The sequence below is a fragment of the Nocardioides bruguierae genome (assembly GCF_023554635.1).
GTDB classification, from domain to species: Bacteria; Actinomycetota; Actinomycetes; order Propionibacteriales; family Nocardioidaceae; genus Nocardioides; species Nocardioides bruguierae.
This window is the reverse complement of sequence record NZ_JAMJPH010000001.1, coordinates 399,506-455,681: the sequence shown is the minus strand read 5'-3', so window position 1 is coordinate 455,681 and position 56,176 is coordinate 399,506. Positions and strand designations below refer to the sequence as shown.

Here is a 56,176-nt window from a genome sequence, read left to right as displayed (position 1 = left end):
GCGCTGGTCGTGCAGGCGCGCGCCACGTTCCCCGACCTCGACCTGCTGCACGCCGACGGTCTCGACCTCTCCCCCGCGCTGCTGGGCCCCGAGCGTCCGCACGAGTTCGACCTCGTCGTCCTCGTGGGCAACGTGATGGTCTTCCTCGCCGAGGGCACCGAGCGCGCCCTGCTCGCGCGCGTCCGCGCGCACCTGGGCGCGCGCGGTCGGGTGCTGGTGGGCTTCCACCTCGTCGGCGCCCCGCCCGCCGCACGGCGCTACCCGCCGGAGGAGTTCGTCGCGGACGCCGAGGCCGCGGGCCTGCGCGTGGACGCGCGGTTCGGCTCCTACGAGCTGCACCCGGCGGGCACCGACTACGCGGTCTGGCTGCTCAGCCCCGTCGACGCAGGCACGCCCGGGACCACGGACGTCGGGCACGTGCACTGAGCCCGTGACGACGCCCAGTCGGCAGTAGCCTTCACGCCCCGCGGCGCGGGAGCTGAGAGGTACTGCCGGCTCGGCGGTGGGTCAGTGGTGCGTCAGAAGGACTCGACGTCGCCGGGGGCGAAGTCGTCGACGATCGGCTCCGGCATCGGCAGCGGCTCGTGCTTCTTGGCCAGCCGCACCTCGGAGTGCGCGCCGCAGCCGTGGCCGAGCGCGACGACGCGGCCGTCGTCGTTGGCGTCACCGTTGGCGCAGACGCCGAACCGGTCCGAGAGGGGCCCGTTGAGGCGGACCAGGAAGCCGCAGGAGTCGCAGGAGTCGGACGCGGCCTGGGCCAGCGGGCTGTCGGGGCCGCCGTCGCCGTCCCACCAGCGCTGCGCCGCCTGCTCGCGACCCTCGGGGCCGAGCGTGCGCGGACGGCCGAGGAAGAGCTCGCGGGCGACGTCGCGCACCTGCTCCTTCTCGTCGGTGTCCAGGGGGTCGTCACCGAAGGAGTAGGTGGGCACGAGGCGCGGGTCGTCGTCGGCGACCGGCAGCAGGTCGCCGGGCGTCAGGTCGCCGGGGCGGACGCGGTCGCGGTAGGGCACCCAGTCGGGGGCGGTGATCGCGTCCTCGCCGGGCAGCAGCACGACCTCGTCCACCGTGACCGTGCGCTGGCGCGAGGCCCGGGTGAGGGTGACGGCCCAGCGCCAGCCGACGTAGCCGGGGCGCGTGCAGGCGAAGGAGTGGGTGACGAGGCGCTCGCCCTCCACCACGTGGCCGAGGTGCTCCCCGACGTCGCTGGGGCTGTCGACGTCCTCGAGGAGCGCGGCCCGCGCGACCTCGACGGCACCGACGGTGACGGAGTCGGGCTTGGAACGAGCGGTGGTCCTCACGACCGACCATCATGCCCGCACCCCGGCCACCGTGTCGTATCGGGGGCCCGGACGCGCCGGGGCGGGGTCGTGGGTGCGCGGCACCGGTCGCCGGGCAGGATGGGCGCGTGAGCGACCCGCAGCAGCCCTCCGGCCCTGCGCGGCCGGGCGGGCGTGAGCGGGCCGCGGACGCCGGCCGTGCCACCGCCCGTGGCCTGCGCACCGGCGCCCGCAGCACCGCACGGGCCGCCGCCGCGGTGGGGCACCAGGCCCGGCGCGCGGCCGGGGCGCAGGGCGCCGAGGCGTCCGGGCTGAACCGCCTCATCTACCTGCACGCCGCCAACGCCGCGGGGGACGCCGCCGTGGCGATCGCCCTCGCCGGCTCCCTGTTCTTCCAGGTGCCCTCCGGCGAGGCGCGTGGTCAGGTCACCCTCTTCCTCGGGCTGACGATGCTGCCGTTCGCGATCGTGGCCCCGCTGATCGGCCCGACGCTGGACCGGTTCAGCCACGGCCGGCGGTGGGCCATCGGTGCCACCATGGCGGTGCGGGCGTTCCTGGCCTGGGTGCTGGCGGGCGCCGTGGGCGAGGAGTCCCCGGAGCTCTTCGGGGCTGCCCTCGGGGTGCTGGTGGCGAGCAAGGCCTACGGGGTCACCCGGGCCGCCGCCGTCCCGCGGCTGCGACCGCCCGCCCTGACGCTGGTGCGCGCCAACGGACGGGTCTCGCTGGCCGGGATGGTCGGCGCCGGCGTGTCCGCTCCCCTGGCCTTCCTCGCCTCGCTGGCGGGCTCGGACTGGGCGCTGCGCTACGCGTTCGTCCTCTTCGTGGTGGCAGTGGTGCTGGCGATCCGGCTGCCCGAGCGGGTCGACTCCTCGGCCGGCGAGCAGCCGATGGTGCTGCTGGCCTCCCCCGAGGACCGGTCGGTGGAGGGTCAGGCGGACGGGAAGGCGCCGGCCGGTGGGCGCCGCGGACGCCGGGGCCTGAGCTTCGGGGTGCCCCGCTCGGTGGCCTTCGCGCTGCTGGCCAACGCCGGGCCGCGGTTCACCACCGGGTTCCTCATCATGTTCATGGCGTTCCTGCTGCGGGAGAACCCGCCGACCTCGGCGCTCTCCGACGAGCTGCTCGTGGCGCTGGTGGTGGGCGCGGCCGGGCTCGGCAACGGGCTCGGTGTCGCCGCCGCGTCCCTGCTGCGCCGGCTGGACCCGCGGGTGACCGTCATCGGGGCGGTGGTCGCCGACCTGGCCGCGCTGCTGCTCGCGACGCTCTTCTACGGCGTGCTGCCGTTGGTGCTGCTGGGGCTGGTGGCCGGGCTCGCGCAGTCGCTGGCGAAGTTCTGCCTGGACGCCACGATCCAGGCGGACGTCCCGCCGACCGTGGCCGCGAGCGCGTTCGCGCGCAGCGACACCACGCTCCAGCTGGCGTGGGTGGTCGGCGGCTTCGTCGGCGTGGCCCTGCCGCTGGACCCCGCCCGCCTGGGCCTGGGGGTCGCCGCCGCGGTGATGGTCTCCTTCACCGCGTTCGTGCTCAGCCGCGCACGGGCCGCGCGGGGCTGAGCCCGGCGGCGCGGGCGATCAGAGCTCCAGCTGGTCCGCGAGCGCGCGCAGCACCTTGGCGGTCTGCCGGGCGGCCTGGCGCTCGGGGTGGCGGCCGTGGCGGTAGGACTCGCCCATCGCGTCGAGCAGCCGGATGGCGTCCTCGGTGATGGTGGCCAGCTCGTCGGGCTTCTTGCGCCGGGCCGCGGCCTGGTTGCGCGAGACCGAGGCGGGGGCGTCGAGGACGCGCACGTTGAGCGCCTGGTCGCCGCGACGGCCCTGGGCGATGCCGAACTCGACGCGGGTGCCGGCCTTGAGGGCGGCACCGTCGGGCAGGGCGTCGGCGCGGACGTAGACGTCGGCACCGCTCTCCTGGGAGAGGAAGCCGAAACCCTTCTCGGCGTCGTACCACTTCACCTTGCCAGTGGGCACTCTCGTCTCCCCCTCACGCCTCACGTCGCACCGGGCCCGGAAGTCCCGTGGCCGTGCCCGGGCGGCCTGGGTGCCGCCCGACCCGGAAGTCTAGGTCGACCTGCCCCACGGGCCCGCTTCGGCGGACCGCTCAGCGCTCGAGCAGCTGCGGGGCGAGGGTGAGCGCGCCGACCACGACGCCGGCGAGGTTGGCCAGGAGCATCAGCCACACCCAGCCGAGGGCCGGCAGCCAGGTGAGCCGGCCCAGCTGGTCGGGGTCCGAGCCGCGGCGTCCGGCCGGTCCGCGGCCCAGCAGCTCCACCAGGGGGCGCGGGGCGGCCAGGAGCAGCAGCCAGGTGACCAGGTAGGCGGCCAGCGAGGGCCACGGCGGCGACCCCAGCCAGGTCAGGGCCGCGACGGCGCCGCCCAGCAGCACGAGCACCAGCACGCCGTAGGCGTTGCGCACCCACACCAGGAGCAGCAGGGCCATCAGCACCAGGCCCCACAGCAGGGCCAGCGGACGACCGGCCGCCAGCAGCAGCGCGGCCCCCACCCCGAGCAGCGCCGGCGCCAGGTAGCCCGCGGCCAGCATCGCGACCATCCCGGGCCCCGAGGGGCGCCCCCGGGAGAGCGTGACGCCGGAGGTGTCGGAGTGCAGCCGGATGCCGGAGAGCCGGCGTCCCACCAGCACGGCGACCAGCGCGTGCCCGGCCTCGTGCACCACGGTCACCCCGGTGCGCACGCCGTGCCAGGTCTGCGGAGCGGCGACCAGCAGCAGCGCCACCGCGCCGGTGGCGAGCACGACCCACGCCTCGGGCAGGGGCTGGCGTCCGAGGACGTCGCTCCACACGCGGGCGAGCACGTCGCCCACGCCCGAGGCCAGGCCGTCGCCGGTCATCGCCAGCGCTCGGGGTCGGGCAGCAGCTCGTTCATGGCACCGGAGCGGAACCCGCGGGGGTCGACCTCCGCGTCGGCGAAGCCCACGGCCAGGACGGCGGCGCGCACCCGCTCGGCCAGGGGGTCTCCGGCGGCCAGGCGACGGGCCAGGTCGGCGTCCAGCTCGACGCGGGCGGCGTCCGCGCCGAGGTCGCGCACGCGCAGGTCCCGCACCGGCGTGCCCGCCTCGGCCAGGAGGGCACGCAGCCCGCGCTCGGCCGCCTCGACGCGGGCCAGGCCCGCCGCGGTGACCTCGACGCCGTAGGCGATCCGGGAGGAGAGGCAGGCGGCGGCGGGCTTGTCCCAGGTCGGCAGCCCCCACAGCAGGGACGCGGCGCGCACCTGCGCCTTGGTCAGGCCCGCGTCGGCCAGCGGTCGCACGGCGCCCGCGTCGGCGGCGGCCCGGATGCCCGGGCGGAAGCCGGCCGCCAGGTCGTCGGCGTTGGTGCCGGTCGCCACGGCGGCCAGGCCGTGCTCGGCGGCCAGCGGCACGAGGACGTCCATCAGCTCGGTCTTGCAGAAGAAGCAGCGGTCGCCGGCGTTGGCGCGGTAGCCCTCGCGCTCCAGCTCGTGGGTGGCCGGGGTCAGCACCCGCACGCCGAGGCCCTCGGCGAACTCCCGGGCCGGGTCGCGCTCGGCCGCCGGGAGCGCGTGGCTGTAGCCGGTCGCGGCCACGACGCGCTCGGGCCCGAGGGCGCGGACGGCGGCGGCCAGCAGCAGGGCGGAGTCGGCACCGCCGGAGAACGCGACCAGCACCGAGCCCAGCCCGACCAGACGCTCCTCGAGGTCGGCGAGGCGGGAGGTGAGCACGTGGGAGTCCAGCCAGGCGGGGAAGCCGGTCAGGTCGTCGAGGACGACGTCGGTGCCGGCGTCCAGCACCTGCTCGCGGCTGCTCGGGCCGGTCAGCACGCTGACCGACAGCGCGTCGGCGGCGCGGGCACCGGCCACGTCGTGCACGTGGTCGCCCACGTAGACCCCGGCCCCGGCGGCGCCGAGCGCGGCGCCCTTGCCCGGGCCCCAGACGTCCCCGGCCAGGGTGTCGACCTCGAGGCCCAGGTGGTCCAGGTGGCGCCGGGCGTTCGGCTCGTGCTTGCCGGTGACCACCAGCACGCTGCCGCCGTGGGCGCGGACGGCGGCGACGGCCTCGCTCGCGCCGGCCAGCGTGGGCGTCGCGGCGACGGCGAGGTCCGGGTAGAGGGCCCGGAACCGGTCGACGGCCGCGTCGATCTCCTCGGCGGGCAGGTAGGGGGCGAGCAGCTGGTCCAGCGGCGGGCCGAGATGCGAGGTCACCTCGTGCACCGGGATCTCGACCCCCAGCTCGGCGGCCAGCGCCTCCAGGACGGCGGCGATGCCGGGGCGGGAGTCGACCAGGGTCATGTCGAGGTCGAACCCGACGACGAGGGGAGCAGGCACGCGGCCAGCGTAGGAAACGAGCCTGTGCGTCCGGGCCGGTGGGCCCGCACCTCGTGCGCCAGGTCACGTGCCGCACGGCCGGTGCACGGACGTCTTTGCCAAGGAGGGGCTGCGCCACCTGTGCACCATCCGTCACAATGGGCGCTCACATAGCACGGAGCAGAGCCGAAGGTAGGGACGTGGAGAGAGTCGCGTCGCGTGTCGCGGTGAGGGGCCTCGGCCCCGGGGCGAGGGCGCCCGCACGCGGCCTGCGCCGCCTCGTCACGGCTGCCGTGCTCTCGACCTCGCTGGCCTCGCTCGGCGTGCTCGGCACCGCCGCCCCGGCCGCCGCGGTGCCCGACGACGGCTTCGGCGGCGCGGCCCGCACCACCGGTGCCAGCCCGTCCAGCAGCGCGAGCGCCACCCCGTCGTCCACCCCGTCGTCCAGCCCGTCGTCCAGCCCGACGTCCTCGGCCTCCGCGGACGGCGACGCGGGCGCGGCGACCGACGGGACGCAGGCCCCGGCGGAGCGCCGGCTGTACCTGGTGACGCTCACCGGCGCCGGCACCGCGGGGCAGCCCGAGGACCCGCTGGCGACCGTGCGCCTGCGCGCGGAGCAGGACGCGGTGCTCGGCCGCGTCGGCTCCCCCGCCCCCGTCTACCGCTGGACGACCGCGCTGAACGGCGTCGCCGTCAGGCTCACGGCCGCCGAGGCCGACGACCTCGCCGCCCTGCCGGAGGTCGCGCTCGTCGAGCCGAACTCCGTGCGGACCCTCGCGGGCCGGGGCGTCGCGACCGTGGGCGCCGCCACCGCCGAGAGCGCCGGCACCGGCTCGGTGGGCGGCGCCGGCACCGTGGTGGGCGTCGTCGACACCGGCCTGGACCCCGCGAGCGCCGCGTTCGCCGACGTGCCCGGCCTGGGCTCCGCGCCGGGCGGGTTCACCGGCACCTGCGACGGCGAGGGCGCCTGGGGCCAGGCATCCTGCACCGGCAAGGTCGTGGCCGGGCACTCCTTCGTCGAGGGCTTCGGCGCCGACCGCGTCAGCGCCTCGGCCAGCCTCTCCCCGCTGGACACCGACGGCCACGGCACGCAGGTCGCCTCCATCGCGGCCGGCAACTCCGGCGTCACCGTCCGTGCGGGCGGCGACTCGCTGGGCAGCTTCTCCGGCGTCGCTCCGCAGGCGCGCGTCGCGGTCTACAAGGCCTGCTGGACGGCCCCCGACCCCGCCGACGACGGCTGCGCCACCGCCGACCTCGTGGCCGCGATCGACCAGGCCGCCCGCGACGGCGTGGACGTGCTCGAGCTGGCCGTCGACGGCCCCGCCCGCCTGGACACCGTGGAGCTGGCGCTGCTCGGCGCCGGCGAGAGCGGTGCCGTGGTGGTGGCCGCAGCAGGCAACGCCGGCCGCACCCGCACCGCCGCGCACCTCTCGCCCTGGGTGACGACCGTGGGTGCCGTCCGCGGTGCCCAGCGCACCGGCTCGGTCTCCGTGGCGAGCAGCGACGGCCGCACCTCCGGCCCCGTGCTCTCCGGCGCCATGGCGGCCACCACCCGTGTCAGCGGCCGACTCGTGCGCGGCGTGGACGCCGTCGCCCGCGGCGCGACCCGCGCCGCGGCCCGGCTGTGCGAGCCCGGCAGCCTCGACGCCGCCACCGTGCGCGACGCCGTCGTGCTGTGCGAGCGCGGCGGCGTGGGCCGCATCGACAAGTCCGCCGCGGTCGCCGCGGCCGACGGGGCCGGCATGGTGCTGGTCAACACGGCGCCCGACGGCGTGGACGCCGACCTGCACGCCGTGCCGACCGTCCACCTCGACCAGGCCGACGGCCGCACCCTCGAGCGCTGGGTGGCCGCGCACCCGCTGGGCCGGGCCACGCTCGCCCCGCAGGGCGTCACGAGCGAGCGGGCACGCGTGCCCGCGTTCTCGGCCGGCGGCACCCCCGACTCCCCCGTCCTCAAGCCCGACGTCGTGGCCACCGGCACCGACGTGCTCGGCGTGCTGCCGGCTTCCGTCAGCAGCGACCGCTGGGGCGTGCTGACCGGCACCTCCGCCGCCAGCGCCGTGGTCGCGGGCGCCGCCGCCCGCCTGGCCGCGGCGACGGGCCTGGAGGCCCAGGGCGTGCGGGCCCGCCTCGTGGCCGGCGCGACGCCGCTGCGGGGGGTCTCGGTGCTGCGCCAGGGCGCCGGTCAGGTCTCCCCGGAGGCCGAGGACTCCGAGGTCGGTCTCCTCGTGCCCGACCGGGGCGACTACCGCGACTGGCTCGCCGGCGCCGGGCGGCTGCCCAGCCCCGGCGTCGTGCTGCGCACCGACGGCGGCACGGCCCGTCGCACGGTGGTCAACGCGGGCACCAGCACCCGCACCTGGCGGGTGCGGGTCACGGGCCTCGACAGCGCGGACGCGGTGGCCCGTCCGGCCACCGTCACCCTCGCCCCCGGCGAGCGGGCCACCGTCCGGGTCAGCGTCGGCGCGAGCCTCGCGGACGAGGGCTCGATCGTGCTCCGCAGCACCGACGGCCTGCGCACCCGCATCCCGGTGCTCGTGCGGCGCTGACCCCGCACTGACCCTGCGCCGACCCTGCGCCGACCCTGCGCCGACCCTGGCTCAGCGCTCCCGCGTCTCCATCGGCACGGTGTCGCCGTCGTGCGCCGCCCCGCCGGGGCGGTCGTGGACACCGACCGCGGCGCCGGGCCCGGCGTCCACGTCGACGACCACCGCGGTCGCGTTGTCCCGCCCGCCCGCGGCCACGGCCGCGGAGACCAGGTCGGCCGCAGCCTCCGCGGCCGAGGCGCGGGTGGCCAGCAGGTCGGCGATCTCGTCGTGGTCGATCATCCCCGTGACGCCGTCGCTGCACAGCAGCAGCCGCTCACCCGGGGTCACGGGCAGCCGGGCGAGGTCGGGCGAGGGCGTGCCCCGGCCGTCGAGGGCCCGGGTGATGACGTTGCGCTCCGGGTGGGTCGCGGCCTCCTCGGGGGCGATGACGCCGGCGTCGACGTAGTCCTGCACGAGCGAGTGGTCCCGGGTCAGCTGCTCGAGCCGTCCGTCGGCGAACCGGTAGGCCCGGGAGTCGCCCAGGTGCCCCAGCAGCCAGGCCGGCTCCGCCCCGTCCTGGACGAGGAGGGCGCACACGACCGTGGTGCCGGCGTGGAAGCCCTCGGCGCCGGCGTCGGCCTGGGCGCGGGCGTAGTCGGCGATGCGGCCCTGGGCGGCGGCGAGCGCGCGGCGCAGCGCCGGCTCCGCCTCGTCCAGGCCCCTGGTGAGGCCGGCCAGCGAGCCGAGCTCCTCGACGGCGAAGGCGGAGGCGACGTCGCCCCCGTCGTGGCCGCCCATGCCGTCGGCCACCGCGAAGACGGGCGGGGCGTCGAGGAAGGCGTCCTCGTTGACCGTGCGCACGCGCCCCACGTCGGTGGCGCCGGCGTGCCGGACCTGTACCTGCTGCATCCTGGGTTCTCCTCGACCTGGGTGCTCGTGTGCCCATCCTCGCCCCGACCAGGCGTGGGCCGCGTCCCCCGGGTGTGGCTAACGTGGGTCCGATGTCCACCTCCGGTCACCGGTCGCTCGCCGACCAGCTGCGTGCCTGGCCCGACGAGCGCCTCGCCGGGCTGCTGTCGCTGCGCCCGGACCTGGTCTCCCCCGCCCCGCACGACTCCGGCCAGCTGGCCTCGCGCGCCGCCACGCGTTCGTCGTTGCAGCGGGCGCTCGACCAGCTGAGCCGGTTGGAGCTGTACGTCCTGGATGCCCTCGTGGTGGCCGGTCACACCGATCCCGACGAGGTCGTCGGACTGGTCCGGGCCGCCCCCGAGGCGGTGCGCACGGCGCTGGGCAGGCTCCTGGACGCGGCGCTGGTCTGGGAGGGCACCTCCGGGCTGCGTGTGCTCACCGGCGTGAGCGAGGTGCTCGTCGGCGGCCCGGAGGCCGGGGTGAGCGGGCTGCGGCCGCGCTCGACGGACCCGCTGCCCGCCGCCGAGGTGGAGCGTCGGGTCGCGGAGGTCTCCGAGCAGGCGCGCACCATGCTGCACGCGGTGCTGGACGCCGGCGGCGAGGCGACGAGCGGGTCGAGCCGGCACACGGTCAGCCCCGCGGACGCGCGGACGCCGGCCGAGGAGCTGCTCTCGCGGCGGCTGCTGGTGCGGCGCACCGACGGCGTCGTCGTCCTGCCCGGCGAGGTGGGGCTGGTGCTGCGCGGCGGGCGGACGACGACCGAGCCGGTCGACGAGGTCCCGGTCGTGCCGACCTCCTCCCGGGGCGCGGACATGGTGGCCCGCGCGGCCTCGGGCGCGGCGTTCGAGGCGGTCCGCCGGGTCGAGCTCTTGCTGGAGACCTGGGGCACCCACCCGCCGTCCGCCCTGCGCAGCGGCGGCCTGGGCGTGCGCGACCTCAAGGCCGCCACCACCCTCCTCGGCCTGGACGAGGCGGGCACGGCGCTCCTGGTGGAGACGGCCGCGGCTGCGGGGCTGCTGGCGCAGGGTCTGGGCCGCGAGTCGGAGCCCGCGTGGGAGCCGACCGACGACTACGACCGCTGGCTGGGGCTCGGCCTGGCCGCGCGGTGGCGGGTGCTGGTCCGGGCCTGGCTGACCAGCCCGCGGATGCCGGCGCTGGTGGGCCGCAAGGACCCGGCCGGCAAGACCTGGAACGCCCTGGTGCCCGAGCTGGTCGGCGCGCACCAGGTGGAGACGCGGCGGCTCACCCTGGACGCCCTGGCCTCCCTCGACCCCGACGCCGTGCCCGCCAGCGGCACCGGCCTGCCCGGCGTGGTCGCCCGTGTCTCGTGGCTGCGGCCGCGCCGCCCGCGCAACCGCGCGGAGCAGGTGGCCTGGGCCGTGGAGGAGGCCGCCGTGCTGGGGATGACCGGCCTCGGCGGGCTGCCCGACTACGCGCGCACCCTGCTCGCCGGGGACGAGGACGCAGCCGTCGCGGCGCTGGACGCGCTGCTGCCCGACCCGGTGGAGCAGGTGCTGCTCCAGGCCGACCTCACCGCCGTCGCGCCCGGCCCGCTGACCTCCGCGCTGGCGCGCCGACTGGCCTCGGTGGCCGACGTGGAGTCGCGCGGCGGTGCCACCGTCTACCGGTTCACCCCCACCTCGGTGCGACGCTCCCTGGACCTGGGGTGGACGGCGGCCGAGCTGCACGACTTCCTCGGGACCGTCTCGGCCACGCCGGTGCCGCAGCCGCTCAGCTACCTCGTGGACGACACGGCCCGGACCTTCGGCTCGGTGCGGGTGGGCGCGGCCGAGGCGTTCCTGCGCAGCGACGACGAGACCGCGCTGGCCGAGCTGCTGCACCACCCCCGGGCCCAGACCCTCGGGCTGCGGCGGATCGCGCCGACGGTGCTCGTCACCGCCACCCCGATCGACGTGCTGCTCCCCCGGCTGCGCGAGCTGGGCGCCGCGCCGGTCGTGGAGGGGCCCGACGGCGAGGTCCGCGTGGCGGCGCCCGACCAGCTGCGGGCACGGGTGCCCCGCGAGCGGCGGGCCGGCGCGGCCGCCGCCTCTCGGGCTGCCCGCGCCGAGGCGTCCGTGGCCCACGTGGTGAGCGCGGTGCGCTCCGGCGACCGCGCCGCGGCCTCCCGCGCCGAGCCGGGCGCCCCCGTCAGCCCGGCCGACGCCCTCTCGGCGCTGCGGGAGGCGATCGAGGCCCGCCGCACGGTCGTCATCGGCTACGTCGACCAGCAGGGACGCCGCGGCGACCGCGTCGTCGACCCCCTGCGCCTGGACGGCGGCGTCCTCACCGGCTTCGACCATCGTGCCGACGACGAGATGCGGTTCGCGGTGCACCGGGTCCACTCGGTGCGGCTGGCCGACTGACCGCCGATAGTGCGCGACGAAAGGCACCACCGAGCCACCGATCCGGGTGCTTGTCGTCGCGCACTATCGGCCAGGACGGCGGGTGTGGACGGGCTCCGTAGGGTGTAGCGGTGAACGACGGCCCCCTCATCGTCCAGTCGGACAAGACCCTCCTGCTCGAGATCGACCACGAGCAGGCCGCGGACTGTCGCCGCGCGATCGCCCCGTTCGCCGAGCTGGAGCGCAGCCCGGAGCACGTGCACACCTACCGGCTGACACCGCTGGGTCTGTGGAACGCGCGGGCCGCCGGGCACGACGCCGAGCAGGTCGTGGACACGCTGCTGGAGTACAGCCGCTACCCGGTGCCGCACTCGCTGCTGGTGGACGTGGCCGAGACGATGGCCCGCTACGGCCGCCTGCGTCTGGAGAAGCACCCGGTGCACGGGCTGGTGCTGGCCAGCACCGACCGCCCGGTGCTGGAGGAGGTGCTGCGCGCCAAGAAGGTCGCCGGCATGCTCGGCTCCCGGATCGACGACGACACCGTGGCGGTCCACCCCAGCGAGCGCGGCAACCTCAAGCAGGCGCTGCTCAAGCTCGGCTGGCCGGCGGAGGACTACGCGGGCTACGTCGACGGCGAGGCCCACGCCATCGACCTGCTCGAGGACGAGTGGCAGCTGCGCTCCTACCAGCGCGAGGCGGCCGACTCGTTCTGGCACGGCGGGTCGGGCGTCGTCGTCCTGCCGTGCGGTGCCGGCAAGACGCTGGTGGGTGCCGCGTCCATGGCCCACGCGAAGGCCACGACGCTGATCCTGGTGACCAACACGGTCAGCGCGCGCCAGTGGAAGGACGAGCTGGTGCGGCGCACCTCGCTCACCGAGGACGAGATCGGCGAGTACTCGGGCGCGGTGAAGGAGGTCCGACCGGTCACCATCGCGACCTACCAGGTGCTGACGATGAAGCGGAAGGGCGTCTACCCGCACCTGGAGCTGCTCGACGCCCGCGACTGGGGCCTCATCGTCTACGACGAGGTGCACCTGCTGCCCGCGCCGATCTTCCGGATGACCGCCAACCTCCAGGCCCGCCGCCGCATCGGCCTGACCGCCACGCTCGTGCGCGAGGACGGCCGCGAGGGCGACGTGTTCTCCCTCATCGGCCCCAAGCGCTACGACGCGCCGTGGAAGGACATCGAGTCCCAGGGCTGGATCGCGCCGGCCGACTGCACCGAGGTCCGGGTGACGCTGCCGGAGGACGAGCGGCTCGTCTACGCGACCTCCGAGCCCGAGGAGCGCTACCGGCTCGCCTCCTGCACCCATCGCAAGGTGGACGTGGTGCGCGACCTGGTCCGCAAGCACGCCGGGCGCCCGATGCTGGTGATCGGGCAGTACATCGAGCAGCTCGACGAGCTGGCCGCGGCCATCGACGCCCCCGTCATCAAGGGCGAGACGACCGTGAAGGAGCGCCAGCGGCTCTTCGGCGCGTTCCGCTCCGGCGAGATCGACCGGCTCGTGGTCTCCAAGGTCGCCAACTTCTCCATCGACCTGCCCTCGGCCGAGGTGGCCGTGCAGGTCTCCGGCTCCTTCGGCTCCCGGCAGGAGGAGGCCCAGCGCCTCGGCCGGCTGCTGCGCCCCGGCGACCCCGGGCCGCACGGCGAGCGCAAGGTGGCGAAGTTCTACACGGTGGTCTCGCGCGACACCGTCGACGCCGACTTCGCCCAGAACCGGCAGCGGTTCCTCGCTGAGCAGGGCTACGCGTACCGGATCGTCGACGCCGAGGACCTCGGCTCGGAGGACCTCACCTCCTGAGGACTCCCGTCCCGGCACCGGGGGTGCGGGACGGACAGGGGTTCGGGGGCGCCGCGGGCCACGGAGCGTGATGCTCGACGTGACCGTGCGACGCCCCCGAGGGTGCGCCCGCCCGCCGCCAGTCCCGGGCGGGCCCACCAGTGCGGGTGCCGGTCAGGACGGGACCAGGCATCCGCCGTCGTGGAAGACGATGAGTCCGTTGCACAGCAGCTGCCAGCCCTGGTCGACGTCGTGGTCAGACACGGTGTGGGCCGCCGTGGCGTGGGGGTCCCGGGCATCCGGGCACGTGGGGACGTGGTGGCACATGGTGGTCCTCTCGGTGTCGTCGGTGTCGTCGGTGCTGCTGTGCGTGACAGGGGTTCCATCGGGCACCCGCCGAGCCGGTTGAGCAACCGGTTGAGCAAGGTTGGGACAAGCCGGTCCGAAACTCGCGACGACCGGGCCCGGCGTCCAGCACTCGTCGTCCCTGGGGTGATCGCGGCCGGTCGGCCTACCCTGGCCACGTGAAGGCGCTGCTCCTGGAGAACATCCACCCGCTCGCGGTCGAGATCCTCGAAGACCGCGGTTACGACGTCGAGCTGCTCGGCCACTCGCTCGACCACGACGAGCTGGTCGAGAAGCTGCAGGGCGTCTCGCTGCTGGGCATCCGCTCCAACACCCACGTCTCCGCCGAGGCACTCGACGCCGCCCCCGACCTCAAGGCCGTCGGCTGCTTCTGCATCGGCACCAACCAGATCGACCACGCGGCCGCGGCCGAGCGCGGCATCGCGGTCTTCAACGCGCCGTACTCGAACACGCGCAGCGTCGTCGAGCTGGTGATCGGCGAGATCATCATGCTGGCCCGCCGCCTGGCCGAGAAGACCGAGAAGATGCACGCCGGCGTGTGGGACAAGTCCGCCAAGGGCTCCCACGAGATCCGCGGCCGCGTCCTCGGCATCGTCGGCTACGGCAACATCGGCACCCAGCTCTCGAACCTCGCCGAGGCCATGGGCCTCTCGGTGATCTTCTACGACACCGCCGACCGGCTCGCCCACGGCAACGCCAAGCGCAAGCGCACGCTGGACGCGCTGCTGGCCGAGGCCGACGTCGTCTCCATCCACGTCGACGGACGCCCGGGCAACGCCGGCCTCTTCGGCGCCGAGCAGTTCGCGAAGATGAAGCCGCGCTCGCTGTTCATCAACGCCAGCCGCGGCATGGTCGTGGACACCGAGGCGCTGCGCGACCACATCGTCTCCGGCCACATCGCCGGTGCCGCGCTCGACGTGTTCCCGATCGAGCCGAAGGCGCAGGGCGACGAGTTCGAGTCCCCGCTCAAGGGCCTCGACAACGTCATCCTCACCCCGCACGTGGGCGGCTCGACCCAGGAGGCGCAGGAGGAGATCGGCTTCTTCGTCGCCACCAAGCTCGCCGGGTTCCACCTGCAGGGCCGCACCGAGCTCAGCGTGAACCTGCCCGCGGTCGGCGCCCCCGAGCTGCACACCGGCAACCGCCTGGGCTACCTGCACGACAACCTGCCCGGCGTGCTCGCCGAGGTGAACCAGCTGCTCGCCGACTCCGGCGCCAACGTCACCGGCCAGTACCTGGCCACCGTGCGCCAGCAGGGCTACGCGGTGATCGACATCGACGGCGACGTGCCCGAGGAGGTCGTCGCCAAGCTGGCCGGCTCCGAGCACTGCCAGTGGGTGCGCACCTGGCACGCTCCGCAGGACTGACGCCGCCCCACCACCGGGCACGACCGCACGCCGGCGTCCGCCGCCCCCTCGTCGCGACGAGAGGGTGTGCGGGCGCCGGCGTCGTCGTCCGTACGGTGGACGGATGATCACGCAGGCCCGCGCACGCCTGGGCGAGGCGCTCTTCACCCGTGTCGCGGGGCCCGACGGCCCGCGCAACCGCGACCGCATCCACACCCGGCCCGGCCCGCGCTGGTTCGAGCCCGGCTCCCCCATCACCCGGGTGCACGGTGACGCCTCGATGTTCGTCGGCGGCGTGCGGGCCCTGCTGCTGCAGACGCTGCACCCCGCCGCCATGCAGGCGGTCGCCGACCACTCCGGCTACCGGGGCGACCTGTGGGGCCGCCTCGCCCGCACCAGCACCTTCCTGGCGACCACCACCTTCGGCCACGCCGACGACGCGCGGACGGCGGTGGAGACGGTGCGTCGCATCCACGACCGGGTCACCGGCACGCTGCCCGACGGCACCGCCTACGCGGCCGGCGACCCGCACCTGCTCGCCTGGGTGCACGCGGCCGAGGTCGACTCGTTCCTGCTGGCGCACCAGGTCTACGGCGAGCGCCCGCTCACCCCGGCCGAGTGCGACACCTACCTGGCCCAGGCGGCCGTGGTCGCCCGAGCCCTCGGCGTCCTCGACCCGCCCACCGACCGCGCCTCGCTCGCGGCCACCCTCGGCTCCTACCGGGTGGAGCTGCGCGGCACCCCGGCAGCCCGGGAGGCCGCGCGGTTCCTGCTGCTGCACCCGCCCATCCCCCTGGCCGCCCGCGTCCCGTACGCCGCCCTGTCGGCGGCCGGCGTGGGTCTGCTGCCGGCCTGGACCCGGCCGCCGCTGCGGCTGCCCTGGGCGCCGGTGAGCGAGCGGACCGTCGTCCGCCTGCTCGGCTCCGGGGTCGTCGGCGGCATCCGCTGGGCGCTCTCCGGGCAACGCGTCGGCACCCGGTCACCGGAGCAGGCACCGGAGCAGTCACCTGAGCAATCGCCTGGGCAGTCACCGGGGCAGGCCGCGTCTTGAGGTGAGCCTGAGCCAACGCTGACGCGATCCTGCGTCGGTCTTGAGGCCACGACCAGGCACTGTTCCTAGAGTGGTGCCACCGCACCGGGACGCCAGGGTCCCGGGCCCGCCCCCACGGGAAGTCACGCATGCCGACCCCCCACCGCCCGGCCCGGCCGGCGCTGCTGCTCGCCCTCGTCGTCCTCCTGGGCGTGGCGCTCGTCCCCACGGGCACCGCCTCCGCCGCGGACACCTCCGGCGCCACGGCCACCTCGTCCGCCTCGTCGTCGACCACCGCCGAGCGGGGCACCCGCACCACCGTCCGCGGCGTCGTGCGCAACCCCGACGGCGTGGCCATCGTGATGCGCTGGTTCACCCGGGACTGGACCCAGATCGGCGTGCGCCGCGTGCGCAACGACGTCTACTCGCTGCGGCTCGCGCCGGGCGTCTACCACCTGCAGTTCTCCGACAAGCGGCCCTCGTACAACACCAAGAAGTACGCCCCGACCGACGTGACCGTCCGGGTGCGGAAGCGGACGCTGCAGCGCAACGTGCGGATGGTGCGCGGCGCGTCGGTCACCGGCGTCGTGCGCAACCGCCACGGCAAGGCCCTGGCGAGCGCCCGCGTGGTGGCCGCCGACGCGGCCGAGAACAGCTTCACGACGACGGCCGACAAGCGCGGCCGGTTCGCCGTCACCGGCCTGCCCCGCGGCAGCTACAGCCTCTTCACCTGGGACCGGTCGAAGACCTGGGTCGCCCGCTCCACCTACGTCGCCGACCTGGCCGTGGGCGAGGTCCGGGACGTGCCCCTCACGCTCGGCACCAAGGCCGGCAAGCTCCTGGTGGACCTGCGCGCCGGCGGCGAGCCGATCAGCTCGCGGGTGACCGTCACCGTCGTCTCCCGCACGACCGGGCAGTGGTGGACGGTCAACGCCCGGCACGGCACCGCCAACCTCGCCGGGCTCTTCCCCGGCCGGTACACGCTCATCGCCCCCGGCTACGAGAACTACCTCCCGCGCACCGGCGCCGTCGAGGGCGGCACCGTCCGCGCCGGCCGGGCCGACCTCGCCTCGGTCTTCCGCTGGACGAAGCAGGGCGGCCGCGTCCGGGGCCGCGTGGTCAGCAGCGACGGCCGGGACCCGATGCCCGAGTCCATCGTGCGCTTGCTGGACTCGAACGGGGCGGTGCTGGACGAGGTCCGCACGGGCTCTGACGGCACGTTCCTGGTGGGGCGGCAGCTGCGCACCCAGAAGGTGACGCTGCAGGTCATTCCATCGGACAACGTCAACTACCGAGCCTTCAAGAAGGCTGGTGTTCAGATCCGCACGGACCGGATCACCAAGTACGGAACGATTGCTGTCGTGCTTCGACCCACGTCGTGACCCGGAACGGTCCGGTCACCGCGCTGGACCAGTGGACCGAACCTGCCGGTCTCATGCACGTGGGGGTATCTGAGCAGCCATGATGGCGGCGGAGAGAGACGCTTCCTCCGCCGCCGGGCCGCTGACGTCCCATCGGGAGGACCTCCCGGAGACGTGTGGGCAGAACGTGCGTGCACCGTGGGCGATCTGTGGATGAAGCGTGGCCGACTCTCCCCCTATGGTCGATGACACGAGCCCGGGCACGTGACGGGTGTGACGGATGAGGTGAGCAGGATGCGGGCGACGGACGCACAGGGACAGGTCGTGGTGGAGCTCCACCGGGCCGCGCCGTGCCTCGCACGCCTCCGGTGGTTCGCCGGTGACCGCCTGGTCGGGGAACGCCGCTCCTGGGACGCCCGCGTGGTGCTCCCGGTGGAGCCGGGACCCGTGACCGTGGAGGTCGTCGACGACCGGGACGGCACCGATCCTCTCCGCCTCGCCTCCGTGCGGGTGCAGCTCGTCGTCACTGGGACGGACGACGAACCTGCACCCGTACCGGTCGAGCTCGCACGTGGCAGTCGGCTGGTCGGGCGGGTCACCGCCGCGGACGGCGGCCTCGTGCGGTTCGCCCGCGTCACGGCCCGGGCCTCGGACGGGCGCACCTTCGCGGTCCGCACCGACGGCCTCGGCCGCTACGTGCTCGGCGGGCTCCCCGCCGTCCCGCTGCTGGTGCGGGCCACGCACCGCACCGGTCGCTCGGTCTCCACGGCGCTGACCCCCGGGGTCGGCCGCCTGCACCTGCACGCCCCCGTGCTGACCCTGCCGCCGCTCGCCCCGGAGCCGACGGACACCCCGATCACGGCGGGCGGGGCCTTCCGCGGTCGCGTCCTCGCCGCCGGCGAGCAGGCCGACGGTGGACGGGGCGTCTGGGCCGCCCGCGTCGAGCTGCGCGACGCGGCTGGCGCCGTGCTGGCCCGGGCCCGCACCGATGCCTCCGGCGCGTTCCGCGTGGGCGGCGCCCTGCCGCCCTCCTCGGGCCTGGTGCTCACGGTCTCCTCCGGGCCCGTCCGCCCCGTCGCCGGCGCCCACCCCACCCGCACCACCGTCCGCGGCCTGTCCTGCGGCCCGGCCGAGGTCGTGGATCTCGGCGACCTGGCGCTGCCCCGCACCGCCACCACCGACCAGGACGCGGCGGCCGGCGCGCCGCTCCCCCGGGCCGCGGCCCTGCGGCTGCCGTCCGTCCGCGCCTGAGGCCCGCCCGCGGCCGGTCGCGGGGCGAGGCGAGGTCCGCACCGGGCGCGTTCCGGTGGCGCCGCGGCCTCCGGCGGGCTTCAATGGGTCGCGATGCCTGACGAACGCACGTCCGCCGACGCGGACCACCCCGACCCCCGCCGCTGGTGGCCGCTGCCCGACGCGGAGGACCTGCGCGAACGCCTCGTGGACGCCTGGTCCGAGCCGCACCGCGGCTACCACGACCTGACCCACCTCGCCGAGGTGCTGGCCCGGCTCGAGGAGCTCGCCGTGGCGGGCGTGCCCTTCCCGGTGCTCCCGGTGGTGCTGGCCGCCTGGTTCCACGACGCCGTCTACGACGGTGAGCGGGACGCGGAGGAGCGCTCGGCCGTGTGGGCAGAGGTCGAGCTGCCGGCGGTCGTCGGCGAGGAGACCGCGGCCGAGGTCGCCCGCCTCGTCCGCCTCACCGAGACCCACACCCCCGAGGACGACGACGTCGCCGGCTGCGCGCTCTCCGACGCCGACCTCGCGATCCTCGCCGCGCCCGCCTGGCGCTACGAGGAGTACGTGCGCACCGTGCGCGCGGAGTACGCCCACCTCGACGACGCCACCTTCCACGCGGGCCGCGTGCACGTGCTCGAGCACCTCGCCGAGAAGCCCGCCCTCTTCCACACGCGCCCGGCGCGCGAGCAGTGGGAGGAGCAGGCGCGGGCCAACCTCGCCGCCGAGGTCGGCCGCCTGCGGGCGGCGCTGGAGGCGGACCAGGCAGCCGACCAGCCCACCGAGCAGCCCGCGTGACGCGCCTGGTGCTGCGCGGCGCCCGGTGGCCGGGCGACGTCGCGATCGAGGACGGCCTGATCACCGCCGTCGGCGACGTCCCCGCCCGTGAGGGGGACGAGGTGCTCGACTGCACCGGCGACGTGCTCACCCCCGGCCTGGTCAACACCCACCACCACCTCTACCAGTGGCTCACCCGCGGCTGGGCCGTGGACGAGACGCTGTTCGGCTGGCTGCGCACGCTCTACCCCGTCTGGGCCCGCATCACGCCCGAGGACGTCGGCGCCGCGGCCGCGCTCGGCCTGGCCGAGCTGGCGCTCACCGGCTGCACGACGGCCGCCGACCACCACTACGTCGTGCCCCACGGCGACGACTCCGTCTTCGACGCGATCGCCGACGCCGGGCGCCGCCTCGGCCTGCGCGTGCACGTGGCCCGCGGCTCGATGGACCTCGGCGAGTCCGACGGCGGCCTCCCGCCGGACAGCGTCGTGGAGGACCTCGACGCCATCCTCGCCTCCACGCAGGCGGTGCACGACCGGCTGCACGACGGCGACCGCGTGGTCGTCACCGTGGCGCCGTGCAGCCCGTTCTCGGTGACCACCGACCTGATGCGCGAGTCCGCGGCCCTGGCCCGCTCGCTGGGCCTGCGGCTGCACACGCACCTGGCCGAGACCCTCGACGAGGAGCGCGACTGCCTGGCCCGCTTCGGCAAGCGGCCCGTCGAGCTGCTCGAGGAGCTCGGGTGGGTGGACGACGACGTGTGGTTCGCCCACGGCATCCACTTCTCCGACGACGAGGTGGCCCGCCTCGGCGCCGCCCGCGCCGGGGTGGCGCACTGCCCCTCCTCCAACGCGCGGCTGGGCGCGGGCATGGCGCGCAGCGCGGACCTGCGCGCGGCGGGCGTCCACGTCGGCCTCGGGGTCGACGGCGTCGCCTCCAACGAGATCGGCGGGCTCGGCGTCGAGATGCGCACGGCCGTGCAGGTGGCCCGGCTGCGGGCCACCGACCCCACCGCCCTCAGCCTGCGCGACGCCCTCGACATGGCCACCCGCGGCGGAGCCGCGTGCCTGGGCCGCACCGACGTGGGCGCGCTGGAGCCGGGCCTGAAGGCCGACGTGGTGGTGTGGCCCGGCGACCACGTCGCCGACGTGCGCGACCCGCTGGCCGGCCTCGTCCTCGGCCCGGAGCCGCGGGCGCGGCACGTGCTGGTGGGTGGCGAGGCCGTGGTCACCGACGGGCACCTCGTGCACGCCGACCTGGACGCCCTGCGGGCCGACGTCGCCCGCCGGGCGCGACGGCTCTGGTCCTAGCCCTCTCCGGTCCTGGACGCCCGCGCTCCCGGCCCCGAGCCGGGTGCCGGGTGCCGGTCAGGCCGACGCCAGCCCTCCCAGCGGCGCGACCTCCGTGCCGCTCTCCTCGCAGACCCAGACCGGGTCCGGCCCACCGAGGTCGGGCTCGACGTAGAGCGAGTGCTCCGGGTCGTCGGCGCAGCCGGGCAGGGTGCACAGCGGCCACCGGCCGCTGGTCTCGAACAGCTGGTCCTGCACGTCCTGCGCCACCAGCCCGGGCACGAACACCGCGCCCTCGGGCCAGGCGCCGACCCACTCCGCCCGCTCGGAGAGCGAGGCCTCCAGCAGCGAGACCGCCTCGGGGGTGGCCCGGGCGCGGGCGGTGAGGTCGGCCAGCACGAGGGCCCGGGCGGTCAGCAGCACGTCGTCCACGTCGGCCATCATGCCCACGCCCCGGGTGCAGCCCGTACTCTGCGCGGGTGGCCCTGCTGATCGACCCGCCGAACGCGCCGGGCCACGGGCGGCTCTGGTCGCACCTGGTCAGCGACACCTCCTTCGAGGAGCTGCATGCGTTCGCCGCCGGCCTCGGCATCCCACGGCGCGGCTTCGACGGCGACCACTACGACGTGCCCGCCGAGCGCTACGACGCGGTGGTGGACGCCGGCGCGCGACCCGTGACCTCGCGCGAGCTGCTCGCCGCGCTCTACGCGGCGGGCCTGCGGCGCCCCAAGCGCGACCGGCGCGGGGGCTGACGCACGACGGCCCCGACGTCTCGGCGCCCACCGTGCCGCGGCGTGGTGAGCGTGACCGAGGCGGTCCGCGGCGGTGGTGGCGCGCCGGCCGTCGGGGCCGCGCGGGTGGAGCAGGTGGAACGTGCTGCTGGTGGTGCGGGTGACGCGGGTCAGGCGTCGGAGCCGAGCTGGACCCAGAGGGTGAAGCGGTCGGCCCGGTAGACCGAGCGCGAGACCTCCACGACCTTGTCGCCGCAGATCGCGCGGCGCGAGTGCCGCAGCACGGAGGTGAGCGGCTCGACCTCGAGGAGCTGGGCCTCCTCGGCGGTCGCCTTGTCGGCCTGGATCGAGTCCTCGGCCCAGGTGGGGCGCAGGCCCCGGGCGTCGAGGGCGTCGTAAAGGCTGGTCGGCATCCCGGACTGCAGGAAGCCCGGCAGCAGGATCTCGTTGAGGTAGGCGTCCTCGATGCACATCGGGACCCCGTCGGCCCGGCGCAGACGCCGCCAGTGGATGACGGCGTCACCCTCGGTCAGCGACAGTGCTCGCGCGACGCCAGGCCCGGCCTGCTCTCGTCGGGCCAGCAACGTCTGGGACTCCGCCAGCATGCCGCGGCGGGTCATCTCCTCGGTGTACCCGGTGATGCGGGAGGCGGTCCGGCGGGGGCGCGCGACGAACGTGCCCCTCCCCGGGATGCGCTCCAGCAGCCCTTCGACGACGAGGGCGTCCATGGCTTGGCGCACGGTCATACGCGCAACCCCGAACTGCTGCACCAGCTCACGCTCGCTGGGTGCCGGCGAGCCGGGCGCGGAGCCCGACACGAGGTTGCGGACGTACTCCCGCACACGCACGTGCTTGAGCGCACGCCCGTCTGCCTCTAGTAGCTCGTCCACATCGTCGAGAGTAGGTGAAGGCTTGCCCGACGTCCGGGGAACAAAGTCATTGATCTCACGGGGCGGAGGATTGTCCCGCCGCCCCTCACTCGCTGGCAAGGGCGGTCAAGACATCCTGCCGGGCCGCCCGGCGGGCGGGCAGCACGGCCGCCAGCACCCCCACCACGACCGCTGCCACGAGGAACGCGAGCAGCTGCCCGACGGGCACCGCGACCACCTCCAGGCCCTCCTCGCGCAGGGCGCGCATGAGCACGACGCCGAACACGGTGCCGAGGACGAGGCCCAGCAGCGCGCCCAGCACGGCGATCGCCACCGACTCCAGCGTGACCATCCGCCGCAGGCCGGCACGGCTGAGCCCGACGGCCCGCAGCATCCCGATCTCCCGGGTCCGCTCGACGACGCTGAGCGCCAGCGTGTTGACGATGCCCAGCACCGCGATGAGCAGGGCCAGGGCGAGCAGCGCGTAGACGATGAGCACGATCCGGTCGATCGGCTCGCGCTGCGCGGCCGCGAAGGCTCGCTGGTCGGCGACGGTGACGGTCGGCTGGTCGGCCAGCTCCTCGCTCAGGGCCGCACCCACGGCGGTCGGGTCCGCGCCGTCGGCGACGAGCACCACGAGCAGCCAGTCCTGCTGCAGCAGTCCGGCCGCGTCGTAGGTGCCGGTGCCGACCAGCACGTCCGCGAAGATCATCGGGTTGTCCTCCACCACGGCCGAGACCCGCCAGGTGGCCGGGCCCTCGGGGGTGACCACGTCGAGCGTGTCGCCCGCCGCGATGCCGCGCTCGTCGGCGAGGGCCTGCTGGACGACGGCCAGCCCGGGCGCCAGGTCCACAGCCCCGTCGAGCACCGTCAGCCGCAGGACGTCGGCGTCGTCGGCGTCCGTCGCCGCGACCGGCAGGTCCTCCCCCTCCGCCGTCCCCTCCTCCGTGCTCGCGGAGCCAGGCGCCCAGGTGATCCGGTCGAGCCGCTCGCGCACCACCTCGCCCACGCCGTCGACCCCGGCGACCCGGTCGGCGAGGGAGGTCGAGAACGGCGCCCCGAAGGCGCTGCTGACGAGGTGGTCGCCGGGGAAGGTCTCGGCGATCGTGGCGTCCACCGACGCCTTGGCCGAGGCGCCCACGATGGCCAGCGTGCTAGCGACGGTGAGACCGATCATCAGCGCCGAGGCCGTGCCCGCGGTGCGCCGCGGCTGGCGCAGCGTGTTGAGGGCGGCGAGCCGGCCGACGGTGCCCAGCGCCCGCTCGTAGGCGAGGCCGAGCGCCCGGAGCACCGGCCGCGCCAGCAGCGGGGCGGCCGCGGTGGTGCCGAGCAGCACCGCCAGCACGCCGAGCGCGAGCCACCACCAGTGCCCGGGCAGGTCCGGGCGCAGGCCGAGGGTGATCAGGACGGCGCCCGCCGCGACGCCGACGACGCCGAGCACCCCGCGCCGGCGCAGCGAGCCCTCGGGCAGGGCCACGTCGTCGCGCAGCGCGGCCACCGGCGGGATGCGGGTGGTGCGCAGGGCCGGGAGCAGCGCCGCCGTCATCGTGACGAGCACGGCCACCGCGTAGGCGGCCGCCGGCGTCGTCCACGTGACCACCAGCGCCTGGCCGGAGAGGTCGAGGCCCAGCGCCGCGAAGAGCGCCTGCAGCGCCACGGCGGTGAGCAGGCCGAGGCCGAGGCCCACGGTGCCCCCGACGAGGCCCATCACCCCGGCCTCGACCAGCACCGAGCCGGTCACCTGCCGGCGCGAGGCACCCAGCGCGCGCAGCAGCGCCAGCTCGCGCGAGCGCTGCGCGACCAGGATCGAGAAGGTGTTGACGATGAGGAACGCGCCGACCACCAGCGCGATGCCCGCGAAGACCAGCAGGAAGGTGGTGAGGAACGAGACCGCACGCAGCAGGGTGCTCGCCGCGTCGGCGGCCGCCTCGTCGCCGGTGACGGCGCGCAGCCCGCCGGGCAGGACGGCGGCGACCTGCGCGGCCAGCTCGGCCTGGCTGGTGCCCGGGGCGGCGGTCACCCAGGCCGTCGTCCAGGCGTCGGCGCCGTCGAGGAAGAACCGCTGGGCCACCGCGGGCTCGACCCCCACGAAGCTCGCGCCGTTCATCGACCCGCCGCCGGGGAAGCCGTAGAGGCCGACCATGGTGGCGGTGAGCGTGGCGTCGTCGAAGGCCGAGACCAGTGGCACCTGGTCACCGATCTCGTAGCCGGCGCGGGCGGCCGTCACGTCGTCGACGACGATCTCACCGAGCCCGCGCGGCTCGCGCCCGGCCACGAGCACGAGGCCGGTGGTGCCGTTCGCGGCCGGGGCGTCGCCGGTGGTGCCGGCCAGGGCGGGCGGGCCGAACCCGCCGACCGGCTTGCCGTCGGTGCCGACGACGTAGACCCCGATCACCCGGATGCGGCCGTCGGCGCGCGCGGCACCGGGCAGGTCGGCCAGGTCCTCCACGAGCGACTGCGGCACCGCCGCCTCGGGCCGCCGGGGGCTGCCGCCGGCGACCGGCTCGACGACCACGTCGCCCACGGTGGCGTCGAAGAGCGTGGAGAAGCTGCGGTCCAGGGTCGCGGAGAAGACCAGGGTGCCGGTCACGAACGCCACCCCGAGGACGACGGCCAGCGTGCTCATCAGCAGCCGGACCTTGCGGCCCAGCAGGCTGCGCAGGGCGTAGCGGAGCATCCTCAGCCCTCGCCCGCGACGCGGCCCATGGCCTCCAGCACCGACTCGCGCGTGGGCTGCTCGAGCGTGTCGACCACGCGGCCGTCGGCCAGCAGCACGACGCGGTCGGTCCAGGCGGCCGCCACGGGGTCGTGGGTCACCATGACGACGGTCTGCCCAGCCTCGTCCACGGAGCGGCGCAGCAGGCCGAGCACCTCGGCGCCCGCGCGGGAGTCCAGGTTGCCGGTGGGCTCGTCGGCGAAGACGATCCGCGGCCGGCCGACCAGCGCCCGCGCGACCGCGACCCGCTGCTGCTGGCCGCCGGAGAGCTGCTGGGGCCGGTGGCCGAGCCGGTCGCGCAGGCCCACGGTCTCCACCACCCGGTCGAACCACGCGGGGTCCGGACGACGGCCCGCGATCGCCAGGGGCAGGGTGATGTTCTCCTCGGCGGTGAGCGTCGGGACGAGGTTGAAGGACTGGAACACGAAGCCGATCTCCTCGCGGCGCAGCCGGGTCAGCGCGTCGTCGCCCAGGCCCGCCAGCTCCGTCTCCCCGACCCGGACCGAGCCCGAGGTGGGGGTGTCCAGCGCCGCGCAGCAGTGCATGAGGGTCGACTTGCCCGAGCCGCTGGGCCCCATCACCGCCGTGAACCGGCCCGCCTCGAGGTCGAGGGTGACGCCGTCGAGCGCGTGCACCACCGCGTCGCCCTCGCGGTAGGTCTTGCGCAGGTCGCGGACGCGGGCGGCCGGTGCGCTGGGCGCGGCGGTGCTCATGGCTCCATCCTCGGGGTCGGCGCGGGCTCGCGCGAGCGATTGCGGTCTCCGGGGCCCATCGGCACCCCGCCGTCCGGCCTGACCCCACCCTCGCCCCAGCGGCCGCCACCACCCGCCGGGGCGGTCGGGTGCCGGCGCCCGCGTGCCTAGCCTCGAGGCATGCACGTCGAGCGCACCTTCACCGTCCAGCGCCCGGTCGAGGGCGTCTCCTCCTACCTGGCCGACTTCCGGTCCACGAACGACTGGGACCCGGGCACCGTCGAGACCACCCGCACCTCCGGCGACGGCGGCGTGGGCACCACGTACGCCAACACCTCGGAGTTCATGGGTCGCACCACGGAGCTGACCTACACCGCCCAGGTCGTCGAGACGAGCCGGCTGCGCTTCGAGGGGCGCAACAAGACCGCCACGACGCACGACGACCTGACGCTGACCCCCACCGGCACCGGCGGCACGCGCATCCGGTACCGGGCCGACTTCGACTTCGGCAGGCTGCTCAACCTGGTCGCCCCGCTGGTGCTCGGGCGCAAGCTGGACGCCCTGGCCGACGAGACCGTGGAGCAGATGACGCGGGTGCTGGAGGAGAAGGTGCCGGCGGCCTGATCCTCAGAACACGTTGAGCGGCCGGTACTGCACCGAGATCCGTGGGCCGGCCGCCGCAGCCTTGGGCACCGCGTGCTCCCAGGTGCGCTGGCAGGAGCCGCCCATGACGACGAGGTCGCCGTGGCCCGTCTCCACGCTCACCGGGTCGCTGCCGCCGTTGCGGGGGCGCAGGACGAGGCGGCGCGGGTCGCCCACGGAGACGATCGCGACCATCGTGTCCTGCGTGGAGCCCCGGCCGATCGTGTCGCCGTGCCAGGCGACGCTGTCGCGCCCGTCCCGGTAGTAGCAGCAGCCCGCCGTGCGGAAGTCCTCCCCCAGCTCGTCGCGGTAGTGCGCACTGAGCGCCTCGCGGGCGTCGGTGAGCACGTCGTGCGGGAGGTCCTCGCCGATCATGTAGGTGTGCAGCAGCCGCGGCACGTCGACGACACGGTCGTACATCTGGCGCCGCTCGGCCCGCCACGGCACCCGCTCGACGAGGGCGGCGAACACCGCGTCCGGCTCGGGCAGCCACGAGCGCCGCACGTCGATCCAGGCGCCCTGGCCGAGCACGGTGCGCTCCGCGCCGGCCAGGGCGGCGACCATGGCCTCCACCCCGGTCTCGGAGCCGGCGAAGAGGGTGCTCTGGAAGTCCATGGGCCGACGATAGCCCACGGATCGAAACTGTGTTCGACGCTCACGCCCGCGCGTCGGGGGACCAGCAGGGCCCCTCTCACACCCGCGGGGGTGGAACACGCGCGGCGCCGACGCGGCTGGATGGAGTCATGAGCAGCACCGAGAACCCGACAGACGCCCGCGCGAGCATCGGCCTCACCGGCCTGGCCGTCATGGGCAGCAACCTCGCCCGCAACATCGCCCGCCACGGCTACACCATCGCCGTGCACAACCGCACCACGAGCAGGATGACCGACATGGTCGAGGCCTACGCCGACGAGGCCCGCGAGGCCGGCGGCGAGCTCGTCGGCCGCGAGTCGCTGGAGGACTTCGTCGCCGCGATCGAGCGGCCCCGCACCGTGGTCGTCATGGTGAAGGCCGGCGGCCCCACCGACGCCGTCATCGACGAGCTGGCGCCGCTGCTGGAGGAGGGCGACATCGTCGTCGACGCGGGCAACGCGCACGTCGACGACACGATGCGGCGCCAGGCGGCCCTGAAGGAGCAGGGCCTGCACTTCGTCGGGATGGGCGTCTCCGGCGGCGAGGAGGGCGCGCTCAACGGCCCCTCGATCATGGTCGGCGGCTCCGAGCACGCCTACGAGAACCTCGGCCCGATCGTGGAGAAGATCGCCGCGCAGGTCGACGGCACGCCGTGCGCCACGCACGTGGGCCCCGACGGCGCCGGGCACTTCGTGAAGATGGTGCACAACGGCATCGAGTACGCCGACATGCAGCTCATCGCCGAGTCCTACGACCTGCTGCGGGCCCTCACCGACCGCACCCCGGCGCAGCTCGCCGAGGTCTTCAGCGACTGGAACGGGGGCGACCTGGAGTCGTTCCTGATCGAGATGACCGCCGACGTCCTGGCCCACACCGACCAGGCCACCGGCACGGCCTTCGTCGACGTCGTGGAGGACGCGGCGGAGCAGAAGGGCACCGGCCGCTGGACCGTGCAGACCGCGCTCGACCTCGGCGTGCCCGTGACCGGCATCGCCGAGGCGACCTTCGCCCGCTCGCTGTCGGGCCACACCGACCAGCGCGCCGCCGCGCGGGAGCGCTTCGGCAGCGCCGTGCACGACGTGGAGGTCGACGTCGAGCAGTTCACCGACGACGTCCGCTCGGCCCTGTTCGCCTCCAAGGTCGTGGCGTACGCGCAGGGCTTCGACCAGATCCTCGCCGCCTCCGCGGAGAACGACTGGGACGTCGACCCCGGCACGATCGCCACGATCTGGCGGGGTGGCTGCATCATCCGTGCCCAGTTCCTCGACCGCATCCGCGAGGCGTACGAGGCCGAGCCGGGACTGAAGAGCCTGCTCCTGGCCCCCTACTTCGCGGACGCGGTGGAGGCCGGCGCGGCCGCGTGGCGGCGCGTGGTCGCGACGGCCGCGACCGCCGGCGTCCCCGTGCCCGCGTTCTCCTCCTCGCTCTCCTACTTCGACGCCCTGCGCCGCGACCGCCTGCCGGCGGCGCTGATCCAGGGGCTGCGCGACGACTTCGGCGCCCACACCTACCGCCGCGTCGACAAGGAGGGCTCCTTCCACACGCTCTGGGCGGGCGACCGCTCCGAGGTCGAGGCCTGACCCGGCCCACGGGCACCAGCACCGGCCCGGGCCGTTCGACCCGCCGCCGTCCCACCCCCGCACCCACCCGGTGCGGGGGTGGCTTTTTCCCGCACGGAGGCGTTCCATGGTGACGACGGTCACAGTCTCGACAGCACTGCGGAGGACGCCATGGCCGATCTCCACCACCACCCCGCCAACCCGTTCGGTCGCACCGACGCGGGCACCGACGACCCGCCCCGCTACCGCCCCGGGCAGCACGGCACGCAGGCCGTGCCGCACGTGCGCGGCGAGCACCCGGCCGGCCCCACCACCGAGCCCACCCGCGGGTTCTCGACCGGCCCGGGCACCTGGCACGGCGAGCTCCCGCACGACCGCTCGCTGCTCCTGGACGACGGCCGCGGGCCGGGCGCGGGGGTCGTGATCCTCCTGCTCCTGCTGCTCGCCGCGGGGGTCGCCGGCACCGCGATCGCCCTGCTGGTCCTGGGGTGAGCCGCCGGGGGCACCGGCCCTACCGCCAGGTCCGATAACCGATTGCGCCGCAGGGGCGCTCGGGAGCGACGATGTGCCCATGACCGCTCCCCGGACGGGCAACGACGCCCGCCCCCGCCTGATCGACTTCTGGCACGACCTCCCGCGCGAGGGCAAGCTCCTGCTCTCGATCGTGGTGATCCAGTTCCTCGGCACCGGCCTGGTGCTGCCGTTCCACATCGTCTACCTCGCCGAGGTGCGCGACTTCGGCTACGCCAACGCCGGTCTGCTGATCGCCCTCCAGCCCCTGGTCGGGCTGGTCGCGGCCGGCCCCGGCGGGTCGCTGATCGACCGCCTCGGCCCGCGCACGGTGATGGCCACCGCCCTGGGCTGCCTCGTGGTCGGCGGCGTCGTCATCGCCTCGGCCAGCACCCTGCCGGTGGCCGCGCTGGGCCTGGGCCTCAACGGGCTGGCGTTCGGCATCGAGTGGCCGGCGGCGCAGTCGCTGGTCGCGTCCGTGGTGCCCTCGCGCATCCGGCACCGCTACTTCGGCATCAACTTCGCGCTGCTGAACCTGGGCATCGGCCTGGGCGGGATCGTCGGCGGCCTGTTCGTCGACGTCGAGCGGGTCATCACCTTCCAGGTCATCTACCTCGCCGACGCGGTCTCCTACCTGCCGGCGATCGTGCTGCTGCTCGGGCCGCTGCGCCACGTCGGCGGGCGGGTCGTGGCCGCCACCGCGGACGACGGCACCCCGGCCGCCCGGGTGGGCTACCTCGACGTCCTGCGCCGGCCGGGCGTGGCCTCGGTGATGGCGCTCGGCTTCCTGGCCTCCTTCGTCGGCTACTCCCAGCTCAACGCGGGCATGCAGGCCTTCGCCCGCGAGGTCGGCGAGGTGTCCACGCGCGGCCTCGGCCTCGCCTTCGCGGCCAACACCGCCGTCATCGTGCTGCTCCAGCTGGTGGTGCTCCAGCGGATCGAGGGACGCCGGCGGACCCGCGTCATCGCGGTCATGGGCGTGGTGTGGGCCGCCTCGTGGCTGCTGCTCGGCGCCACCGGGCTGGTGCCGGGCACCGCCGCGGCCACGGTCCTGCTGGCCGCTTGTGCGTCCGTCTTCGCCCTTGGCGAGACCCTCATGCAGCCGACGTTGCCGGCCCTGGTCAACGACCTGGCCACCGACGACACCCGCGGCAAGTTCAACGCGCTGAGCTCGATCTCCTTCCAGTCCGCGGCCATCATCAGCCCGCCGATCGCCGGCTTCCTCGTCGGCCACGGGCTCGGCACCGCCTACGTCGCGGTGCTCGTGGTGGGCTCGCTGGCGCTCGGCCTGGCGGCCGTCGGCCACCTGGAGAAGCGCATCGACCCGCGGGTCAACGGGATCGTCGCGGACGAGCCGACGCCCGCCCCCGGGGACGCCGACGCGGCCCCGACGCTGCCGGCCTCCGGGATCGTCTGAGGGGCCGGTCCAGACCGGTCCGAAAGGTGTCCGGTTGCTCCTGCTGACCTGCGTGGACGACTGTTCCCGCAGGTCCTCGGCGACCCCTCACCCGTTGGAGGGGGACCGGAGGGCCTACGGTTGACCGGCTCGTCAGCAACCCGAAAGGCCCCTGTGGAAGCACTGAGCAGCTGGTTCACCTACGTCTCGGCCAACATCGACTACATCTGGGAATCGACGCTCGCGCACGCGCGCATCAGCCTGATCGCGGTAGCCCTGGCGACCGTCTTCTCGATCACGCTCGGCGTGATCGTCCAGCGCCGACCTCTGGCCAGGACGATCGTGCTGACCGCGGCCGGCATCCTGCTGACGATCCCCTCGCTCGCCCTGTTCGCCCTGTTCATCCCGGTCTTCGGGATCGGCAACACACCGGCGATCGCGGCCCTGTACCTCTACGCGATCCTGCCCATCCTCCGGAACACGGTCACGGGTCTGGACTCGGTCAGCCCCGCTGTCGTCGAGTCCGCCCGGGGCATGGGGCTGAGCACGTGGCAGCAGCTGGTGAAGGTCCGGCTGCCCCTGGCCTGGCCGGTGATCATGACCGGCATCCGCGTCGCGACCCTGCTGACCGTGGGCATCACGGCCATCGCCGTCCTGGTCGGCGGTGACGGGCTGGGCACGTACGTGCAGTCCGCGCTGACCCGCAACGGCCTGCCGAACGCGACGGAGCAGCTGTACGTCGGCGTGGTCTTCACCGTCGCGCTCGGCCTCGTCCTCGACCTCGTCCTCGCAGTGGTCCAGCGGTTCACCACCGCCAAGGGCCTGCGCCTCTGACACCCCACCCCGACCAAGGAGCGACCTGATGAACGCACAGGCCAAGATCCACCTGGACCGGGTGGTGAAGAAGTACCCCGGCAGCAAGGTCCCCGCCGTCGAGGAGCTGACGCTGGACATCCCCGAGGGCGAGATCCTCGTCCTCGTCGGCCCGTCCGGCTGCGGCAAGTCCACGACGCTGCGCCTGATCAACCGCATGATCGAGCCCAGCGGCGGCCGCATCCTGCTCGACGGGGAGGACGTCACCAAGGCGAACCCCGACAAGCTGCGTCGCCGCATCGGCTACGTCATCCAGCAGGTCGGGCTCTTCCCGCACCACACGATCGCGGACAACATCGCGACGATCCCGAAGATGCTGAAGTGGGACAAGAAGCGGATCACCGAGCGGGTCGACTACCTGCTCGACACCGTGGGCCTCCCGCCGGAGCAGTACCGCGACCGCTACCCCCGCGAGCTGTCGGGCGGCCAGGCGCAGCGCGTCGGCGTCGCCCGCGCGCTCGGTGCCGACCCCGACATCATGCTGATGGACGAGCCGTTCGGCGCGATCGACCCCATCACCCGCGAGCGTCTCCAGAACGAGTTCCTGCGCCTGCAGGAGGAGATGCACAAGACCATCGTCTTCGTCACCCACGACATCGACGAGGCGATCAAGATGGGCGACCGGATCGCGATCCTGGGCGAGCGCAGCACCATCCGCCAGTACGACACCCCCGAGCGCATCCTCGCCTACCCGGTCGACGACTTCGTCAACGACTTCATCGGCAACGGCTCGACCATCAAGGGCCTGAACTTCCTGCAGGTCTCCTCCCTGCGCCTCTCGGACTACCCGGCCCTGCGCGAGTCGGAGTCCGCCGCCGCGGGCCTGAACCTGCTGCAGGAGAAGGGTCGCGACTGGCTCGTCGTCCTGGACGGCGAGGGTCGCCCCGTCCGCTGGGCCAGCCAGGAGCAGCTGGGCCAGGCCGGCACCGGCGACATGCGTGGCGTGGGCGTCGAGGTGGGCGACCACCTCAAGGACGAGAACACGCTGTTCGAGGCGCTCGAGCTCATGGTGCAGTCGGCTGCCGGCCGCACCTGCGTCGTGGACGACGCGGGCCAGTTCCAGGGCATCGTGGACATGGGCCACCTCAACAAGGCCATCCGCACGGCCCAGAGCGAGGCCCGTCGCCACTACGAGGAGCTGGAGGCGAACGCATGAGCCAGAGCGCACTCGCGCTGGGCAACACCTCGCGTCCGAAGAAGACCATCGACGGGTCACGCGGCGCCTACCTGATCGACCGCTACGGGCTGGTCGTCGCACCGTTCCTCATCGCTGCGCTCGCGCTCGTCCTGTTCCTGTACTACCAGAGCCTCGACGTGCCCAACGCGGTCACGCAGGTGCGCACGTCGCTGGACCCGGAGGAGCTGCGGGCCGAGACGCTGCGGCACATCGAGATCTCGTTCCTGGCGACGCTCCTGGTGCTCGTCGTCGCGATCCCGGCCGGCGTGCTCCTGACCCGGCCGCGGTTCCGGCGGCTCGCGCCGTTCGTCCTCGGCATCGCCAACGCGGGGCAGGCGCTCCCGGCCTACGGCCTGATCGTGATCGGGCTGACCATCTCCGGGCAGGGCGTGTTCTCCGTCGTCTGGACGCTCGCGCTGTTCGCCCTGCTGCCCGTGCTGCGCAACACCATGGTCGGGCTCCAGGCGGTCGACAAGAACGTGGTCGAGGCCGGCCGCGGCATGGGCATGACGAAGATGGCGATCCTGTTCAAGATCGAGCTTCCCCTGTCCATCCCGGTGATCCTGGCCGGCGTGCGCACCACCATCGTCATCACGATCGGCATGGCCGCGCTCGCCTTCCTCATCGGCGGTGGCGGCCTGGGCATCACCATCAGCACCGGGCTGAAGCTGGCGCAGGACTCCGTCCTGATCGTCGGCGCCGTGCTCGTCGCGATCGTCGCGCTGACCTTCGACTGGATCGCCGCCTGCGCGGAGCGTCTGCTCAAGCCCAAGGGCCTCTGAGAGGCCTCTACGGCCACCGAGAGCCGCCGCCCCCACCCGGGGCGGCGGCTCTCGTCGTTCCGGACGACGTGGGCCCTCGGACTCGCGACGGGACGTCGTCCCTCCTCGACCAGCGGGGTGGGTGCCGCCCGTCCTCGACAGCGGTGGCGAGGCCAGGCTCCGGATGCAGCGACGCCGCCGACCCCCGCAGGGGCCGACGGCGTCGGAGCGGTGAGGCTCGGCGTCAGAGGATGCCGATCTCCTCGAGGTAGGACTCGGCCACGGCCTCGGCCGGGGTGCCGTTGTTGTCGACCTCGCCGTTGAGCTCGGCCATCTTCTCGTTGTCGAGCGGCTCGAGGATCGTGTCGGCGATCTCGTCGTAGGTCTCGGCGTTGGCCTCGTACAGGTCGTCGCTCATGGTGAAGGAGACGTTGTAGAGGATCATGACGCCCGGGTCGTCGACCAGCTCGAGGTTGAGCGAGTTGATGCGGCCGTCGGTGGTGAAGACCTCGCCGAAGTCGCAGTTGCCGTCAGCGGTCTCGGTGTAGATGAGGCCGGTGTCGAGGATCTGCTGCTGGCTCTTGGGCACGGTGTAGCCGGTGGCGTCCTCGAAGAGCACCAGGCCGTCGGGGCGGCTGGGGAACTCGGTCTCCATGCAGACGGTGGCGTCGGGGTTGGCCTCGAGGTAGTCGGCCAAGCCCTGGAAGTCGAAGCCGCCCTCGGCCTCGGCCAGGTCACCGTTGGCGGCGAAGCCGTAGGTGTCGTTGAACGGGGAGAGCCCGACCCACTTGATCCCGTTGTCGGCCAGGTCCTGCTCGGCGGTGACGTCGTAGAGCTCCTGCGGGTCCTGGCTGGGGTCCTCGTTGCCGAGGTGGACCGTCCAGCCGGTGCCGTTGTACTCGGGGTAGACGTCGATGTCGCCCGCGAGGAGGGCGTCGCGGTTGACGCTCGTGCCGCCCAGGTTGACCTGGTTGGTGACGTCGGCGCCGTACGCCTCGAGCGCCTGCGAGAACATCTCGCCGAGCAGGATGTTCTCGGTGAAGTCCTTCGAGCCGACGGTGACGGACACACCGGACAGGGCCTCGCCGTCGGCGGAGCCGCTGCCGGAGTCGCTGCCGCAGCCGGCGGCGACGAGGGCGAGGGCGGCGAGGCCGGCGGTGGCGCCGAGCAGCTTCTTCTGGTTGCGCATTCGGTATTTCCTTCAGTCGCGTGCAGGTCTGCCCGCGGAACACCGGTCCCCGAGAGACTGACCAGGACGAAGAAGAGCGACACCGCACACAGCACGAGAAACACACCGCAACAGCGCCACGGTCTCAGCGAATGTCGTGCCGACGCCGGTCATGCCTGGGTTCCGTGAGCACCGCTACGCTACCCGGCTTAACTCAGCCTGAGAGGGTGATGGAGGGCCCCCGGCATAACGATGCCGCAAAGATCCACCAGCCCGGACGCGGACGCCGGGCGACCGCGACGTGCCCTCCGGGCCCGAGGTGGCGCCGCGCGGGTCCTCCCGTCCTGCCCCTGCGGGCGGACGGAACGGGACCCGTCCGCGCGAGCACCTGGCCGGCCCCTCGGCAACCAACCTGGTGCGTGTCTCGCCCGGATCCCCCGTCGGCGCGGCCAGTCTGCCCGGTCGCCGTCGGGCTGTCACGACGACGGCGAGGTTTCACCCGCAGGGGTTGCTCACCCGTCCAGACGGGCCCGCAGGAAGCGCACCGTGCGCGCCATCGAGTCCGTGAACTGCGGACCGAACGCGTGCTCCTCCCCCGCGTACTCCACCAGACGGCTGCGGACCCCGGCCCGCTCCAGCAGCCGCTGGGTGGTGCGCGACCAGCCGATCGGGCAGACGTCGTCGCTGGTGCCGTGGTGGATGAGCACCGGTACCTCGATCCGGTCGAAGTAGGTGCGGGGCGAGAGCTGCCGGTAGGCCCGCGGCTCCTGCGCGGGCGTGCCGCCGACGGCCTGCGCCAGGGCGGCGGCGAAGTCGGGGCGCTCGGGCACCGTCCAGCGGGCGAGGTTGTCGGTGAGGTCGGAGCTGACCGGGGCGAAGACGACGGCGGCGTCGACCAGGTCCGGGTCCGCCACGATGGCGTTGTACGTGACGCCCCCGCCGGCCGAGCGCCCGAGGAAGGCGGTGCGGTCCTCGTCCACGACCGCCATCTTCTTCACCTCCTGCACGGCACCGATGGCGTCCCGCGTCCAGGCCAGGCGGCTCTCCCAGCCCACCTTGCCCACCGGGTCGGAGCCGGCGTAGCCGCCGTAGTCGGTGTGCAGCACCACGAAGCCCCGGGCGGCCAGGTACTCCTGCTCCCGGCTCAGCCCCTGCCCCAGGCTGTAGTACGAGGGCTCGATGTAGCCGTGGTTGAGGACGACGGCCGGGAACGGCCCACGCCCGCGGGGCACCAGCAGCTCGCCGGAGACCGTCCGGTCCTCGACCCGGTAGGTCACCGCCCACGAGCGCCACGTGTCGGTGGAGGCCAGCGGCTGGGTGCGGTTCAGCCGCCCCGAGCGCACCCCGTCGCGCATGAGCGCCGGCAGGGACACCTTCCGCTCCACCCGGGGCAGGTCCTCGGCGGCCACGGTCTCGTCGGCGCTGGCCGACCCGGACGCCGACCCGCCGGCCGTCCCCGACTCCGAGGGGCTCGCTGCCTGCGACGGCGACCCCGACGATCCCGGCGACTCGGACGGGGCGGGCGCGCTGCTGCTCGCGGGCGCGGCCGCGCCGCCGGCGTCCTCCTCGGCGCCGCTCGTGCAGGCGGTGAGGACGAGCGCGAGCGCCGCCAGCGCGGCGGCGAGCGGTGTGCGGGTCATGCGGGCTCCTGACCGTGTCCCGGGGGCGGGTGCTGCGTCGGTGCTGCGTGCGGGCAGCGTGGGGGCTGCTCGGTGGGGCCAGCCTGCCGGGTCGGGCAAGGCGTCCGCTCGCCGTGAGGGGTGAGCGGACGTCCCACGCCGCGCGGCAGGCTGGTGGGCGTGAGCACCCCCGAGCCCAAGACCTGCGCGACCTGTGGCCGCACGATCGAGTGGCGCAAGAAGTGGGAGCGCAGCTGGGACGACGTGCGCTACTGCTCCACCGCCTGCCGCCGGCACAAGCCCGGGCCCACGGACGAGGCGCTCGAGCGGAGCATCACCGACCTGCTCGCCTCGCGCGCGGCCTCGTCGACGATCTGCCCCTCGGAGGCGGCGCGGGCGGTCGGCGGGGAGGACTGGCGCGACCTCATGGAGCCGGCGCGGCGTGCGGCGCGGCGGCTGGTGGCGGCCGGACAGGTGGAGATCACCCAGGGCGGACGGGTCGTGGACCCCTCCACGGCCAAGGGCCCGATCCGGGTGCGCCGGGCCCGCTGAGACCGGCCTGCCAGGCTGGGGCCGCCGGCGGGTCAGACGAGCCCGGCGGCCGTCTCCAGGAACGGGCGGCCGACCGTGCGCGCGCCGAACCCGCTGACGTAGAGGCCGGTCGAGACGCGCTCGAGGTAGGCCCAGTCCCAGATGCGGCGCGCGTCCAGCCCGGTCGCGGTCGCGAGCAGCCCGCACCAGCCGCGCAGCCGGGCGCGCGCGTCGGCGCCCCGCAGGTGCGAGGACCAGTCGCGCACCGCGACACCGAGGTCGTAGGCGGGGTCGCAGGCGAACCCGTCGGGGTCGACGAAGGCCCAGCCGGTGCCGCGTCCGTCCCGGGTGCGGAGCAGGTTGGAGGAGTGGGCGTCGCCGTGCACGGTGACGGTCGCACCGGCCCAGCCGGCCAGCCGCTCGGCCGCCGCGAGCGCCTCGCGCAGGGCCGCGGGATCGGTGGCGCCGCCGAGCCGTGCGTCGGTCTCGCGCACCGAGCGAGCCAGCGACAGCGCCTTGTCCTCACGCGGCCCCGCCGGTGGCGGCGGTACCTGCCACGCCTCGCGCAGGGTGCGGGCGAGCACGGTGAGCCGGTCCTCCACGGAGCCGCCGGTGGCGTCCAGGGACGGGCCGAGCCGCTCCAGCAGCAGCGCGTCGGCCCCGTCCGCCAGACCCAGGTCGGACGCCGGCACGTGCGCGTGCAGCCGCGCGTACCCGCGTCCGTCCGCCGCACGCAGCACCCTGACCTCGTCGACCGCTCCGCCCTCGTCGACCTCTCCGCCGTCGCGCCCCTCCCCGAGCCCCGGTTCGGGCAGCCGCACCTTCAGCACCCGTTCCTGCCCGGCCCGGGTCGTGGCGGCCAGCACGTACGAGGCCGAGCCGCCGGGCAGTGGCCGGCCCCAGGCGAGCTCCCAGCGATCGGCGAGCGCGTCGAGGACGCCGGGCAGGGCCGCGTGCCACGCGGCGCCGGCCTCCCCCAGGTCGGCCACCCGGGCGCGCGTGAGCGGCTGGAGCCGTGGGGGTGCGCTCACCGCGGCGGCCCGTCGTCGTCCGCACCCGTGGCCAGGTCCCCGCACTCGACCAGCACCGGCGGGTGCGCCCGCAGGTAGGGCCGTGCGCCGGCGTCCCCCGTCGCGACGTCCAGGACGCCGGCCCAGTGCTCGCGCCCGAGCAGCACGGGGTGGCCCGGGGTGCCGAGGAAGCTGGCCCGGGCCAGCGAGCCGGGGCCGCTGCACCGCAGCACGACGCGCGCGGCGACCTCGGCCCGCAGGTCGGGCAGGTCGACCAGGGTCACGAGGGCGGCCGCGACGTCGGTGCCCGCGAGCGCCTCGAGCCCGGCGCGCAGCGAGGCGGACTGGCCCTGCGCCCAGTCCTGGGCCACGACGACCCGCACGGCGTCGTCCGACTCGAGCAGGTCCGCGGCCTCGGGCGCGGCACCCAGCACCACCGTCACCGGGTCGCAGCCCGCGTCCCGCAGCAGGGCCACGGCACGGCTCAGCCACGGACCGCCCTCGTCGGCGGCCAGCGCCTTGGGCCCACCGCGACGGGTGCCGGCGCCGGCGGCGAGGACCAGGCCGGCCACGCGGGCGGCCGGTGCCGCGGCGCTCACGCCGTCGTCCCGAACGCCCGCTCGTACAGGCGCAGGCGCGCGGGGGTCTCCTCCCCGGAGAAGCCGCAGACCATCACCTGGGAGCCCGAGGCGGCCACCAGCACGTCCTCGCCGACCTCCAGGGCCAGGCCGTCGAGCAGGAGGTCGACGTCGTCGAGCACGTCGAGCCGCAGGGTGCCGGCCTCCTCGCCGGCCCAGGTGCGGTCGGTGACGACCGTGACGCTGCCATCACCGGCGTCGGTCACCGTGCCCGACCAGGCGCCGTCGGCGAGCCGCAGCCGGGCCGCCGTCGGCACGGCGCAGCGGCCGCTGGCCGAGGCCGCGGTCAAGGTCAGGACGGGGTACGCGGCCTCGTCCTGGCTCTCGCTGCCGTCCTCGCCCTCGTCGGTGCCGGAGGAAGGGCTGCCGGACGGGCTGGTGGACGGGCTGGTGGACGGGCTGGCCGAGGGGGCCGGCTCCGCCGTCGGGGTGCCCTGCGAGGCGCACCCGGAGGCGAGCACCAGCGCGCACAGGCCGGCGAGCAGGAGGGGTCGGGGGCGGTGCACCCGGCCAGTCTCACACGGGCCCCGTGACCGGCCCGGACGTGCCGCACGGCCCCGGTCCACTGAAGGGACCGGGGCCGTGCGGGTGGTGCAGGTGCTACGAGGCAGGACTCAGAAGTCCATGCCGCCCATGCCACCGTCGCCGCCCGGCATGGGGGCGGCCTTCTCCGGCTTGTCGGCGACGACAGCCTCGGTGGTGAGGAAGAGCGCCGCGATGGAGGCGGCGTTCTGCAGGGCGCTGCGGGTCACCTTGGCGGGGTCGATGATGCCGGTGGCCAGCATCTCGACGTACTCGCCGGTGGCCGCGTTGAGGCCCTGGCCGGAGGGGAGGTTGCGCACCTTCTCCGACACGACGCCACCCTCGAGACCGGCGTTGATCGCGATCTGCTTGAGCGGGGCCTCGATGGCGACCTTGACGATGTTCGCGCCGGTGGCCTCGTCACCCGTGAGGTCCAGCTTCTCGAACGCGTTGGCGCCGGCCTGGACGAGGGCGACGCCACCGCCGGCGACGATGCCCTCCTCGACGGCAGCCTTCGCGTTGCGCACGGCGTCCTCGATGCGGTGCTTGCGCTCCTTGAGCTCGACCTCGGTGGCCGCGCCGACCTTGATGACGGCCACGCCGCCGGCGAGCTTGGCGAGGCGCTCCTGGAGCTTCTCGCGGTCGTAGTCGGAGTCGCTGTTCTCGATCTCGGCGCGGATCTGGTTGACCCGACCCTCGATCTGACCGGCGTCGCCGGAGCCCTCGACGATGGTGGTCTCGTCCTTGGTGATGACGACCTTGCGCGCGGTGCCGAGCAGCTCCATGCCGGCCGACTCGAGCTTGAGGCCGACCTCCTCGGAGATGACCTGGCCGCCGGTCAGGATCGCGATGTCCTGCAGCATGGCCTTGCGGCGGTCACCGAAGCCCGGGGCCTTGACGGCGACGGACTTGAAGGTGCCGCGGATCTTGTTGACGACCAGCGTGGACAGGGCCTCGCCGTCGACGTCCTCGGAGATGATCAGCAGCGGCTTGCCGGACTGCATGACCTTCTCGAGGATGGGGAGCAGGTCCTTGACGGAGCTGATCTTCTGGTTCGCGATGAGGATGTAAGGGTCGTCGAGGACGGCCTCCATGCGCTCCATGTCGGTCGCGAAGTAGGCGGAGATGTAGCCCTTGTCGAACCGCATGCCCTCGGTGAGCTCGAGGTCGATGCCGAAGGTGTTCGACTCCTCGACCGTGATCACGCCCTCCTTGCCGACCTTGTCCATCGCCTCGGCGATGGCGTCGCCGACGGTGGTGTCGCCACCGGCGGAGATGGTCGCGGTGGCCGCGATCTGCTCACGGGTCTCGATGTCGGTGGCCATGCCGAGCAGCTGCTCGGACACGGAGGCGACAGCCGCCTCGATGCCACGCTTGAGGCCCATCGGGTTCGCACCGGCGGCCACGTTGCGCAGGCCCTCGCGGACCATGGCCTGGGCCAGCACGGTGGCGGTGGTGGTGCCGTCGCCAGCGACGTCGTCCGTCTTCTTGGCGACCTCCTTGACGAGCTCGGCACCGATCTTCTCGTAGGGGTCCTCGAGCTCGATCTCCTTGGCGATGGACACACCATCGTTGGTGATCGTGGGGGCGCCCCACTTCTTCTCGAGCACGACGTTGCGGCCCTTGGGACCGAGGGTCACCTTCACCGCGTCAGCGAGCGTGTTCATGCCACGCTCGAGACCGCGGCGGGCCTCCTCGTCGAATGCAATCAGCTTCGGCATAACTCCTGCGATCCTTCGCATCTGAAGAGTCGGTGGACGAGCCGTGGCGCTGCCCGCGACGGACGACCGCTGCGGCCCGCCGGACCATTCCCGACGGCGCTGCGGCCTCAGCTCCCCGGCTCGGGGGTACTGTCACTCTCACAGAGAGAGTGCCAGCGTCATGTTTAGCACTCGACCCCCTCGAGTGCAAACGTCCTTGCCCTCTCCCCGCCGCGCTCCCGCCCCGCTCCCGCCCCGCTCCCGCCCCGCTCCCAGGGCCGGCGTCGGAGCCTCCGGCTAGCGTGCCTCGGGTGGACGAGCACCCCCTGAGCGACACCGCCGACCTCTGGGACGCCGAGGCCGACGCCTTCGACGAGCCCGCCGACCACGGCCTGCGCGACCCGACGGTCCGCGCCGCCTGGCGCGACCTGCTGCTGGGCCTCGTGCCACCGCCGCCGGGCCGGGTCGCCGACCTGGGCTGCGGCACGGCCACCCTCACCGACCTGCTGGCCCAGGCGGGGTTCGAGGTCGACGGCGTGGACGTCTCCCCGCGGATGGTCGCGCTGGCGCAGGCCAAGACCGCGCAGCACCGGGGCGTCACGATCACCCGCGGCGACGCAGCCCGGCCGCCGCTGGCCGACGGCACCTACGACGTGGTGCTGTGCCGGCACGTGCTGTGGGCGCTGCCGGAGCCGGTCGAGGTCCTGCGGCGCTGGGGCGGGCTGCTCCGGCCGGGCGGCCGGCTGGTGCTCGTCGAGGGACGCTGGGGCAACGGCGCCGGCCTGGCCGCGGAGGAGACGCAGGCGCTGCTGCGCGACGCGGGGCGCCGGCCCCGCCTCGTCCGCCTGCCCGAGGCGGTCTACTGGGGTCGGGAGATCAGCGACGACCGGTACGTGGTCGTCGGCTGAGGCTCAGCGACCGCCCCTGGGAGCCGCGTGGCCGAACGGCACGTCCTCGCGCTCGCCGAGTGCTGCCAGCAGCGAGGGCAGCATCGCCTCGGCCGTGCGCTTGTAGCCCAGCGGGCTGGGGTGGAAGCGGTCGAGGCTGAACATCTCGTCGGGGTTGGTGATGAAGAACGGCCCGACCACGTGCGCCAGGGAGACGGCGTGGGCGCCGGCGTGCAGCGCCGCGCGCTCCTGGGCCGCCGCCAGCTGGCGCGAGGCCCGCGAGCCCAGCGTCCGCAGCGGCTGCGGCACGGGGCGCAGCGCGCCCAGGTCGGGGCAGGTGCCGACGACCACGCCGGCGCCGAGCGCGCGCAGCCGGGTGACGGCGTCCTCGAGGTGGGCGGCGGAGTCCGCCACGGGCACCCGGTGGGTGACGTCGTTGCCGCCGACGACGATGACGGCCAGCTGCGGCCGGTAGTCGGGCGGGAGGGCGTCGAGCTGGGAGGCGAGCGCGCAGGACTCCGACCCGACGACCGCCGCCGTGCGCAGCCGCACCGCCCGGTGCAGCTGCTTGGCCAGGCCCTTGCTCAACCGCGCCCCCAGCGTCTCCTTGCGGACGTCGGCCCCCAGGCCGGCCGCGATGGAGTCGCCGAGCAGCAGCAGGTCCAAGGGGTCGCCGTAGCCGGCCTTCCACACCCGGTCGGCGTCGATCGCGTCCTCCCCCAGCGGCTTGCCGATGATCGCGCGGGCCTTCGCGGCCTGGGCGTGCAGGAGCTGGCGGAACGCGACCCCGAGAGCACCGCCGACGGCACCCACGGCCCCGGCGGCCACTCCCACGGCGATGAGACGACGACGCACGCCACCGGTCTACGCCGCGTCGCTGAACAACCGGTGAGCACCGGGTGGTCGGTGGAAGAAGGTCGTCCGTGCGTGTCGATCGACGGCCTCCCCGGGCGTCACCCGGGTGACAGACTCGCGCCACACGGGCCGAGCACGAGCACGAGGAGCAGCCATGACCACGACCGAGTACGCCGTCCTGCTGACCGCCGACGAGTCGGCCTGGGAGACCGCGACCCCCGAGGAGCAGGCGGCGACCTTCGAGGTCCACTCCGCCTTCGCCGCCGCGCTGGAGGCGCGTGGCCACACCATCACCGGTGGCATGGAGCTGCACCCGGCCGCCACCGCCACGGTGCTCGCCCCCGACGGCGCCGGCGGCGTGCGCACCACCCAGGGCCCGTTCGCCGAGGCCGCCGAGCAGCTGGGCGGGCTGTACACGGTGGCGTCGGCCGACCTCGAGGACCTGCTGGAGGTCTGCCGCATGCTGGTGGCCACCGGCGCCACGATCGAGGTCCGCGCCGCGGTCGACCACGGCGGCCAGGCGTGAAGATCCTCGTCCTCCTGCACGAGGAGGACCCGGACGCCTGGCTGCGCGCCTCCGCGCAGGAGCGGCAGGCCGCCTTCGACCGGCACCGTGCGTTCGACGCCGCCGTGGAGGAGCGCGGGACGCTGCTCGCCGGCGCGGCCCTGGAGGAGACCGGACGCGCCCGGGTGCTGCACCCGGGGGCCGACGGCGCCCGGACGGTGACCGACGGGCCGTTCGCCGAGAGCACCGAGCAGCTGACCGGGATGTACCTGGTGGACCTGCCCAGCGTGGAGGTCGCCCTGGAGCTGGTGGCGCTGCTGCCGACCGGCTACCGCGTCGAGGTGCGCGGCTCGGTGCCGCTGGAGGACTACTGAGCCCCGACGAGCGCCTGGCCGCGGCGGTGCGGGAGGACTGGGGCCGGCTGCTCGCGCTGCTGGTCGCCCAGTACCGACGGCTCGACCTCGCCGAGGACGGGCTGGCGGACGCCGTGGAGGCGGCCGCCCGCACCTGGCCGGCCGACGGCGCCCCGGACAACCCGCCGGCGTGGCTGCTCACCGCGGCGCGCCGGCGGGTGCTGGACCGGCTGCGCGCCGAGGCGGTGCGCGCCCGGCACCAGCCGCTGCTCGAGGTCGAGGCCTCCCTCGTGGACGCGGTCGACCGGCTCGACCCCGCCGACCTGGTGGGCGACGACGCGCTGCCGGACGAGCGGCTCCGCCTCGTCCTGCTCTGCGCGCACCCGTCGCTGGCCCCCGAGCACGCCGCGGCGCTGACGCTGCGGATGGTGATGGGCGTGAGCACGGCCGAGGTCGCGCGGCTCTTCCTCGTGCCCGCCCCCACGATGGCCGCCCGGCTCACCCGTGCCCGCAAGCGGCTGGCCGGCGCCGGGTTCGCCGTGCCGGACGGCGACGCCCTGGCCGAGCGTGTCCTCCTGGTGGGCGAGGTCGCCTATCTCGCGTTCACCGCCGGGTACTCCCCCGGCACCGGCCCCGACGTGCTGCGCGCGGACGTCGCCGGGGAGGCGCTGCGGCTCGTGCGCGTGGTGCGGGGGCTGCTGCCGTCGTCCTGCCCGGAGGAGGTGCGCCACGAGGCCGACGCCCTCCTCGCGCTGCTGCTGCTCCAGCACTCCCGGCGCGGCGCCCGGGTCGACGAGGACGGCGGCCTCGTGCTCCTGCCCGACCAGGACCGCACCCGGTGGGACCACGCGGCGATCACCGAGGCGCTCGCCCTGCTGACCCCGCTGGCCACCGCGCCCGCGTCCCGGTGGCTGTGCGAGGCGCTGGTGGCGGCCGAGCACGCGATCGCGCCCACCTCCGCGGCCACCCGGTGGGACCGGGTCGTGGCCCGCTACGAGGAGCTGCTGGCGCTGGGCGAGAGCCCCGTCGTCCGCCTCAACCGGGCCGTGGCCCTCGCCGAGATGCACGGCCCGCACGCCGGCCTCGAGGCGCTGGCCGCGATCGACGCCGACAGGCTGCCCGGGCACCGCCTGCCCGGCGTCCGCGCGGAGCTGCTCGCCCGCGCCGGCCGCACCTCCGAGGCCCTGGCCGCCTTCGACGAGGCGATCGCGGCCTGCGAGAACGAGGCCGAGCTGGCCCACCTGCTGCGTCGTCGCGCCGAGACCTCCCGATGAGGCGTCTCCGCCACTAGTGCGCGACGAAGTGGTCCTGTTCTCGGCCGTCGGCGGTGCTTTTCGTCGCGCACTAGTGGGACGCACCGCGGGCCCCGACCCGAGGTGGGTGCGGGGCCCGCGGTGGCGGAGCGTGCGGGGCCGGGTCAGGCGATGCCGGTGCCCACGAAGGCCGAGTAGGAGGCCTTGATGGTGGCGGCGGGGCCGACCTGGTCGGAGACGGCGTCGAGCGTCTTGAGGCCCATGCCGGTGTTGATGATGACGGTCTCGGCCTCGGGGTCGAGCTGGCCGGTCTGCACGAGCTTGCGGGTGACGGCCACGGTGGTGCCGCCGGCGGTCTCGGTGAAGACGCCCTCGGAGCGGGCGAGCAGCAGGATGCCCTCGCGGACCTCGTCGTCGGTGACGTCCTCGACGGCGCCGCCGGTCTCCCGGGCGATGTCGAGCACGTAGATGCCGTCGGCGGGGTTGCCGATGGCGAGGCTCTTGGCGATGGTGTCCGGCTTGACCGGGCGGATCGCGTCGACGCCGGCCTTGTAGGCGGTGGAGACGGGCGAGCAGCCGTTGGCCTGGGCGCCGAAGATCTTGTACGGCTTCTCCTCGACGAGGCCGAGCTTGATCATCTCCTGGAAGGCCTTGTGCACCTTGGTCAGCTGCGAGCCGGAGGCGACGGGGATGACGACCTGGTCGGGCAGGCGCCAGCCGAGCTGCTCGGCGATCTCGTAGCCCAGCGTCTTGGAGCCCTCGGCGTAGAAGGGGCGCACGTTGACGTTGACGAACGCCCAGCCCTCCTCCTCGGCGGCGATCTCCTGCGCGAGCTTGTTGACGTCGTCGTAGTTGCCCTCGACGGCGACCAGCGAGTCGGTGTAGACGGCCGAGTTGACCTGCTTCGGCTTCTCCAGGTTGGAGGGGATGAAGACGACGGTCTTCATGCCGGCGCGGGCACCGGCGGCGGCCACGGCGTTGGCCAGGTTGCCGGTCGAGGGGCAGGCGAAGACCTTGGCGTCGAGCTCGCGGGCGGCCGAGAGGGCGCAGGCGACGACGCGATCCTTGAAGGAGTTCGTCGGGTTGGTGGAGTCGTCCTTCACCCAGAGCTTGGAGATGCCCAGTTCACGGCCGAGGTTGCCGGCCTCGAGCAGGCGGGTGAAGCCCGGCTCGGTGTTCGGGGACTCCTCGATGTCCGTGGGCACCGGGAGCAGCGCCTTGTAGCGCCAGATGTTGCGCGGGCCGCCCTCGATCTCCTCGCGGGTCACGGCCGGGAAGTCGTAGGCCACCTCGAGGGGGCCGAAACACTCCGGGCAGGCGTAGGAGGGGCCGAGCTCGACCTCGTGGCCGCACTCGCGGCACAGGAGGGAGCGCGCGTTGCCGAAGGCACCCTCGCGGACGCCGGGGGCGGTACCGGGGCCGGTGGACACCTCGGTCGTCGTCTCGATGGACTCGATCGTGGACGCAGCGCTCATGAGTACCTCCTCCTCATCTTCCCCGAGCACGTCTCTCGTGCCGGGCCGGAATTAGCACCTTTTCCGCGATCCGTTCCTGGCTGGCGTGCCAGGAGGCGGAGGTTCGCGGCGGTTGCCGGGACTTCAACGGGCCGTTCCCTCAGTCCCTCTCGATGAGAGCTGTGGCCACTGTACGTCCCGGAGTCTCGAATGGCGTACTCGAGTCCCAGGATGCGGTCGCGGCCACGTGTCTGATCGCCCCGTGGCGGGGCGACCTGAGCCGAACCCGGGCCGGGCCAGGCAAACCCAGGCGAACCGGGGCGGGCTCAGCGCTCGGCGGCGTCGTGCGCGAGCCGCGTGAGCAGGTCGACCACCCCGTCGGGGCCCTTCACGACGACGTCCGCCAGCTCGACGAGCGCCTGCTGCTCCGGCGAGGCGGAGGCGACCTTGAGCACCCGCAGCCCGTCCTCGGCCAGCACGTCGAGCTGCTTCATGGCCTCGACGTCACCCAGGTCGTCCCCGGCGAACAGGAAGCCACGCGCGCCGAGGCGCTGGGCGATCTCGGCCACGGCCATCCCCTTGTGCACCCCGGGGGCCCGGACCTCGACGACGTTGCGTCCCGGCTCCACGCCGAGGTCGTGCTCCTCGGCCAGCGCGGTCAGCGGGTCCAGCAACCGCTCGAAGGCGGCCTCGGGCTCGGCCAGGCGGCGGGTGTGCACCGCGACGGCCAGCCCCTTCTCCTCGACGAAGGCGCCGTCGGCGTCCTTCTCCTCGAGCAGGTCGGGCAGGGCGTCGACGAACTCGCGCAGGCCCTCCGGCGGCTCCGGGGTGTCGATCTCGCGGTGGCCGCCACGCCATCGCTCGTTGCCGTACTGCCCGAACAGGAACAGCTCGGTGCCGGCGGCGGCGAGCCGGTCGGCCAGCGCGTCGAGGTCGCCGAGGCCGATCACCTGCTCGGCGGGGCGGCCGGTGATGATCGCGACGCCCGCCACGTGGGGGGCGAGCGTCGCCAGGGCCTCGTGGGCGTCGGGATGGATGCCAGCGGAGGTGGGGTCGTCCACGATGGGCGCCAGCGTGCCGTCGAAGTCGAGGCCCACGACCGTGCCGTCCAGCACGGTCAGCAGGTCGCTCCAGCGACGCTCGGCGTCGGCGTTCGTGAACTCCATGTCGAACAGGGTCACACGAGCCGCGCTCGCGCGCGTCCCCTGATCGGCAGATGGGCCGCGACCCCCGCTCCCCCGCGGCGTGGCGTGTGGGCGGGGTCTCACCGCCCGGCCGGGCTCAGTCCAGCTCGCCGGTGAGGATGACGGTGAGGCGGTCCATCTTCATCGGGTCCGAGGCGGTGACGACCCGGTCGATGCCCAGGTCGCGCGCCAGCAGCTTCGCCTCCCGCTGGAGCCGCGCCGGGTAGTACACGGTGTTGGCCGGGATGGTGCCGTACCAGTTGTCGGCCCCGACGACGTTCCAGCCGACGTCGGTGGCCGAGGTGGCGACCTCGCCGGCCAGGCCGCTGATGGAGGAGTTGTTGTAGACCTCGACGTAGGTCTTGGACCGGTTGACCGGCTTGCGCGTCCTTGTCGCGCTCGGCTCCTCGGACGGCTCGGCCGCCTCGCTCTCCTCACCCGCACCGGCGGAGGACCCGTCGCTGGCCGAGGCGGATGGGTCGGCGGTCGCCGAGATGGAGGCGTCGGAGGCGGTGGTGATCTCCCGCTCCGCCTCGTCCGAGCCGCTCGTGGTCACCCACGCGACGCCGGCGAGCACGAGCGCGGCGAGGGAGAGCAGCAGGACGGGGGTGGGGAGCACCGCACCGCGGTCCGGCGCCTCGTGGCTGCGCGGACCCACGATCAGATCTCGAAGCCGAGGCGGCGGGCGGAGCGCTGGCGCTGCCGCGCGGCACGCATGCGGCGCAGCCGGCGCACGAGCAGCGGGTCGGCCTCGAGGGCCTCCGGCCGGTCGATGAGCGCGTTGAGCACCTGGTAGTACCGCGTGGAGCTCATGCCGAACTTCTCGCGCACGGCCGTCTCCTTGGCACCGGCGTACTTCCACCAGAGCCGCTCGAACTCGAGGATCTCGAGGTCGCGCGCGCTCAGGCCCGAGGCGTCCCCGGCGACCTGTGCGTCGTCCCGCTGAGGCTCCATGCGTCCCTTGCTCCCCTGCTGGTACTGGTGTGACTGGCGGTGCTCACGATGCTGGTGAGAGCCCTGTGAAAGCCTCTCTCACCTGCACGTCCACGGTAGCGCAACCGAACTACACACCTGTGATTCCTCGGACGACGGCGTGGGGACGTGTCGCTGCGCCCACCACGGTCCCCGGCCGGCCGACGGGGCCGCACGTCGGCCTGCAGCGAGGCCGCCCGGCACGTGAGCCGGACCACGCGGGCCCAGGCGGCGTGCGGCTCCCCGACGACCCGCGCTGACCACCGCCCCGGCAGCGGCGGGCCGGGGCAGGGCAGGTGGCAGGGTGTGCGTCATGGACGCCCGCACCGCACCCACCGCCACCGACCCGCTGCGCTGGGGGTTCCTGGCCACCGGCACCATCGCCCGCAACGTCGCCCGCGACCTCGCCCTCCTGCCCGAGCACCGGATCGTGGCGGTCGGCTCGCGCAGCACGGGCTCGGCCGAGGCCTTCGCCGAGGCGCACGCCCCGGGCGCCACGCCCCACGGCTCCTACGCCGACCTCGTGGCCGACCCGGAGGTCGAGGTCGTCTACGTCGCCTCCCCGCACTCGATGCACCTCGAGCACGTGCGGATGGCGCTGGAGGCCGGCAAGCACGTCCTGTGCGAGAAGCCCGTCGCGCTGCGCGAGGGCGACGCCGCCGCCATGGTCGCGCTGGCCCGCGAGAAGGACCTGTTCTTCATGGAGGCCATGTGGACGGCCTGCCACCCGGTGATCCGGGCCGTGCTCGCGGAGGTCTCCTCCGGCGTGCTGGGCACCCCGCGGCGGCTGCGCGCCGGCCTCGGCTTCGTCGTCCACGCCGGCCCCGAGAGCCGCCTCGTCGACCCCGCGCTCGGCGCCAGCGCCTGGCTCGACATGGGCATCTACCCACTCACGCTGGCCACGCTGATGCTCGGCGAGCCCGCGTCGATGGCGGCGGTCGCCGACCTCTCCGAGGGCGGGGTCGACCTCGACATGGCCGTCTCCGGCCGGCACACCAGCGGTGCGCTGTCACTGATGTCGGCCTCCATGACGTCCTTCTGCGACGGCGGCGCCGTGCTCGAGACCGACACCGGCCGCGTCACCTTCGACGGCTACTTCCACCACCCCGAGCACGCCTGGTTCCACGAGGTCGACGTCGAGGCCTCCCACGGCGACCTGCTCGTCGAGGCCGCACCCCGCGAGATCGTGCCCGCCGAGCCGGTGCTCGGGCAGGGCTACTGCCACGAGCTCGTCGAGGTCGCCCGCTGCCTGGCCGCCGGGGCCCGCGAGAGCAGCCTGGTGCCGCACGCGCAGACCCTCACGATCATGCGGATGCTGGACGAGGTGCGCGCCCAGACGGGAGTCACCTTCCCCGACGACCCCTCCTGACGCGCCCTGACGGGCCGGGCCTCGATCCGTCGTCCGACACCCGGCCGGGCGACACGTCGGCGACACGCGTCTGACTAGGGTGGAGGCGTGTTCGACCTCGTGATCGTGGCCAACCGACTGCCCGTCGACCGGATCAAGCTGCCGGACGGGAGCAACGGCTGGCGCACGTCCCCGGGCGGCCTGGTGACCGCCATCGAGCCCGTCATGCGCAGCAACCACGGCGTGTGGATCGGCTGGCCCGGCGGCACGGACGGCGACGAGGAGCTGTTCCAGGCCGACGGCCTCGACCTCGCGCCGATGTCGATGAGCGCCGAGGAGATCGAGCTCTTCTACGAGGGCTTCTCCAACGGCTGCCTGTGGCCGCTCTACCACGACGTCGTCGTGAAGCCGGAGTTCCACCGCGAGTGGTGGGACTCCTACGTCTCGGTCAACCGCCGCTTCGCCGAGAAGGCCGCGTCGCTGGCCGCCGAGGGCGCGACGGTGTGGGTGCAGGACTACCAGCTGCAGCTGGTGCCGCAGATGCTCCGCGACCTGCGTCCCGACCTGCGCATCGGCTTCTACCTGCACATCCCGTTCCCGCCGGCCGAGCTGTTCCAGCAGCTGCCGTGGCGCCGCCAGATCCTCGAGGGCCTGCTGGGTGCCGACCTGGTCGGCTTCCAGCTGCCGGGCGCGGCCCAGAACTTCGTCCGCCTCGTGCGCCAGCGCGTGGGCCACAAGACGCACCGCGACCTCGTCTACCTGCCCGACGGCCGCACCGTCCGCGCCGCCGCCTTCCCGATCTCCATCGACGCCAAGGGCTTCGAGGACATGGCCCGCGACCCCGAGGTCGAGTCCCGGGCGGAGGAGATCCGCGAGGCGCTGGGCAGCCCGCGCACCGTCTTCCTCGGTGTCGACCGGCTCGACTACACCAAGGGGATCTTCGCCCGCCTGCGCGCCTTCTCCGAGGTGATGAAGGAGGGGCACTTCGGCGTCGAGGACGCCGTGTTCGTCCAGGTCGCGGTGCCCTCGCGCGAGCAGGTCGAGGAGTACCGCATCCTGCGCGACGAGATCGAGCGGCTGGTGGGCCGGATCAACGGCGACCTCGGCGAGATCGGGCGCCCGGCCATCCACTACCTGCACTCCTCCTACCCGCGCGCCGAGATGGCCGCGCTGTACCGGATGGCCGACATCATGGTCGTGACCCCGTACCGCGACGGCATGAACCTGGTCGCCAAGGAGTACGTCGCCACCCGCTTCGAGAACGACGGCGCGCTGGTGCTCTCGGAGTTCGCCGGCGCCGCCGAGGAGCTGCGCCAGGCCTACCTGGTGAACCCGCACGACATCAACGGCATGAAGCAGGCGCTGCGCGACGCCTACGACGCCTCCCCGAAGGAGTCGTCGAAGCGGATGAAGGCGATGCGCAAGACGGTCACCCAGAACGACGTCAAGGCGTGGGCGGACTCCTTCCTGCTCGCCCTCTCCCAGGTCGGCACCCACGAGAAGGAGCCGCGCCCGACCGCCTGACGGGTACGTTGCCGAGTCATGGACCTGCTGCCCAGCCTCGGCCAGCTCAGCACCGCTGCCACCACCCTCGGCCGGCTGGCCGTGCGCCGCGGCCTCGCGGACCTCACCCCGCAGCCCGCCACGGTGCTCCTCGGCACGGACGACGGCGGCGTGCTGGTCCGGCACGACGGCGCGAGCCCCACGGGGCCGGCCGCCGGGGGCGCCCCGGTGGTGCTGGTGGGCCCTCCCGCCGCCCCGGGCCGCGTCTACGACCTGCGCCGCGGCTGCTCGCTGGTCGAGCACCTGCTGGGCACCGGTCGCACCACGTTCCTCGTGGAGCTGCCCGAGCCGCTGGACCCCCGCGTCGACCTGCTCGAGCGGCTGCCCGCCGTGGCCGAGTGCGTCCGGGCCGCCGCGCGGGCCTCGGGCACCGGCACGGTGCACCTGCTGGGCTGGGGGCTGGGCGGTGCGCTGGGCGTGCTGGCCGCCGCGTCGCAGGACCTGCCGCTGGCCTCCCTCACCACGCTCGGCACGCCCTGGTCGCTGGACGCCGTGCCGCTCTCGGTGCCCGCGCGCCCACTGCTGGACTCCTCCGAGGGCGCCGTGCGGCTCGGCTGGCGGGTCACCACCGGGGTCGGCTCGGCCGTGCCGGGCGCCCGGGCGGCCCTCGAGAGCCGGCTGGTGGACACGGTGGTCGGCGCCCCGCTGACCGCCGCCAGCCGCCTGGACGACCCCACCTACCTGGCGCAGCTGGAGGCGGTCGAGGCGCTGCGACGCGACGCCTCGGCCAGCATCGCGCGCGCCGGGCTCGCGGAGCACGAGTACGCCGGTCGCACCTACGGCCAGGCCTACCACCGGCTGCTGGGGCCGCTGGTGCGCGAGGGCGACGCCGCGGTCTCGCCGGCCACCGTGCGCGTGCCGACCCTGGCGGTGGCCGGTGCCACGGACGCGATCGTGCCGCCCGAGGCCGTCCGCTCGCTGGTCGACGCCCTCACCGGCGCCCCCGAGGCGCGGTGGGAGATCGTGCCCGGTGGGCACCTCGGACAGCTGACGGGGCGGGGTGCCGCGACCGGCACGTGGCCGGTCCTCGACGAGTGGTTCGCCGCGCACGACGCGGCGACGCCGCCGGCGTCCGGGCCTGCGCGGGGTCGGCGCCCGAGGGCGGCCACCACGACGAAGACCACGAAGAAGGCGACCACCAAGAAGACGGCCTCCAAGAAGACGGCCTCCGCGTCGGCCGACCGGATCGGCTCGAACCCGACGCGGCGCTACTCCTCGTCCTCCTCCCGCGACCTGGCGCCCGGCTCCCGCGACTGAGGTCGGCGGCACCCTCGGTAGGTTCGGCGCATGAGCGCGCTGACGGGGCTGGTGGACAAGGGTCTGATGGCCGAGGACTGGGCGCGGGCACTGGCACCGGTGGAGCCGCAGGTGGCGGCGATGGGCCGCTTCCTGCGCGAGGAGCTGGCCGCGGGGCGGCACTACCTGCCGGCCGGGGAGAACGTGTTCCGGGCGTTCCGGGCGCCGCTGGCCGGGGTGAAGGTGCTGATCGTGGGGCAGGACCCCTACCCCACGCCGGGGCACCCGATCGGCCTGTCGTTCGCGGTGGACCGCGACGTGTGGCCGCTGCCGCGCAGCCTGGTGAACATCTACTCCGAGCTCAAGGACGACCTGGGCGTCGAGGTGCCCCGCAACGGCGACCTGACCCCGTGGACCGAGGCCGGCGTCATGCTGCTGAACCGGTGCCTCACGGTCGAGCCCGGGCAGCCGGCCTCGCACCGGCGCAAGGGCTGGGAGGCGATCACCCAGCGCGCGATCGAGGCGCTGGTCGAGCGTGGCGGGCCGCTGGCGGCGATCCTCTGGGGTCGGGACGCGCAGTCGCTGGAGCCGATGCTGGCCGGCACACCCTGCGTGCGCTCGGCCCACCCGTCCCCGCTCTCGGCCTCGCGCGGGTTCTTCGGGTCGCGCCCGTTCTCGAAGGTGAACCAGATGCTGACGGACGCCGGCGGCGAGCCCGTGGACTGGCGGCTGCCGCTGGACCACGCGGCCGGCTGAGGCACTGCTGCTCGTCGATGGCTGGACTACCTGACTCGTCAGGGATTAAAGTTGAACCATCAACGAGTTGAGGTGGACATGACTTCGCAGACGATCGACCCGCAGACCGCCCCCGAGGGCCGCATGCCGGCCCTCTTCATCGGCCACGGCGCCCCGCCGCTGCTGGACGACCCGGTGTGGAGCGCCCAGCTCAAGGCCTGGGCGCGGGACCTGCCCCGCCCGAAGGCGATCCTGATCGTGAGCGCCCACTGGGAGTCCGCGCCGCTGACCCTCTCGGCCAGCAACGTGCCGCTGATCTACGACTTCGGCGGCTTCGACCCCAAGTACTTCCGCGAGCAGTACGCGACCCCGGACGCCTCGGTGCTCGCCTACCAGGTGGCCGCGATGATGGCCGACAACGAGACCGTGCACCAGCACCGCTCCCGCGGCCTCGACCACGGCGCCTGGGTGCCGCTGAAGCTCATGTACCCCGAGGCCGACATCCCCGTGCTGCAGATGTCGCTGCCCACCCACGACCCCGAGCGGCTGCTCAAGATCGGCGAGCGGCTGCGTCCGCTGCGCGACGAGGGCGTCCTCATCGTCGGCTCCGGCTTCCTCACCCACGGCCTGCCGTTCCTGCGCGACTTCCGCATCGAGGCCAAGGCCCCGGGCTGGTCGAAGGAGTTCGACTCCTGGGCCGGCGAGGCGATGGCCCAGGGCGACGTGGACGAGCTGGCGCGGTTCAAGGACGTCGCACCGGGCATGCCCTACGCCCACCCCACGGTCGAGCACTACTCGCCGCTGTTCGTCACCCTGGGCGCGGCCTCGGACGCCGGCACCCCCGGCGATCAGGTCATCGGCTCGACCGGCGAGTTCTGGATGGGGCTGTCCAAGCGGTCGCTGCAGGTCGCCTGAGCCCCTCCTGCGCCGGCGGCGTCAGCCGACGGTGATCTCGTCCAGCTCGACGAGATCGGCGGCGGTCGGCTCCCAGCGCAGCGCGGCCGCGTTGGCCCGCACCTGCTCGCCCGAAGTGGCCCCGGAGATGACCGAGGCCACGGCCGGCTGCGCGGCCAGGCCGGCGACGGCGACGTCCAGGACGCTCACGTCGCGGGCGGCGGCGAAGGCCTCGAGTGCCTCGATCCGGTCCCACGGGGCCTCGCCGAGCCAGCCGGCGCGGTCGGGCTCGGCGGCGGCGCGGCTGCCGGCGGGGGCGGCCTCGCCCCGGCGGTACTTGCCGGTGAGCAGCCCGCGCTCGAGCGGGAAGAACGGCAGCAGCCCGAGACCGTGGTGCTCGCAGGCCGGGACGACCTCGGCCTCGACGGTGCGGTCGAGCAGCGAGTACTGGTTCTGCACCGACACGAAGGGCTCCAGCCCTCCGGAGCGGGCCGTCCACGCCGCGTCCGAGACCTGCCAGCCCGCGGCGTTGGAGATGCCGAGGTAGCCGACCTTGCCCTCGTGGACGAGGTCGGTGAGCACCGAGAGGGTCTCCTCGATCGGGGTCACCGGGTCGGGCCGGTGCAGCTGGTAGAGGTCGATGTGGTCGGTGCGCAGCCGGCGCAGGCTGGCCTCGACCGCCCGGCGCACGTAGCGCCGTGACCCGCGGACGCCGTGGTCCTCGCCGTTGGCGCCCTGCATGTCCATGCCGAACTTGGTGGCCAGCACGAAGTCGTCGCGGCGGCCCTGGAGCGCCTGGCCGAGCAGCTCCTCGGAGCCGCCGGGCGGGTTGCCGTAGATGTCGGCGGTGTCGAGCAGGGTGACGCCGACGTCGGTGGCGGCGTCGAGGATGCCGCGGACGCCGTCGAGGTCGACGCGTCGGCTGAACGCGTTGCAGCCGATGCCGACCGCGCTCACCATCAGGCCGGAGTCGCCCAGCGGGCGGTAGGTCATGTCGCTCACGGGCTCGAACCTACGCCGCCCCGCTCGGGCGTCGGCTCATGCGCCAGGATGGGCGGGTGCGCATCCTGTCCGTCCAGTCCTCGGTGGCCTACGGCCACGTCGGCAACTCCGCGGCCGTCTTCCCCCTCCAGCGGCTGGGGCACGAGGTGTGGCCCGTGCTCACGGTGCACTTCTCCAACCACACCGGCTACGGCGCCTGGCGCGGCCCGGTGCTGCCGGCCGAGGACGTGGCCGAGGTGATCGCCGGCATCGAGGACCGCGGCGTGCTGGGCACGGCGGACGCGGTGCTCACCGGCTACCAGGGCAACCAGGGCGTGGGCGCGGTGATCCTCGAGACCGTCGCCAAGGTCAAGGCGCTCAACCCCGATGCCGTCTACTGCTGCGACCCGGTGATGGGCGACGTGGGCCGTGGCATGTTCGTGCTCCCGGGCATCCCCGAGTACCTGCGTGACGAGGTCGTGCCGGCCGCCGACCTGCTCACCCCCAACCACTTCGAGCTGGACTTCCTCGCCGGCGCCACCACCTGCGACGGCGTGGGCACCCGCGCCGCGCTGCTGGACGCGGTCGACGCCGTCCGGGCCCGCGGGCCCCGCACCGTCCTGGTCACCTCGGTGCTCACGCAGGAGACCGCCCCCGGCACGCTGGACGTCGTCGCGGTCGACGACTCCGGCGCCTGGCTGGTCTCGACCCCGCAGCTGCCCATCACCCCCAACGGGTGCGGCGACGTCACGGCCGCGCTGTTCCTGGCCCACTGGCACTCGACCCGCTCCGTCGCCCGCGCCGTCGAGCTCACCACTGCCGCGGTCGCGTCCGTCCTGGACGCCACCCTCGCCGCCGGCACCCGCGAGATCCAGCTCGTCGCCGCCCAGGACGCCTTCGCCTCCCCCTCCCCCGTCCCCGCGGCCACCCGCCTGCGGTAGCGGCCGATAGTGCGCGACGAAAAGCACCGGTTTCGGTCTCCGAGGCAGCCACTTCGTCGCGCACTATCGGCCACTCACGCCGCACGCCGGTAGCCCAGGAACCGCTGCTGCTGGGACGCTGTGAGCGCTCGTCGTTCCTCGACGGTGCTGGTGCTCGTCCACCCCGGCGGAGGGGTCACGGTCCACTCACGCCGAACCCCTGACCGGATCGCCCGCGCGTACGCAGCGCCCAGACGCCCCACGATCGGGCCACGCGCCGCCAGGTCTCCCGCCACGAAGGTCTCGACCTCGAGCCCGAGCGAGCGCATCCGGGCCAGGCGCGCCAGGTCGCCGGCACGCCGGCCGCGGTCCAGGTGGGAATCGCCGTCGTACTCGCCGGCCACGCCGGCATCCAGGTCCAGGAGGTCGGGCGTGGCGACGTGCTGCCCGGCGCGGTCGAAGACCGGACGGTTGGTGACCAGACGCGCCGACGGACGGGCGTCCAGCCAACGCAGGCGGAGGCGTGTCTCCTGGGGAGACCACGAGTTCTCGTCCGAGACGAGCAGGGCCTGACGTGCCTGCTCGATGCCGGTCCAGCTCGGGTGGAGTGCACACCAGAGCACGAGGTCGTCCAGCGTGACCAGGTCCGCTGCCAGCGCCATGTCGACCAGCACGACGGCCTCGGTCAGGGTCGCGGCGTAGCGAGCCGCCCAGCCCACGGCGCGGTCCGGCGTGTGCACGGGGATGCCATCGAGGATGGTGGTCGCCCCCTCGTCCATCCGCTC

Annotated in this window: 54 protein-coding genes and 1 riboswitch (2 of these 55 cut by a window edge); of the genes, 30 read left to right on the top strand and 24 right to left on the bottom strand. The window is 74.5% G+C overall.

What is annotated here, in order from left to right:
• Nucleotides 1–426: the 3' portion of a class I SAM-dependent methyltransferase gene (locus M8316_RS02105; RefSeq protein WP_250051548.1), read on the top strand. Its footprint begins 237 nt before the window's first position; 426 of the gene's 663 nt are visible here — the last part of the coding sequence; the start codon falls outside the window, past its left edge; its stop codon occupies nt 424–426.
• Between the two features lie 92 nt (nt 427–518).
• Here the strand turns inward: M8316_RS02105 and M8316_RS02100 are convergent, their stop codons facing one another.
• Entirely contained in the window at nt 519–1,298 is a 780-nt protein-coding gene (locus tag M8316_RS02100) for a DUF3027 domain-containing protein (RefSeq protein ID WP_250051546.1), read from the bottom strand.
• A 107-nt stretch (nt 1,299–1,405) separates the two neighbouring features.
• Here M8316_RS02100 and M8316_RS02095 point away from each other — a divergent pair, with 107 nt between their 5' ends.
• Nucleotides 1,406–2,827, top strand: a complete 1,422-nt coding sequence (locus M8316_RS02095) for an MFS transporter (protein ID WP_250051543.1) — start codon at nt 1,406–1,408, stop codon at nt 2,825–2,827.
• Between the two features lie 18 nt (nt 2,828–2,845).
• On the opposite strand, the gene M8316_RS02090 is transcribed toward M8316_RS02095, so the two are convergent.
• From M8316_RS02090 to larE, 3 genes are all read right to left on the bottom strand, one after another.
• The gene (locus M8316_RS02090) at nt 2,846–3,238 is read right to left on the bottom strand and encodes a cold-shock protein (RefSeq protein ID WP_250051541.1); all 393 of its coding nucleotides are present in this window, start codon (nt 3,236–3,238) and stop codon (nt 2,846–2,848) included.
• Nucleotides 3,239–3,368: 130 nt separating this feature from the next.
• Complete coding sequence (locus M8316_RS02085) at nt 3,369–4,115, bottom strand: M50 family metallopeptidase (RefSeq protein WP_250051539.1); 747 nt, start codon at nt 4,113–4,115, stop codon at nt 3,369–3,371.
• Nucleotides 4,112–5,566, bottom strand: a complete 1,455-nt coding sequence (gene larE / locus M8316_RS02080) for an ATP-dependent sacrificial sulfur transferase LarE (RefSeq protein WP_250051537.1) — start codon at nt 5,564–5,566, stop codon at nt 4,112–4,114. Before larE ends, M8316_RS02085 begins: the two co-directional genes overlap by 4 nt.
• A gap of 206 nt (nt 5,567–5,772) precedes the next feature.
• On the opposite strand from larE, the gene M8316_RS02075 reads away from it, so the two are divergent.
• Nucleotides 5,773–8,094, top strand: a complete 2,322-nt coding sequence (locus M8316_RS02075; RefSeq protein ID WP_250051534.1) for a S8 family serine peptidase — start codon at nt 5,773–5,775, stop codon at nt 8,092–8,094.
• Between the two features lie 51 nt (nt 8,095–8,145).
• Here M8316_RS02075 and M8316_RS02070 read toward each other — a convergent pair whose 3' ends face one another.
• Entirely contained in the window at nt 8,146–8,982 is an 837-nt protein-coding gene (locus M8316_RS02070; RefSeq protein WP_250051532.1) for a PP2C family protein-serine/threonine phosphatase, read from the bottom strand.
• Nucleotides 8,983–9,074: 92 nt separating this feature from the next.
• Between M8316_RS02070 and M8316_RS02065 the strand changes: the two genes are divergently transcribed.
• A complete protein-coding gene (locus M8316_RS02065) occupies nt 9,075–11,345 on the top strand; it encodes a helicase-associated domain-containing protein (RefSeq protein ID WP_250051530.1) in 2,271 nt (756 codons plus the stop codon).
• A gap of 110 nt (nt 11,346–11,455) precedes the next feature.
• Nucleotides 11,456–13,126, top strand: coding sequence for a DNA repair helicase XPB (locus M8316_RS02060; protein ID WP_250051528.1), 1,671 nt, complete (start codon nt 11,456–11,458; stop codon nt 13,124–13,126).
• Nucleotides 13,127–13,279: 153 nt separating this feature from the next.
• Here M8316_RS02060 and M8316_RS20375 read toward each other — a convergent pair whose 3' ends face one another.
• Nucleotides 13,280–13,432: a DUF5999 family protein gene (locus tag M8316_RS20375; protein ID WP_272494472.1), complete on the bottom strand. Its 153-nt coding sequence runs from the start codon at nt 13,430–13,432 to the stop codon at nt 13,280–13,282.
• A 197-nt stretch (nt 13,433–13,629) separates the two neighbouring features.
• Between M8316_RS20375 and serA the strand changes: the two genes are divergently transcribed.
• From serA to M8316_RS02025, 6 genes are all read left to right on the top strand, one after another.
• The gene (gene serA / locus M8316_RS02050; RefSeq protein ID WP_250051524.1) at nt 13,630–14,838 is read left to right on the top strand and encodes a phosphoglycerate dehydrogenase; all 1,209 of its coding nucleotides are present in this window, start codon (nt 13,630–13,632) and stop codon (nt 14,836–14,838) included.
• A gap of 103 nt (nt 14,839–14,941) precedes the next feature.
• Nucleotides 14,942–15,868: an oxygenase MpaB family protein gene (locus M8316_RS02045; protein WP_250051522.1), complete on the top strand. Its 927-nt coding sequence runs from the start codon at nt 14,942–14,944 to the stop codon at nt 15,866–15,868.
• A 128-nt stretch (nt 15,869–15,996) separates the two neighbouring features.
• Nucleotides 15,997–17,229: an MSCRAMM family protein gene (locus M8316_RS02040; RefSeq protein WP_250051521.1), complete on the top strand. Its 1,233-nt coding sequence runs from the start codon at nt 15,997–15,999 to the stop codon at nt 17,227–17,229.
• Nucleotides 17,230–17,532: 303 nt separating this feature from the next.
• Entirely contained in the window at nt 17,533–18,459 is a 927-nt protein-coding gene (locus M8316_RS02035; RefSeq protein ID WP_250051519.1) for a carboxypeptidase-like regulatory domain-containing protein, read from the top strand.
• A 93-nt stretch (nt 18,460–18,552) separates the two neighbouring features.
• Nucleotides 18,553–19,236 carry an HD domain-containing protein gene (locus M8316_RS02030; RefSeq protein ID WP_250051517.1) on the top strand — a complete coding sequence of 228 codons (684 nt, stop codon included), beginning with the start codon at nt 18,553–18,555 and terminating at the stop codon, nt 19,234–19,236.
• Nucleotides 19,233–20,525, top strand: a complete 1,293-nt coding sequence (locus M8316_RS02025; RefSeq protein WP_250051515.1) for an 8-oxoguanine deaminase — start codon at nt 19,233–19,235, stop codon at nt 20,523–20,525. Before M8316_RS02030 ends, M8316_RS02025 begins: the two co-directional genes overlap by 4 nt.
• A 57-nt stretch (nt 20,526–20,582) precedes the next feature.
• On the opposite strand, the gene M8316_RS02020 is transcribed toward M8316_RS02025, so the two are convergent.
• Nucleotides 20,583–20,945: a DUF8819 family protein gene (locus M8316_RS02020; protein ID WP_250051592.1), complete on the bottom strand. Its 363-nt coding sequence runs from the start codon at nt 20,943–20,945 to the stop codon at nt 20,583–20,585.
• A 38-nt stretch (nt 20,946–20,983) separates the two neighbouring features.
• On the opposite strand from M8316_RS02020, the gene M8316_RS02015 reads away from it, so the two are divergent.
• Nucleotides 20,984–21,256, top strand: a complete 273-nt coding sequence (locus M8316_RS02015; protein ID WP_250051513.1) for a DUF4031 domain-containing protein — start codon at nt 20,984–20,986, stop codon at nt 21,254–21,256.
• 149 nt (nt 21,257–21,405) lie between these two features.
• Here the strand turns inward: M8316_RS02015 and M8316_RS02010 are convergent, their stop codons facing one another.
• The 3 genes from M8316_RS02010 to M8316_RS02000 form a co-directional block, all read right to left on the bottom strand.
• Complete coding sequence (locus tag M8316_RS02010; RefSeq protein WP_250051511.1) at nt 21,406–22,125, bottom strand: GntR family transcriptional regulator; 720 nt, start codon at nt 22,123–22,125, stop codon at nt 21,406–21,408.
• An 85-nt stretch (nt 22,126–22,210) separates the two neighbouring features.
• A complete protein-coding gene (locus tag M8316_RS02005) occupies nt 22,211–24,781 on the bottom strand; it encodes an ABC transporter permease (RefSeq protein WP_250051509.1) in 2,571 nt (856 codons plus the stop codon).
• A 2-nt stretch (nt 24,782–24,783) separates the two neighbouring features.
• A complete protein-coding gene (locus M8316_RS02000; protein ID WP_250051506.1) occupies nt 24,784–25,533 on the bottom strand; it encodes an ABC transporter ATP-binding protein in 750 nt (249 codons plus the stop codon).
• 159 nt (nt 25,534–25,692) lie between these two features.
• On the opposite strand from M8316_RS02000, the gene M8316_RS01995 reads away from it, so the two are divergent.
• Nucleotides 25,693–26,136, top strand: coding sequence for an SRPBCC family protein (locus tag M8316_RS01995; RefSeq protein ID WP_250051504.1), 444 nt, complete (start codon nt 25,693–25,695; stop codon nt 26,134–26,136).
• 3 nt (nt 26,137–26,139) lie between these two features.
• Here the strand turns inward: M8316_RS01995 and M8316_RS01990 are convergent, their stop codons facing one another.
• The gene (locus M8316_RS01990; RefSeq protein ID WP_250051502.1) at nt 26,140–26,769 is read right to left on the bottom strand and encodes an alpha-ketoglutarate-dependent dioxygenase AlkB; all 630 of its coding nucleotides are present in this window, start codon (nt 26,767–26,769) and stop codon (nt 26,140–26,142) included.
• A gap of 128 nt (nt 26,770–26,897) precedes the next feature.
• On the opposite strand from M8316_RS01990, the gene gnd reads away from it, so the two are divergent.
• The 6 genes from gnd (at nt 26,898) to M8316_RS01960 (ending at nt 33,084) form a co-directional block, all read left to right on the top strand.
• Entirely contained in the window at nt 26,898–28,367 is a 1,470-nt protein-coding gene (gene gnd / locus M8316_RS01985) for an NADP-dependent phosphogluconate dehydrogenase (protein ID WP_250051500.1), read from the top strand.
• A 150-nt stretch (nt 28,368–28,517) separates the two neighbouring features.
• The gene (locus M8316_RS01980; RefSeq protein WP_250051498.1) at nt 28,518–28,838 is read left to right on the top strand and encodes a hypothetical protein; all 321 of its coding nucleotides are present in this window, start codon (nt 28,518–28,520) and stop codon (nt 28,836–28,838) included.
• A 79-nt stretch (nt 28,839–28,917) separates the two neighbouring features.
• A complete protein-coding gene (locus tag M8316_RS01975; RefSeq protein ID WP_250051495.1) occupies nt 28,918–30,273 on the top strand; it encodes an MFS transporter in 1,356 nt (451 codons plus the stop codon).
• A gap of 153 nt (nt 30,274–30,426) precedes the next feature.
• Nucleotides 30,427–31,086 carry an ABC transporter permease gene (locus M8316_RS01970; protein WP_250051493.1) on the top strand — a complete coding sequence of 220 codons (660 nt, stop codon included), beginning with the start codon at nt 30,427–30,429 and terminating at the stop codon, nt 31,084–31,086.
• 28 nt (nt 31,087–31,114) lie between these two features.
• Nucleotides 31,115–32,281 carry a betaine/proline/choline family ABC transporter ATP-binding protein gene (locus tag M8316_RS01965; protein ID WP_250051490.1) on the top strand — a complete coding sequence of 389 codons (1,167 nt, stop codon included), beginning with the start codon at nt 31,115–31,117 and terminating at the stop codon, nt 32,279–32,281.
• Nucleotides 32,278–33,084, top strand: a complete 807-nt coding sequence (locus tag M8316_RS01960) for an ABC transporter permease (RefSeq protein ID WP_250051488.1) — start codon at nt 32,278–32,280, stop codon at nt 33,082–33,084. Before M8316_RS01965 ends, M8316_RS01960 begins: the two co-directional genes overlap by 4 nt.
• A gap of 223 nt (nt 33,085–33,307) precedes the next feature.
• Here M8316_RS01960 and M8316_RS01955 read toward each other — a convergent pair whose 3' ends face one another.
• Together M8316_RS01955 and M8316_RS01950 are read right to left on the bottom strand one after the other, a co-directional pair.
• Nucleotides 33,308–34,252 carry a glycine betaine ABC transporter substrate-binding protein gene (locus tag M8316_RS01955; protein ID WP_250051486.1) on the bottom strand — a complete coding sequence of 315 codons (945 nt, stop codon included), beginning with the start codon at nt 34,250–34,252 and terminating at the stop codon, nt 33,308–33,310.
• A 491-nt stretch (nt 34,253–34,743) separates the two neighbouring features.
• Nucleotides 34,744–35,871 (bottom strand): alpha/beta hydrolase family protein, encoded by a 1,128-nt coding sequence (locus M8316_RS01950; RefSeq protein ID WP_250051484.1) that lies wholly within the window; start codon nt 35,869–35,871, stop codon nt 34,744–34,746.
• A gap of 159 nt (nt 35,872–36,030) precedes the next feature.
• Between M8316_RS01950 and M8316_RS01945 the strand changes: the two genes are divergently transcribed.
• Complete coding sequence (locus M8316_RS01945) at nt 36,031–36,402, top strand: DUF2256 and DUF3253 domain-containing protein (protein ID WP_250051482.1); 372 nt, start codon at nt 36,031–36,033, stop codon at nt 36,400–36,402.
• 32 nt (nt 36,403–36,434) lie between these two features.
• Here the strand turns inward: M8316_RS01945 and M8316_RS01940 are convergent, their stop codons facing one another.
• From M8316_RS01940 to groL, 4 genes are all read right to left on the bottom strand, one after another.
• On the bottom strand, nt 36,435–37,412 hold the full coding sequence (locus M8316_RS01940) for an aminoglycoside phosphotransferase family protein (protein WP_250051480.1): 978 nt from the start codon (nt 37,410–37,412) through the stop codon (nt 36,435–36,437).
• Nucleotides 37,409–37,990: a nucleotidyltransferase family protein gene (locus tag M8316_RS01935; RefSeq protein ID WP_250051478.1), complete on the bottom strand. Its 582-nt coding sequence runs from the start codon at nt 37,988–37,990 to the stop codon at nt 37,409–37,411. The genes M8316_RS01940 and M8316_RS01935 overlap by 4 nt, the downstream gene beginning before the upstream one ends.
• The gene (locus M8316_RS01930) at nt 37,987–38,535 is read right to left on the bottom strand and encodes a hypothetical protein (RefSeq protein ID WP_250051476.1); all 549 of its coding nucleotides are present in this window, start codon (nt 38,533–38,535) and stop codon (nt 37,987–37,989) included. Before M8316_RS01930 ends, M8316_RS01935 begins: the two co-directional genes overlap by 4 nt.
• Nucleotides 38,536–38,643: 108 nt before the next feature.
• Nucleotides 38,644–40,272 (bottom strand): chaperonin GroEL, encoded by a 1,629-nt coding sequence (gene groL, locus M8316_RS01925; protein WP_250051474.1) that lies wholly within the window; start codon nt 40,270–40,272, stop codon nt 38,644–38,646.
• A 290-nt stretch (nt 40,273–40,562) separates the two neighbouring features.
• Between groL and M8316_RS01920 the strand changes: the two genes are divergently transcribed.
• Nucleotides 40,563–41,159 carry a class I SAM-dependent methyltransferase gene (locus M8316_RS01920; protein ID WP_250051472.1) on the top strand — a complete coding sequence of 199 codons (597 nt, stop codon included), beginning with the start codon at nt 40,563–40,565 and terminating at the stop codon, nt 41,157–41,159.
• 3 nt (nt 41,160–41,162) lie between these two features.
• Here M8316_RS01920 and M8316_RS01915 read toward each other — a convergent pair whose 3' ends face one another.
• Complete coding sequence (locus M8316_RS01915) at nt 41,163–41,993, bottom strand: SGNH/GDSL hydrolase family protein (RefSeq protein WP_250051470.1); 831 nt, start codon at nt 41,991–41,993, stop codon at nt 41,163–41,165.
• Nucleotides 41,994–42,147: 154 nt separating this feature from the next.
• Between M8316_RS01915 and M8316_RS01910 the strand changes: the two genes are divergently transcribed.
• Genes M8316_RS01910 through M8316_RS01900 form a run of 3 tightly spaced genes read left to right on the top strand, consistent with a single transcriptional unit; the run spans nt 42,148 to nt 44,125 of the window.
• A complete protein-coding gene (locus M8316_RS01910; protein ID WP_250051468.1) occupies nt 42,148–42,519 on the top strand; it encodes a YciI family protein in 372 nt (123 codons plus the stop codon).
• The gene (locus M8316_RS01905) at nt 42,516–42,872 is read left to right on the top strand and encodes a YciI family protein (RefSeq protein WP_250051467.1); all 357 of its coding nucleotides are present in this window, start codon (nt 42,516–42,518) and stop codon (nt 42,870–42,872) included. The genes M8316_RS01910 and M8316_RS01905 overlap by 4 nt, the downstream gene beginning before the upstream one ends.
• A gap of 26 nt (nt 42,873–42,898) precedes the next feature.
• Nucleotides 42,899–44,125, top strand: coding sequence for an RNA polymerase sigma factor (locus M8316_RS01900; protein WP_250051465.1), 1,227 nt, complete (start codon nt 42,899–42,901; stop codon nt 44,123–44,125).
• 143 nt (nt 44,126–44,268) lie between these two features.
• Here M8316_RS01900 and thrC read toward each other — a convergent pair whose 3' ends face one another.
• The 4 genes from thrC to M8316_RS01880 all read right to left on the bottom strand — a co-directional run bounded on the left by thrC (nt 44,269) and on the right by M8316_RS01880 (nt 47,696).
• Entirely contained in the window at nt 44,269–45,579 is a 1,311-nt protein-coding gene (gene thrC, locus M8316_RS01895; RefSeq protein WP_250051463.1) for a threonine synthase, read from the bottom strand.
• 10 nt (nt 45,580–45,589) lie between these two features.
• Nucleotides 45,590–45,738: riboswitch (SAM riboswitch) on the bottom strand.
• A gap of 146 nt (nt 45,739–45,884) precedes the next feature.
• Nucleotides 45,885–46,724 (bottom strand): trehalose-phosphatase, encoded by an 840-nt coding sequence (gene otsB, locus M8316_RS01890; RefSeq protein WP_250051462.1) that lies wholly within the window; start codon nt 46,722–46,724, stop codon nt 45,885–45,887.
• A 115-nt stretch (nt 46,725–46,839) separates the two neighbouring features.
• Nucleotides 46,840–47,400: a LytR C-terminal domain-containing protein gene (locus tag M8316_RS01885; RefSeq protein WP_250051461.1), complete on the bottom strand. Its 561-nt coding sequence runs from the start codon at nt 47,398–47,400 to the stop codon at nt 46,840–46,842.
• Between the two features lie 2 nt (nt 47,401–47,402).
• Entirely contained in the window at nt 47,403–47,696 is a 294-nt protein-coding gene (locus M8316_RS01880; RefSeq protein ID WP_250051460.1) for a DUF3263 domain-containing protein, read from the bottom strand.
• A 331-nt stretch (nt 47,697–48,027) separates the two neighbouring features.
• Here M8316_RS01880 and M8316_RS01875 point away from each other — a divergent pair, with 331 nt between their 5' ends.
• From M8316_RS01875 to M8316_RS01855, 5 genes are all read left to right on the top strand, one after another.
• Nucleotides 48,028–49,083: a Gfo/Idh/MocA family protein gene (locus M8316_RS01875; protein ID WP_250051459.1), complete on the top strand. Its 1,056-nt coding sequence runs from the start codon at nt 48,028–48,030 to the stop codon at nt 49,081–49,083.
• Nucleotides 49,084–49,170: 87 nt separating this feature from the next.
• On the top strand, nt 49,171–50,586 hold the full coding sequence (locus M8316_RS01870) for an alpha,alpha-trehalose-phosphate synthase (UDP-forming) (protein WP_250051458.1): 1,416 nt from the start codon (nt 49,171–49,173) through the stop codon (nt 50,584–50,586).
• Nucleotides 50,587–50,604: 18 nt separating this feature from the next.
• Nucleotides 50,605–51,882: an alpha/beta fold hydrolase gene (locus tag M8316_RS01865; protein WP_272494470.1), complete on the top strand. Its 1,278-nt coding sequence runs from the start codon at nt 50,605–50,607 to the stop codon at nt 51,880–51,882.
• 30 nt (nt 51,883–51,912) lie between these two features.
• Nucleotides 51,913–52,617, top strand: a complete 705-nt coding sequence (locus M8316_RS01860) for a uracil-DNA glycosylase (protein WP_250051454.1) — start codon at nt 51,913–51,915, stop codon at nt 52,615–52,617.
• A 78-nt stretch (nt 52,618–52,695) separates the two neighbouring features.
• Nucleotides 52,696–53,511: a dioxygenase family protein gene (locus M8316_RS01855; RefSeq protein ID WP_250051453.1), complete on the top strand. Its 816-nt coding sequence runs from the start codon at nt 52,696–52,698 to the stop codon at nt 53,509–53,511.
• Nucleotides 53,512–53,532: 21 nt separating this feature from the next.
• Here the strand turns inward: M8316_RS01855 and M8316_RS01850 are convergent, their stop codons facing one another.
• A complete protein-coding gene (locus M8316_RS01850; RefSeq protein WP_250051590.1) occupies nt 53,533–54,483 on the bottom strand; it encodes an aldo/keto reductase in 951 nt (316 codons plus the stop codon).
• Nucleotides 54,484–54,548: 65 nt separating this feature from the next.
• Here M8316_RS01850 and pdxY point away from each other — a divergent pair, with 65 nt between their 5' ends.
• On the top strand, nt 54,549–55,412 hold the full coding sequence (pdxY, locus tag M8316_RS01845) for a pyridoxal kinase PdxY (RefSeq protein WP_250051452.1): 864 nt from the start codon (nt 54,549–54,551) through the stop codon (nt 55,410–55,412).
• Between the two features lie 74 nt (nt 55,413–55,486).
• Here pdxY and M8316_RS01840 read toward each other — a convergent pair whose 3' ends face one another.
• Nucleotides 55,487–56,176, bottom strand: the 3' portion of a protein-coding gene (locus tag M8316_RS01840) for a hypothetical protein (RefSeq protein WP_250051451.1). The gene runs 9 nt beyond the window's last position; only the last 690 of its 699 coding nucleotides appear in the window; its start codon lies off the right edge, out of view; the stop codon is at nt 55,487–55,489.

What these genes read in the sequence shown, in the direction of transcription:
- gnd (WP_250051500.1), top strand. Translation starts at nt 26,898, where the DNA reads ATGAGCAGCACCGAGAACCCGACAGACGCCCGCGCGAGCATCGGCCTC.
- M8316_RS02030 (WP_250051517.1), top strand. Translation starts at nt 18,553, where the DNA reads ATGCCTGACGAACGCACGTCCGCCGACGCGGACCACCCCGACCCCCGC.
- M8316_RS02040 (WP_250051521.1), top strand. Translation starts at nt 15,997, where the DNA reads ATGCCGACCCCCCACCGCCCGGCCCGGCCGGCGCTGCTGCTCGCCCTC.
- M8316_RS02005 (WP_250051509.1), bottom strand. Translation starts at nt 24,781, where the DNA reads ATGCTCCGCTACGCCCTGCGCAGCCTGCTGGGCCGCAAGGTCCGGCTG.
- M8316_RS01980 (WP_250051498.1), top strand. Translation starts at nt 28,518, where the DNA reads ATGGCCGATCTCCACCACCACCCCGCCAACCCGTTCGGTCGCACCGAC.
- M8316_RS01960 (WP_250051488.1), top strand. Translation starts at nt 32,278, where the DNA reads ATGAGCCAGAGCGCACTCGCGCTGGGCAACACCTCGCGTCCGAAGAAG.
- M8316_RS20375 (WP_272494472.1), bottom strand. Translation starts at nt 13,432, where the DNA reads ATGTGCCACCACGTCCCCACGTGCCCGGATGCCCGGGACCCCCACGCC.
- M8316_RS02085 (WP_250051539.1), bottom strand. Translation starts at nt 4,115, where the DNA reads ATGACCGGCGACGGCCTGGCCTCGGGCGTGGGCGACGTGCTCGCCCGC.
- M8316_RS02070 (WP_250051532.1), bottom strand. Translation starts at nt 8,982, where the DNA reads ATGCAGCAGGTACAGGTCCGGCACGCCGGCGCCACCGACGTGGGGCGC.
- otsB (WP_250051462.1), bottom strand. Translation starts at nt 46,724, where the DNA reads ATGGAGTTCACGAACGCCGACGCCGAGCGTCGCTGGAGCGACCTGCTG.
- M8316_RS01965 (WP_250051490.1), top strand. Translation starts at nt 31,115, where the DNA reads ATGAACGCACAGGCCAAGATCCACCTGGACCGGGTGGTGAAGAAGTAC.
- groL (WP_250051474.1), bottom strand. Translation starts at nt 40,272, where the DNA reads ATGCCGAAGCTGATTGCATTCGACGAGGAGGCCCGCCGCGGTCTCGAG.
- M8316_RS02065 (WP_250051530.1), top strand. Translation starts at nt 9,075, where the DNA reads ATGTCCACCTCCGGTCACCGGTCGCTCGCCGACCAGCTGCGTGCCTGG.
- M8316_RS01975 (WP_250051495.1), top strand. Translation starts at nt 28,918, where the DNA reads ATGACCGCTCCCCGGACGGGCAACGACGCCCGCCCCCGCCTGATCGAC.
- M8316_RS01865 (WP_272494470.1), top strand. Translation starts at nt 50,605, where the DNA reads ATGGACCTGCTGCCCAGCCTCGGCCAGCTCAGCACCGCTGCCACCACC.
- M8316_RS01875 (WP_250051459.1), top strand. Translation starts at nt 48,028, where the DNA reads ATGGACGCCCGCACCGCACCCACCGCCACCGACCCGCTGCGCTGGGGG.
- M8316_RS01880 (WP_250051460.1), bottom strand. Translation starts at nt 47,696, where the DNA reads ATGGAGCCTCAGCGGGACGACGCACAGGTCGCCGGGGACGCCTCGGGC.
- M8316_RS01950 (WP_250051484.1), bottom strand. Translation starts at nt 35,871, where the DNA reads ATGACCCGCACACCGCTCGCCGCCGCGCTGGCGGCGCTCGCGCTCGTC.
- M8316_RS01995 (WP_250051504.1), top strand. Translation starts at nt 25,693, where the DNA reads ATGCACGTCGAGCGCACCTTCACCGTCCAGCGCCCGGTCGAGGGCGTC.
- M8316_RS01860 (WP_250051454.1), top strand. Translation starts at nt 51,913, where the DNA reads ATGAGCGCGCTGACGGGGCTGGTGGACAAGGGTCTGATGGCCGAGGAC.
- M8316_RS02020 (WP_250051592.1), bottom strand. Translation starts at nt 20,945, where the DNA reads ATGGCCGACGTGGACGACGTGCTGCTGACCGCCCGGGCCCTCGTGCTG.
- M8316_RS01910 (WP_250051468.1), top strand. Translation starts at nt 42,148, where the DNA reads ATGACCACGACCGAGTACGCCGTCCTGCTGACCGCCGACGAGTCGGCC.
- thrC (WP_250051463.1), bottom strand. Translation starts at nt 45,579, where the DNA reads ATGAGCGCTGCGTCCACGATCGAGTCCATCGAGACGACGACCGAGGTG.
- M8316_RS01850 (WP_250051590.1), bottom strand. Translation starts at nt 54,483, where the DNA reads ATGACCTACCGCCCGCTGGGCGACTCCGGCCTGATGGTGAGCGCGGTC.
- M8316_RS01990 (WP_250051502.1), bottom strand. Translation starts at nt 26,769, where the DNA reads ATGGACTTCCAGAGCACCCTCTTCGCCGGCTCCGAGACCGGGGTGGAG.
- M8316_RS02045 (WP_250051522.1), top strand. Translation starts at nt 14,942, where the DNA reads ATGATCACGCAGGCCCGCGCACGCCTGGGCGAGGCGCTCTTCACCCGT.
- M8316_RS01855 (WP_250051453.1), top strand. Translation starts at nt 52,696, where the DNA reads ATGACTTCGCAGACGATCGACCCGCAGACCGCCCCCGAGGGCCGCATG.
- M8316_RS01955 (WP_250051486.1), bottom strand. Translation starts at nt 34,252, where the DNA reads ATGCGCAACCAGAAGAAGCTGCTCGGCGCCACCGCCGGCCTCGCCGCC.
- M8316_RS02000 (WP_250051506.1), bottom strand. Translation starts at nt 25,533, where the DNA reads ATGAGCACCGCCGCGCCCAGCGCACCGGCCGCCCGCGTCCGCGACCTG.